The organism is Janthinobacterium sp. HH106 (genome assembly GCF_001758725.1).
Classification (GTDB): Bacteria; Pseudomonadota; Gammaproteobacteria; order Burkholderiales; family Burkholderiaceae_D; genus Janthinobacterium.
Genome location: NZ_LRIC01000002.1, coordinates 627,653 through 676,984 on the forward strand (window position 1 = coordinate 627,653; position 49,332 = coordinate 676,984).

49 protein-coding genes (1 of these 49 running past the window's edge) are annotated in these 49,332 nt (G+C 62.5%); 28 read left to right on the forward strand and 21 right to left on the reverse strand.

The window, feature by feature from the left end; all coding sequences use genetic code 11:
- Positions 1–945 carry the 3' portion of an efflux transporter outer membrane subunit gene (locus JAB8_RS03395; protein ID WP_083287554.1) on the forward strand. The gene continues 489 nt to the left of window position 1, outside the view, so 945 of the gene's 1,434 nt are visible here — the last part of the coding sequence; its start codon lies off the left edge, out of view; it ends in the stop codon at positions 943–945.
- 21 nt (positions 946–966) lie between these two features.
- The gene (locus tag JAB8_RS03400; RefSeq protein WP_070288473.1) at positions 967–2,130 is read left to right on the forward strand and encodes an HlyD family efflux transporter periplasmic adaptor subunit; all 1,164 of its coding nucleotides are present in this window, start codon (positions 967–969) and stop codon (positions 2,128–2,130) included.
- A gap of 100 nt (positions 2,131–2,230) precedes the next feature.
- On the opposite strand, the gene fusA is transcribed toward JAB8_RS03400, so the two are convergent.
- A complete protein-coding gene (gene fusA / locus JAB8_RS03405) occupies positions 2,231–4,339 on the reverse strand; it encodes an elongation factor G (protein WP_070288564.1) in 2,109 nt (702 codons plus the stop codon).
- A gap of 286 nt (positions 4,340–4,625) precedes the next feature.
- Here fusA and JAB8_RS03410 point away from each other — a divergent pair, with 286 nt between their 5' ends.
- The gene (locus JAB8_RS03410) at positions 4,626–5,744 is read left to right on the forward strand and encodes a phospholipase A (protein WP_254679433.1); all 1,119 of its coding nucleotides are present in this window, start codon (positions 4,626–4,628) and stop codon (positions 5,742–5,744) included.
- 56 nt (positions 5,745–5,800) lie between these two features.
- Here the strand turns inward: JAB8_RS03410 and JAB8_RS03415 are convergent, their stop codons facing one another.
- From JAB8_RS03415 to mltG, 10 genes are all read right to left on the reverse strand, one after another.
- The gene (locus tag JAB8_RS03415; RefSeq protein ID WP_070218341.1) at positions 5,801–5,998 is read right to left on the reverse strand and encodes a hypothetical protein; all 198 of its coding nucleotides are present in this window, start codon (positions 5,996–5,998) and stop codon (positions 5,801–5,803) included.
- Positions 5,999–6,151: 153 nt separating this feature from the next.
- Positions 6,152–6,400 carry a hypothetical protein gene (locus JAB8_RS03420; RefSeq protein ID WP_070218342.1) on the reverse strand — a complete coding sequence of 83 codons (249 nt, stop codon included), beginning with the start codon at positions 6,398–6,400 and terminating at the stop codon, positions 6,152–6,154.
- A 99-nt stretch (positions 6,401–6,499) separates the two neighbouring features.
- The gene (locus JAB8_RS03425; RefSeq protein ID WP_070218343.1) at positions 6,500–7,423 is read right to left on the reverse strand and encodes a methyltransferase domain-containing protein; all 924 of its coding nucleotides are present in this window, start codon (positions 7,421–7,423) and stop codon (positions 6,500–6,502) included.
- Between the two features lie 268 nt (positions 7,424–7,691).
- Positions 7,692–8,342 carry an ankyrin repeat domain-containing protein gene (locus tag JAB8_RS03430; protein ID WP_070218344.1) on the reverse strand — a complete coding sequence of 217 codons (651 nt, stop codon included), beginning with the start codon at positions 8,340–8,342 and terminating at the stop codon, positions 7,692–7,694.
- Positions 8,343–8,358: 16 nt separating this feature from the next.
- Positions 8,359–9,138: a TatD family hydrolase gene (locus tag JAB8_RS03435; protein WP_070288475.1), complete on the reverse strand. Its 780-nt coding sequence runs from the start codon at positions 9,136–9,138 to the stop codon at positions 8,359–8,361.
- A gap of 92 nt (positions 9,139–9,230) precedes the next feature.
- A complete protein-coding gene (locus tag JAB8_RS03440) occupies positions 9,231–9,863 on the reverse strand; it encodes a carbonic anhydrase (protein ID WP_034756156.1) in 633 nt (210 codons plus the stop codon).
- 68 nt (positions 9,864–9,931) lie between these two features.
- Positions 9,932–10,318 (reverse strand): VOC family protein, encoded by a 387-nt coding sequence (locus JAB8_RS03445; RefSeq protein WP_070288476.1) that lies wholly within the window; start codon positions 10,316–10,318, stop codon positions 9,932–9,934.
- Positions 10,319–10,423: 105 nt separating this feature from the next.
- Positions 10,424–11,452, reverse strand: a complete 1,029-nt coding sequence (locus tag JAB8_RS03450) for a DNA polymerase III subunit delta' (RefSeq protein WP_070288477.1) — start codon at positions 11,450–11,452, stop codon at positions 10,424–10,426.
- Between the two features lie 16 nt (positions 11,453–11,468).
- On the reverse strand, positions 11,469–12,110 hold the full coding sequence (gene tmk, locus JAB8_RS03455) for a dTMP kinase (RefSeq protein WP_070288478.1): 642 nt from the start codon (positions 12,108–12,110) through the stop codon (positions 11,469–11,471).
- A gap of 24 nt (positions 12,111–12,134) precedes the next feature.
- A complete protein-coding gene (gene mltG / locus JAB8_RS03460; RefSeq protein WP_070288479.1) occupies positions 12,135–13,121 on the reverse strand; it encodes an endolytic transglycosylase MltG in 987 nt (328 codons plus the stop codon).
- Between the two features lie 176 nt (positions 13,122–13,297).
- Between mltG and JAB8_RS03465 the strand changes: the two genes are divergently transcribed.
- The 9 genes from JAB8_RS03465 to JAB8_RS03505 all read left to right on the forward strand — a co-directional run bounded on the left by JAB8_RS03465 (position 13,298) and on the right by JAB8_RS03505 (position 23,149).
- Positions 13,298–14,413 (forward strand): folate-binding protein YgfZ, encoded by a 1,116-nt coding sequence (locus JAB8_RS03465; RefSeq protein ID WP_070288480.1) that lies wholly within the window; start codon positions 13,298–13,300, stop codon positions 14,411–14,413.
- 7 nt (positions 14,414–14,420) lie between these two features.
- A complete protein-coding gene (locus JAB8_RS03470) occupies positions 14,421–14,711 on the forward strand; it encodes a DUF4936 family protein (protein ID WP_070288481.1) in 291 nt (96 codons plus the stop codon).
- Positions 14,702–15,439 carry an NRDE family protein gene (locus JAB8_RS03475; protein ID WP_070218352.1) on the forward strand — a complete coding sequence of 246 codons (738 nt, stop codon included), beginning with the start codon at positions 14,702–14,704 and terminating at the stop codon, positions 15,437–15,439. Before JAB8_RS03470 ends, JAB8_RS03475 begins: the two co-directional genes overlap by 10 nt.
- 620 nt (positions 15,440–16,059) lie before the next feature.
- Positions 16,060–17,067 carry a LacI family DNA-binding transcriptional regulator gene (locus tag JAB8_RS03480; protein ID WP_070288482.1) on the forward strand — a complete coding sequence of 336 codons (1,008 nt, stop codon included), beginning with the start codon at positions 16,060–16,062 and terminating at the stop codon, positions 17,065–17,067.
- Between the two features lie 31 nt (positions 17,068–17,098).
- A complete protein-coding gene (xylB, locus tag JAB8_RS03485) occupies positions 17,099–18,583 on the forward strand; it encodes a xylulokinase (RefSeq protein WP_217494194.1) in 1,485 nt (494 codons plus the stop codon).
- A 2-nt stretch (positions 18,584–18,585) separates the two neighbouring features.
- Positions 18,586–19,536, forward strand: a complete 951-nt coding sequence (gene tal, locus JAB8_RS03490) for a transaldolase (RefSeq protein ID WP_070288484.1) — start codon at positions 18,586–18,588, stop codon at positions 19,534–19,536.
- A 65-nt stretch (positions 19,537–19,601) separates the two neighbouring features.
- Positions 19,602–20,537 (forward strand): ABC transporter substrate-binding protein, encoded by a 936-nt coding sequence (locus JAB8_RS03495; RefSeq protein ID WP_121669532.1) that lies wholly within the window; start codon positions 19,602–19,604, stop codon positions 20,535–20,537.
- A gap of 77 nt (positions 20,538–20,614) precedes the next feature.
- On the forward strand, positions 20,615–22,114 hold the full coding sequence (locus JAB8_RS03500) for a sugar ABC transporter ATP-binding protein (protein WP_070288485.1): 1,500 nt from the start codon (positions 20,615–20,617) through the stop codon (positions 22,112–22,114).
- 24 nt (positions 22,115–22,138) lie between these two features.
- Positions 22,139–23,149 (forward strand): hypothetical protein, encoded by a 1,011-nt coding sequence (locus JAB8_RS03505; protein WP_070288486.1) that lies wholly within the window; start codon positions 22,139–22,141, stop codon positions 23,147–23,149.
- Positions 23,150–23,388: 239 nt separating this feature from the next.
- Here JAB8_RS03505 and JAB8_RS03510 read toward each other — a convergent pair whose 3' ends face one another.
- The 4 genes from JAB8_RS03510 to JAB8_RS03525 form a co-directional block, all read right to left on the reverse strand.
- On the reverse strand, positions 23,389–23,814 hold the full coding sequence (locus JAB8_RS03510) for a GNAT family N-acetyltransferase (protein WP_070288487.1): 426 nt from the start codon (positions 23,812–23,814) through the stop codon (positions 23,389–23,391).
- A gap of 60 nt (positions 23,815–23,874) precedes the next feature.
- Positions 23,875–24,870 carry an NADP-dependent oxidoreductase gene (locus JAB8_RS03515; protein ID WP_070288488.1) on the reverse strand — a complete coding sequence of 332 codons (996 nt, stop codon included), beginning with the start codon at positions 24,868–24,870 and terminating at the stop codon, positions 23,875–23,877.
- 84 nt (positions 24,871–24,954) lie between these two features.
- Positions 24,955–25,257 (reverse strand): Dabb family protein, encoded by a 303-nt coding sequence (locus tag JAB8_RS03520; protein ID WP_070288489.1) that lies wholly within the window; start codon positions 25,255–25,257, stop codon positions 24,955–24,957.
- A 127-nt stretch (positions 25,258–25,384) separates the two neighbouring features.
- Complete coding sequence (locus tag JAB8_RS03525; RefSeq protein ID WP_070288490.1) at positions 25,385–26,563, reverse strand: acetyl-CoA C-acyltransferase; 1,179 nt, start codon at positions 26,561–26,563, stop codon at positions 25,385–25,387.
- 228 nt (positions 26,564–26,791) lie between these two features.
- On the opposite strand from JAB8_RS03525, the gene JAB8_RS03530 reads away from it, so the two are divergent.
- Entirely contained in the window at positions 26,792–28,492 is a 1,701-nt protein-coding gene (locus JAB8_RS03530; protein ID WP_070288491.1) for an MFS transporter, read from the forward strand.
- A gap of 110 nt (positions 28,493–28,602) precedes the next feature.
- Here JAB8_RS03530 and JAB8_RS03535 read toward each other — a convergent pair whose 3' ends face one another.
- Both JAB8_RS03535 and JAB8_RS03540 read right to left on the reverse strand, forming a co-directional pair.
- On the reverse strand, positions 28,603–28,806 hold the full coding sequence (locus JAB8_RS03535) for a hypothetical protein (RefSeq protein ID WP_070218363.1): 204 nt from the start codon (positions 28,804–28,806) through the stop codon (positions 28,603–28,605).
- 115 nt (positions 28,807–28,921) lie between these two features.
- Complete coding sequence (locus JAB8_RS03540; RefSeq protein ID WP_070288492.1) at positions 28,922–29,875, reverse strand: LysR family transcriptional regulator; 954 nt, start codon at positions 29,873–29,875, stop codon at positions 28,922–28,924.
- Between the two features lie 110 nt (positions 29,876–29,985).
- On the opposite strand from JAB8_RS03540, the gene JAB8_RS03545 reads away from it, so the two are divergent.
- The 3 genes from JAB8_RS03545 (at position 29,986) to JAB8_RS03555 (ending at position 31,674) form a co-directional block, all read left to right on the forward strand.
- Entirely contained in the window at positions 29,986–30,225 is a 240-nt protein-coding gene (locus JAB8_RS03545) for a DUF2798 domain-containing protein (RefSeq protein WP_070288493.1), read from the forward strand.
- Between the two features lie 101 nt (positions 30,226–30,326).
- Positions 30,327–30,725 carry a VOC family protein gene (locus JAB8_RS03550; protein ID WP_070288494.1) on the forward strand — a complete coding sequence of 133 codons (399 nt, stop codon included), beginning with the start codon at positions 30,327–30,329 and terminating at the stop codon, positions 30,723–30,725.
- 100 nt (positions 30,726–30,825) lie between these two features.
- Positions 30,826–31,674: an alpha/beta fold hydrolase gene (locus JAB8_RS03555; RefSeq protein ID WP_070288495.1), complete on the forward strand. Its 849-nt coding sequence runs from the start codon at positions 30,826–30,828 to the stop codon at positions 31,672–31,674.
- A gap of 147 nt (positions 31,675–31,821) precedes the next feature.
- Here the strand turns inward: JAB8_RS03555 and JAB8_RS03560 are convergent, their stop codons facing one another.
- Entirely contained in the window at positions 31,822–33,909 is a 2,088-nt protein-coding gene (locus JAB8_RS03560) for a 3-hydroxyacyl-CoA dehydrogenase NAD-binding domain-containing protein (protein WP_070288496.1), read from the reverse strand.
- A 554-nt stretch (positions 33,910–34,463) separates the two neighbouring features.
- Between JAB8_RS03560 and JAB8_RS03565 the strand changes: the two genes are divergently transcribed.
- The 4 genes from JAB8_RS03565 to JAB8_RS03580 are packed head-to-tail and all read left to right on the forward strand — an operon-like array spanning position 34,464 to position 39,401.
- Positions 34,464–36,527 (forward strand): PAS domain-containing methyl-accepting chemotaxis protein, encoded by a 2,064-nt coding sequence (locus tag JAB8_RS03565; protein WP_071654375.1) that lies wholly within the window; start codon positions 34,464–34,466, stop codon positions 36,525–36,527.
- Positions 36,528–36,530: 3 nt separating this feature from the next.
- Positions 36,531–37,355 carry a protein-glutamate O-methyltransferase CheR gene (locus JAB8_RS03570; protein ID WP_070288497.1) on the forward strand — a complete coding sequence of 275 codons (825 nt, stop codon included), beginning with the start codon at positions 36,531–36,533 and terminating at the stop codon, positions 37,353–37,355.
- Positions 37,352–37,882 (forward strand): chemotaxis protein CheD, encoded by a 531-nt coding sequence (locus tag JAB8_RS03575; RefSeq protein WP_070288498.1) that lies wholly within the window; start codon positions 37,352–37,354, stop codon positions 37,880–37,882. Before JAB8_RS03570 ends, JAB8_RS03575 begins: the two co-directional genes overlap by 4 nt.
- Positions 37,869–39,401: a chemotaxis protein CheW gene (locus JAB8_RS03580; RefSeq protein ID WP_254679434.1), complete on the forward strand. Its 1,533-nt coding sequence runs from the start codon at positions 37,869–37,871 to the stop codon at positions 39,399–39,401. The genes JAB8_RS03575 and JAB8_RS03580 overlap by 14 nt, the downstream gene beginning before the upstream one ends.
- Positions 39,402–39,407: 6 nt before the next feature.
- On the opposite strand, the gene JAB8_RS03585 is transcribed toward JAB8_RS03580, so the two are convergent.
- Entirely contained in the window at positions 39,408–41,060 is a 1,653-nt protein-coding gene (locus JAB8_RS03585) for a 3-(methylthio)propionyl-CoA ligase (protein ID WP_070218371.1), read from the reverse strand.
- A 250-nt stretch (positions 41,061–41,310) separates the two neighbouring features.
- On the opposite strand from JAB8_RS03585, the gene JAB8_RS03590 reads away from it, so the two are divergent.
- The 7 genes from JAB8_RS03590 (at position 41,311) to JAB8_RS03620 (ending at position 46,697) form a co-directional block, all read left to right on the forward strand.
- A complete protein-coding gene (locus JAB8_RS03590; protein WP_071654379.1) occupies positions 41,311–42,753 on the forward strand; it encodes a YdiU family protein in 1,443 nt (480 codons plus the stop codon).
- A gap of 9 nt (positions 42,754–42,762) precedes the next feature.
- Positions 42,763–43,164 (forward strand): peptide-methionine (R)-S-oxide reductase MsrB, encoded by a 402-nt coding sequence (gene msrB, locus JAB8_RS03595; protein ID WP_070288499.1) that lies wholly within the window; start codon positions 42,763–42,765, stop codon positions 43,162–43,164.
- Between the two features lie 74 nt (positions 43,165–43,238).
- Positions 43,239–43,868, forward strand: a complete 630-nt coding sequence (locus JAB8_RS03600) for a septation protein A (RefSeq protein WP_070218373.1) — start codon at positions 43,239–43,241, stop codon at positions 43,866–43,868.
- On the forward strand, positions 43,865–44,167 hold the full coding sequence (locus JAB8_RS03605; protein WP_225317325.1) for a BolA family protein: 303 nt from the start codon (positions 43,865–43,867) through the stop codon (positions 44,165–44,167). Before JAB8_RS03600 ends, JAB8_RS03605 begins: the two co-directional genes overlap by 4 nt.
- 113 nt (positions 44,168–44,280) lie before the next feature.
- The gene (locus JAB8_RS03610) at positions 44,281–45,060 is read left to right on the forward strand and encodes a peptidyl-prolyl cis-trans isomerase (protein ID WP_070218374.1); all 780 of its coding nucleotides are present in this window, start codon (positions 44,281–44,283) and stop codon (positions 45,058–45,060) included.
- A gap of 111 nt (positions 45,061–45,171) precedes the next feature.
- Positions 45,172–45,948: a peptidylprolyl isomerase gene (locus JAB8_RS03615; protein WP_070288500.1), complete on the forward strand. Its 777-nt coding sequence runs from the start codon at positions 45,172–45,174 to the stop codon at positions 45,946–45,948.
- A 68-nt stretch (positions 45,949–46,016) separates the two neighbouring features.
- Positions 46,017–46,697, forward strand: coding sequence for a DNA alkylation repair protein (locus JAB8_RS03620; RefSeq protein ID WP_070288501.1), 681 nt, complete (start codon positions 46,017–46,019; stop codon positions 46,695–46,697).
- On the opposite strand, the gene JAB8_RS03625 is transcribed toward JAB8_RS03620, so the two are convergent.
- Positions 46,660–47,355, reverse strand: coding sequence for a TetR/AcrR family transcriptional regulator (locus tag JAB8_RS03625; RefSeq protein WP_070288502.1), 696 nt, complete (start codon positions 47,353–47,355; stop codon positions 46,660–46,662). The genes JAB8_RS03620 and JAB8_RS03625 overlap by 38 nt on opposite strands.
- A 107-nt stretch (positions 47,356–47,462) precedes the next feature.
- On the opposite strand from JAB8_RS03625, the gene JAB8_RS03630 reads away from it, so the two are divergent.
- Positions 47,463–48,167: a hydrolase gene (locus JAB8_RS03630; RefSeq protein WP_070288503.1), complete on the forward strand. Its 705-nt coding sequence runs from the start codon at positions 47,463–47,465 to the stop codon at positions 48,165–48,167.
- A gap of 6 nt (positions 48,168–48,173) precedes the next feature.
- On the opposite strand, the gene JAB8_RS29800 is transcribed toward JAB8_RS03630, so the two are convergent.
- Positions 48,174–49,067, reverse strand: a complete 894-nt coding sequence (locus tag JAB8_RS29800; RefSeq protein WP_083287556.1) for a GNAT family N-acetyltransferase — start codon at positions 49,065–49,067, stop codon at positions 48,174–48,176.
- Between the last annotated feature and the right edge of the window lie 265 nt (positions 49,068–49,332).

A 49,332-nucleotide genomic window follows, 5' to 3' on the forward strand; every position in this document is an offset into this window, starting at 1 on the left:
TACGCGATGGCGGAACAGATGCTGGCGGCCGAGATCGCCCGCCACTACTTCAGCATGCAAAACGGCTGGGCCCGCATGGACAACCTGCATGCGCTGGTGCAACTGCAACAGCTGCTGGTGCTGGACAAGGAAAAGCGCATCGCCAACGGCCTTGGCGTCAGCGACGACCATCTGTCCGCGCAAACGCGTTTGAGCCTGCTGCAGCAACAAATTGCCCTGCTGGAAACGCAGGTCGTCACGGAACGGGAAGCCTTGCGCGCCCTGCTCGGCGGCGACAGCTCGGCGCTGGCCGGCCTGCAGCCAAAAGTTGCCCAGGCCCTGCCGCACGCCCTGCCCGGCAAGCTGGGCATGGAATTGCTGGCGCGCCGGCCCGACTTGCAGGCGGCCCGCTGGCGGGTACAGGCTTCGATGAGCAAGATCGAGGCGGCGCAGGCATCGTTCTACCCCGATATCGACCTGGGGGCCTCGTTCGGCCTCGATGCGATCAAACTGGGCAAGCTGCTGCAATCGGGCAGCCGCACCCTGTTCATCGGCCCTGCCCTGTCCTTGCCCCTGTTCGACAGCGGCCGCCTGCAGGCGCAGCTTGCCGGCGCGCGCAGCGAACGCAACGAACTGATCGCGGACTACAACCAGAACGTCTTCAATGTCGTGCGCGACGTGGCGCAGGCCGGTGCCAGGGTACAAGGCGTGGAAAACCAGCTGCGGCTGCAGCAGGACAACCTGCGCGCCAGCGAAGCGCAGCTGCGCAACGCGAATGCGCGACTCAAGCAAGGGCTGGCCGACCGCGCCACGCAACTGAACGCGGAAATGACCGTGCGCGGCCAGGTGGACCTGGGCATGCAGCTGCAAAACCAGCGCCAGAACGCGGAAATCAGCCTGACCGTGGCCCTGGGCGGCGGCTACCGGGGCAGCAGCGACTTTGCCGCCACGACGACTCAACAATAACGATCGATTACGGAATACATCATGAGCAGCGACACCACAACCACCTCCACCGAACAGCCGGGCAAACGCAAGGCCGTCCTGATCGCCATCACGGCCGCCTTTCTCGTGGCCGGCGCCGCCTGGACCGCCTACTATCAACTGGTGCTGTCCAGGGAAGAAGTGACGGACAACGCCTACGTAGGCGGCAACCTCGTCACCCTGTCCGCCCAAGTGACGGGCAATGTCGACGCCATCCGCGCCGACGAAACGCAGATGGTCAAGGCGGGCGCCCCGCTGATCACGCTGAACGCCATCGATGCGGACCTGGCCCTGAGCCAGGCCGAGGCGCGCCTGGGCAACGTCGTGCGCCAGGAGCGCGAACGCTATGCCAGCGTGGCGCAGTACGACGCCGTCATCGAGCAGCGCCGCCTGGCCTTGGCCACGGCGCAGGGCAACCTGGCGCGCCGCGCGCCGCTGGCGGCGGATCACACGATCTCGGGCGAAGACCTTGTTCATGCGAAACAGGCCGTCGACGACGCCAAAGCGGCCTTGATCGTGGCCCAGCGCCAGGCCGAGTCCGCCAAAGCGGGCGTGACCGGCGTGAACCTGGCCAGCCATCCGGCCGTGCTGTCGGCCAAGGGTGACGTGCTGCAGGCGTGGCTGGCCGTGCGCCGCAATGCCGTGGTCGCGCCCGTTTCAGGCTATGTGGCCAAGCGCAGCGTGCAACTGGGCACGCACGTGACGCCGGGCACGCCCCTGATGTCCATCGTGCCGCTCGACCAGTTATGGGTCGACGCGAACTTCAAGGAGTCCGAATTGCGCAATATCCGCGTGGGACAGGCGGCGACCATCGAAACGGATTTGTATGGCAGCAAAGTCGTCTACCACGGCAAGGTGCTGGGCATGTCGGCCGGCACGGGCAGCGCGTTTTCGCTGTTGCCGGCGCAAAACGCCACGGGCAACTGGATCAAGGTGGTACAGCGCGTGCCCGTGCGCATCACGCTGGACCCGAAAGAGCTGGCCGCCCACCCGCTGCGCATCGGCCTGTCGACCACGGTGACGGTCGACACGCGCCATGGCGAAGGGGCGACCCTGGACCAGCCGATGGCGGCGTCCACCGTCTACACGACCCAGGCGCTGAGCCAGCCCGTGGGCGAGGCGGAGAAGATGGCGGACGCCATCATTGCGCAAAACCTACTGAATTGATGCGTAGGTCGGCTTAGCGCAAGGCGCGTAAGCCGACAACATTGTTGGCACGGCCGGTGGTGGTGTCGGATTACGCGGGGCGTTGCCCCGCTAATCCGACCTACCTGGCCTTGCCGGCCGAGGCCACCTGATCCAGGATATGCTTGGGCACGGCCGCATAATGCTTGAATTCCATCGTGTACGTGGCGCGGCCCTGGGTCAGCGAGCGCAGGGTGGTGGAATAGCCGAACATTTCCGCCAGCGGCACGAGGGCCTTGACGATGCGCCCCGCGCCGCCGGGGATGTCGTCGACGCCCTGCACCATGCCGCGCCGCGCCGTCAAGTCGCCCATGACGTTGCCCATGAATTCTTCCGGCGTTTCCGCCTCCACCTGCATCATCGGTTCCAGCAGCACGGGATGGGCCTTGCGCATGCCGTCCTTGAAGGCGATGGAACCGGCCATGCGAAACGCGTTTTCATTCGAATCGACGTCGTGGTAGGAGCCGAACGTCAACGTGGCCTTGACGTCGACGACCGGATAGCCGGCCAGCACGCCCGCCTTCAGGGTTTCGATGATGCCCTTGTCGACGGCGGGAATGAATTCGCGCGGCACCACGCCGCCCTTGATGGCGTCGACAAACTGGTAGCCCGTGCCCGGCTCCAGCGGTTCAAGTTTCAGCACCACGTGGCCGTACTGGCCCCGTCCGCCAGATTGCTTGACGAACTTGCCCTCGATATCTTCCACCGCGCGCGTGATGGTTTCGCGATACGCCACCTGCGGCTTGCCCACGTTCGCTTCCACGCCGAATTCGCGCCGCATGCGGTCGACCAGAATTTCCAGGTGCAGTTCGCCCATGCCCGACATGATGGTCTGGCCCGATTCCTCGTCCGTATGCACCCTGAACGACGGGTCTTCCTGCGCCAGGCGGTTCAGGGCGATGCCCATCTTTTCCTGGTCCGGCTTGGTCTTCGGTTCGACGGCCTGGGAAATCACGGGTTCCGGGAAGATCATCTTTTCCAGCACGATGATGTGGTCGATGGCGCACAGGGTGTCGCCCGTGGTGACGGCTTTCAGGCCCACGGCGGCGGCGATGTCGCCCGCATACACTTCCTTGATTTCCTTGCGCTCGTTCGCATGCATCTGCAGGATGCGCCCCAGCCGCTCGCGCGCGCTCTTGGTGGGGTTGTAGACCATGTCGCCCGAGTTCACCACGCCCGAATACACGCGGAAGAAGGTCAGCTGCCCCACGAACGGGTCCGTCATGATCTTGAAGGCCAGCGCCGAGAAATGCTCGTCGTCGGCCGGATGGCGCTCCACCTCGTTGTCGTGCTCGTCGTGGCCCATGATGGGCGGCACTTCCAGCGGCGACGGCAGGTATTCGATGACGGCGTCGAGCATGGCCTGCACGCCCTTGTTCTTGAAGGCGCTGCCGCACAGCATGGGCACGATTTCGTTGCGGATGGTGCGCGCACGCAAAGCCTGCTTGAGTTCCGCTTCCGTGAACGTGTCGCCATTCAGGTAGCGCTCCGTCATGTCGAGGCTCGCTTCAGCCGCCTGTTCGACCAGGTGCTCGTGCCATTCCCGCGCCTGCGCCAGCAGCTCGGCGGGAATCTCGCCATAGCTGAACTGCACTCCCTGGCTGGCGTCGTCCCAGGTGATGGCGCGCATTTTCAGCAAGTCGATGACGCCCGTAAAATGCTCTTCCGCGCCGATGGGCAGCTGGATGGGCACGGCCACGCCCTTCAGGCGCTCGCCGATCTGCTTGCGCACGCGCAAGAAATCCGCGCCCACCCGGTCCATCTTGTTGATGAAGGCGATGCGCGGCACATGGTATTTATTGGCCTGGCGCCAGACGGTCTCGGACTGGGGCTGCACGCCGCCGACGGCGTCGTAGACCATCACGGCGCCGTCGAGCACGCGCATCGAACGCTCCACCTCGATCGTGAAATCCACGTGGCCGGGCGTGTCGATGATGTTGATGCGGTGTTCGGGGAAGTTGCCCGCCATGCCTTTCCAGAACGCGGTGGTGGCGGCCGAGGTGATGGTGATGCCCCGTTCCTGCTCCTGCTCCATCCAGTCCATGGTGGCGGCACCGTTGTGCACTTCACCGATCTTGTGATTGACCCCCGTATAAAACAGGATGCGCTCGGTGGTGGTGGTCTTGCCGGCGTCGATATGGGCGCTGATGCCGATGTTGCGGTAGCGCTCGATAGGTGTTTTGCGGGTCATCACAATCTCCATGGCTAGCCCCGGCACGACTGTGTTTGCGCCGGTTTTCCAGTGTAGCAGACATCGATTTTGGCGGTAGCGGGTAACCGGTTTTTACCATGCGCGCAACACTGACATTAACGCGCACGCGCGTTGCACAGGACAAATAAGAGTTTCGGCTATACTTTCAACTTTATTAATCCAGCAAAGATTAATCAAAATCAATACGCACGGTGAATTATCGTGCAAGGCGACGCCGCCGGCATGCAGCCCAGGTGCGCACCGAATGACATGCCCCACTCAGCCTATGACCATCCAACTAAGAAAAATAATCCTCTCCTCCCTGCTGGCGTCGCCGGCGCTGACCATGGCCGGCGAACTGGAACAGCAAATGCAGCGTTGCGCCGTGCTTGGTGACGCCAGCGCCCGCCTGGGCTGCTTCGACACCCTGGCCAAGGCGGCGGAAAAAGCCACCATCGCCGCTGGCGGCGATCCTGCCACGGCTGCCGTAGCCCTGGCAGCGGCTGCCGAGGTCGCCCCCATCACGCCCGTCAGCCCCCCTGGCGTGGCCACGCCGGACGCCGTCAACGCCGCCATCCCCGCCATCGCGCAGGCTGGCGCGGCGCCGCCGGAAGCACCGATTTCGCGCACCCAGCAATCGTGGGAACTGAACGACGCTTCGAAGCGGGGCCTGTTCAACTTCCGCCCGCACCGCGACACTTACCTGTTGCTGGCCAATTACAGCGACGCCTCGAACGACGAACCGTTCCAGGATTTCACGCCGGCCGGCATCAAGAGCCAGCACGTGGAATTGACCTTCCAGCTGAGTTTCAAGATGAAACTGCTGGAAGACATCGCCGGCACGCCCATCGACATGTGGTTCGGCTACACGCAGCAAAGTTTCTGGCAGGCGTATAACCGCAAGGCTTCGAGCCCCTTCCGCGAGACCAATTACCAGCCGGAGCTGATGCTGATCTTGCCGATCAACAAGAATTTCGCGGGCCTGGAATTCAATTACCTGAACCTGGGCCTCGTGCACCAGTCGAATGGCCAGACCTCGACCCTGTCGCGCAGCTGGAACCGCGTGTATGCCGAGCTGGGCGTGGAAAAAGACAACCTGGCCGTCACGGGCCGCATCTGGCACCGCCTCGACAACAGCGCGACGGACAACGACAATATCGACATCACCGATTACATGGGACATGGCGACTTGCGCGTGAGCTACCGCAACAAGGGCCATGAATACGCCGTGACGGCGCGCCGCAATTTCAGCAAAAAGCATGGCTCGATGCAGGCCAGCTGGGCTTTCCCATTGAAAGCCAACCTGAAAGGCTATCTGCAGCTGTTCTCCGGCTATGGCCAGAGCCTGATCGACTATAACTATTCGCAGAAATCGATCGGCGCCGGTTTCATGGTCGACCTGTAAACAGCACACGCATAAAAAATGGCGCCGACGGCGCCATTTTTTATGGGGAATCCAGTTTAATGCCGCCCGCCACCGAGCACCCGAGCCGGCAGCATGACGATGGCGCGCAGCAATTCGAACACACCTTCCACGCCGATGCCGATCAGGCGAAATGGCAGCAACAGCAGCCAGGCCAGCGGATACAGCACGAGAGCCAGCAAGGCCAGGGGCCAGCACACCAGCAAGAGCAGCAGCCACAGCACGAATCCCAGCATCGCGTTCCCCTCGAATGAAATGTGCGGAGCAAGCCGTGCTTGCCCCGCTACCGTGACGGCACTATAGCCAAGCGCCGCGGGGGGCGGCAACGGCCGTGCGATGAACTGCGTGCTACGGGGATGAACGGTACAAAAACGGGAATGAACGGGGGCTTACTGGCCGACGCAAATCACTTTCGTGATGTACTCATGCGCGTTCGGCTTCTTGCTGGCGGCCCATTTGATGGCCTGGTTGGCCTCTTCGATGGTCAGGATGGAGGCCTTGTCCTTCGACTTGATGAAGGACACGCCTTCAAACACGCCTTCCTTGCTGCGCATTACCTTGGCAAACACGGGCGGTTTGGTCTCGCCGTCGCTGATTTTGTTCTGTTGCACGAGGTAACGCTGATCGATCTGTTCCATGATAATAAAGCTGTCCAGTGGTAAAAGACGGAATATACCCTGAATGGACAAACACCGCAGGATGAAATCGCTGCGGCGTTATCTTTAAATCAATGATACTCAGGCGTAGACGGGATTCTGCGTCACTGGCTGCAGATTCACGTCATAGATCACCTGCGCGCGGATCGACGTTTCCAGCGAGGGGATCGAGCCGCCCGCGCGGTACTGGAAGCTCACTTGCAGCACGTCGCCCGCCTTCACGGCCACCGGCGCGGCCAGCGGCAGGCACATGTAGTGGTTCAGCCAGTCGATGGTGGTCGAGCGCTCGGGCACGACGGCCAGGATATTCTTGGTGACGAAACGCAAGGCGTTCAAGGTGCCGCTGCGCTCGACGACGAACTTGCCGTCGAAACCGAACACGCTGTCCGTCGGCTGGCTGAAGTCGATGATGCTGTAGACGGACGGCGGCGCCAGTTCCAGCACGCCCGGGTGGATGGCCGTGGTTTCCTGGAATTGCACGATGGGCGCATAAAACCCCTCGAAATCGTATTCCTGCTGCATCGGCTGCACGGCCATGATGACGGCTTCGGGCAGGAAGATGGGCAGCGGGCCGCCGAAGCGGGCCAGGTAGCGGCGCTTGAACGATTCGATCACTTCCACCTGTTTTTCGCGCAGCATGCCCACATGAATCATTTCGCAGATGACCACATCGACGGGCTCGGGCGGCAGGTATTCGAAGGCGTCCGCATGGACGACTTCGACTTTTTCACCGTTCGGGTTGAGCGCCAGCATCTTGCGCGCTTCCTTGACCATGTCCGGATTGAACTCCACGCACCAGACCTTGTCGGCGCGCGCTGCCGCAAACCACGACAGCACGCCCGTGCCGCCTCCCAGTTCCAGCACCTTCATGCCGGGTTTCACCGCGTAATCGATCGCCGACTTGAACCCGTGCATGCGGTTCTGGTCCATCAACATATTGTGGTGGTAATGGACGGGGATAAATTGCCCCAGGTAACAACTCTCGATTTCTCGTTCATTCAGCATGTCTGTCCTCTTGGAGTCTGGCTCCGATGGCCGATCGGTTTTGTCATTCCAGAAAGCAGTGATATCGCACGGGCTGCGCGAGGGGCGGCGACAATACAGCCGGCGCCTGACGGTGGTGTGATGGCCCATGCGAACAATCTCCTGATTAATGCGACACGATCATTATCGTTAATCGCCAGGGAGAACAAAGGGCTGAGGTGAGAGGCAATTCCATGCCAGTTTTGGCGCTGGCATGGAAAATATTATCAGAACGATTACTTACATGTACTTATTTACGGGCAGCACGCGCCTTTTGGGCCGCTTCGATGATGGCGACCACGCCCGGCTTGTCGCCGGCCTGGGCGAACTGCACGGCCGTCCAGCCATGGTCGCTTTTCAGGGTGGCGTCCGCGCCCCAGGACAACAGCAGCTTGACGGCGCCCTCCTGTCCTTCGCGGGCGGCAAACATCAGCGGCGTGATATTGGCAGGCGCGCGCGCATCAACGACGGCGTCGCGGTCGAGCAATATCTTCATGATGGGCAAGTCACCCGCCGAGGCCGCATAGTGGAGCGCCGTCCAGCCGCTCTGGTTGACCTTGGCCCCCTTGGCCAGCAAGGCGTTCACCGCGTCCAGCTTGTGCTTGTAGGCGGCCATCATCAGCGCCGTGTTGCCGTTGGCCGAACGGGCCTCGATGTCGATGCCGGGTGCGTCGAGCAGCAGCTTGAACACCTTGTCCGCATCGTCGCGCAGCGCCAGCACGAGCGGTATGTCGCCGCGCTGCGCGTCAGGCTGGTTCGGATTCATGCCGTCAGCCAGCATGCCGCGCACGCCGCTGTCGTTGTTGACGGAGACGGCGCGGAAGAAGGCATCCGGTTCCGGCGCCGCCTGGCCGGCCGTCGCCCAGCACAGCAGCATCGCCGCAGCGAGTTTTCTCATCATGTCGGACCTTAAGAAGTTATGGCAACTGATTGAATAGCTTGAAGAAATTGTCCGTCGTCTGTTTCGCCACCTGGTCCAGGGGGATGCCTTTCAGGGTCGACAGGTACTCGGCCACGTGGGCCACGTAACCCGGTTCGTTCATGCGGCCGCGGAACGGCACGGGGGCCAGATACGGCGAATCCGTCTCGATCAGGATGCGCTCGAGCGGCACTTCCAGCGCCACGGCCTGCAAATCCTTGGCGCTCTTGAACGTGACGATGCCTGAAAACGAGATATAGAAACCCATGTCGATGGCGGCGCGCGCCACTTCCAGCGATTCCGTAAAGCAATGCATGACGCCGGCCACGCCGCCGTCGGCCACGCCCGCGCCCTCTTCGCGCATGATGCGTATCGTGTCTTCGCTGGCCGCTCTTGTGTGAATAATCAAGGGTTTACGGGTGATTCTTGAAGCTTTGATGTGAGTGCGGAAACGCTCGCGCTGCCACTCGAGGTCGCCCGTCAGGCGGAAATAATCGAGGCCCGTCTCGCCGATGGCGATGATCTTCGGGTGGTCGGCCAGGCGCACCAGGTCTTCCACCGACGGTTCAGGCGTGTCCTCGTAATCGGGATGCACGCCAACGGAGGCAAAGATATGCGGATACTGCTCGGCCAGGGCCAGCACCTGCGGAAAGTCCGGCAAGTCGACGGACACGCACAGCGCGTGCGTCACCTTGTTCTCGGCCATCTTGGCGAGGATCTCGGGCATGCGAGCGGCCAGCTCGGGGAAATTGATATGGCAATGGGAATCGATATACATAAGGCGGGATTGTACCGGAGGGAGCAAAAACTGGCAGGGGAACGGCGGCGGCGCGCATCCCCTGCCGGGGCGGTTCGGATGCTGGCAGCCGATTACATCTGCGAGGCCGGATGTTCTGCGAGCGGAACGAAGTTGCCGGTCGATTCGTCGAGCGCGTCGAGCGAACCGTTCTCGATGTCGTACACCCAGCCATGCAGGGTCAGGCGATGTTGCGCCATGGCCAGCGCCACCGAGGGATGCGTGCGCAGGTTATTCAGTTGCGCGACCACGTTGGCGCGCACCATGCCGTCGATGCGCGACTGCTCCGTCGGATGGTCGACCGATTCGTTGATCATGCGCGCAGCATCCGCATGGTGCAGCCAGCTGCGCACGGCCGGCATGTGATCGAGGCAGGCGCAGGTGGCGATCGCCTTCATCGCGCCGCAATCGGAATGGCCGCAAATGACGATGTCGCTCACGTTCAGGGCGGACACGGCAAATTCCACCGTGGCGCTGACGCCGCCCGGCTCCGGGCCGTACGAAGGCACGATGTTGCCCGCGTTGCGGATCACGAAGAGTTCGCCCGGCTCGCGCTGCGTCACCAGTTCGGGCACCATGCGGCTGTCCGAGCAGGAAATGAACAGGGCCTTCGGGGTTTGTCCTGTGGCCAGGGTCTTGAACAACTCGCGGCGCTCAGGAAAAACCTCTTTTTGGAAACGTAGGAATCCAGCAATAATGTCGCGCATAATCAATAGGGATCGTTATCTGAGCCGGTATTATCGCTGAATGGCGCAGGTTTCGCCTATTGCCCCGCCTACTGCCCTTCTGGCGGCTGCCACAGTTCCACCTTGTTGCCCTCGGGATCGATAACCCAGCCGAACTGGCCGTATTCCGAGTCCGGCGCCTTGTCCAGCACATTACAGCCTTCGTCGCGCAGCGCTTGCAGCAGCGCATCGAGGTCGTCGACCCGGTAATTGATCATGAAGGACGCCTTGCCGGGCGCGAACTGCTCGCTGTCCTTGGCCGCCACGGACCAGATGGTGGTGCCGGCCGTGGGCTGGCCAGCGGCGTCCGTCCAGGTGAAGGCGGCGCCGCCCCAGGGCTGCACGTCCAGACCCAGGTGACGCTGGTACCAGGCGCGCAGCGCGGCCGGGTCTTGCGCCTGGAAAAAGATGCCGCCAATGCCAGTGACTCGTTGCATGCACGCCTCCGTTGCTGTCCAGTGCCTGACTGTAACACCGGGGGTCAAGCGTGGCAAACGGCGCAGAGATAATTTACATTAACTTAGTAACACAAGCCCTTGATTTCATTGGCAACTTGACGCGTAGTCCAGCAGCATGTCTTCGAGGAACAGCTTGGGCGACAAGGGGTGTTCGGCAATCGCGCGGCGCTCATTCGCCGCCTTGATGGCGGCCATCAGGCGGCTGACGTTGATGCGCCCGGCCAGCGCTTCCAGTTCGCGCCGGTGGCGCGGGTAGTAGCGGATGGTGCCGGACAATTTAACGGAAAACACGTCGTACAGCCAGCGCTGGAGCGATGCCACGAGCGGCGCCAGCGGCGCCTTCTGCAATTTGTCGGCCGCCTTCAGGGCCGCTTCCACGCCGGGATTGGCCAGCACTTGCAGCAACTGTTCCGTTTCCTCGCGACCGCCCGATTCGGACTGGGCCAGCGCGGCCAGCGGCGCGCCGCCCTGCTCGCGCAGCCAGCTGTCCGCATCGTTCAAGCCTTGAGCCTTGAGCCACGTCAAGGCCTGCTCGTGGCTGGGCATGGGCAAGGCAAATTTCCTGCAGCGCGACAGGATCGTCGGCAGCAGGCGGTCCAGGCTGTTCGAGGCCAGCAGGAACAAGGTGCCCGGCGGCGGCTCTTCCAGGGTCTTCAGCAAGGCGTTCGAGGCGGGCGTGTTGAGCGCCTCGGCCGGGTACAGCACGACCACGCGCAAGCCTTGCCGGTGCGTGGAAATGTTCATGAAGTCGGCCAGGTTGCGGATCTGTTCGATCTTGATGTCTTTCGACGGCGTCTTGGTCTTGGCGCTTTTCTTCGCGCCTTCGCCCTCTTCGCCGTCGTCCGCCACCTCGTCTTCCAGCGCTTCCGGACGCACGCGGCGGTAATCGGGATGGTTGCCCTGGCTAAACCAGCCGCACGAGGCGCAGGCGCCGCAGGCATGGCCGTCGGCGCGCACGTCTTCGCACAGCAGCGCCTGCGCAAAATGCTCGATGAAGTCGGCCTTGCCGATGCCTTGCGCGCCATGGAACAGGATGGCGTGCGGCATGCGCGGACGCAGGGCTTGCAGCTGCTGCCACGCGTCCTGTTGCCACGGATACAGAGAAATGGTCATATCTTCTTCTTTTAAATCAGCGCGTTACAGCACTTTGTGCAAGCAATACATCAAGCAATTGCGCGAGCTGCACCTGGATGTCGGCAATGCTTTGCGTGGAATCGATGATGCGGAAACGCTGCGGGAACTGGGCCGCACGGCGCAAATACTCATTGCGCGTGGCGGCAAAGAAATCCGATCGCTCCTGCTCGAATTTATCCAGTGCGCGCGTCGCATCCAGGCGGGCTCTAGCCACGGCCAGCGGCACATCGAACAGGAATGTGATGTCCGGCTGCAAATGCGGGTGCACCCACGCTTCCAGCTGCTCCATCTTGCGCAAGTCCATGCCCCGGCCGCCGCCCTGGTAGGCGAAGCTGGCATCGGTAAAGCGGTCGGAAATGACCCACTCGCCCCGTTCCAGGGCGGGCGCGATGACTTGCGCGATGTGTTCGCGGCGGCTGGCGAACATCAGCAAGGCTTCCGTTTCCAGGTGCATCTTTTCATGCAGCAGCAGTTCGCGCAGCTTTTCGCCCAGGCTGGTGCCGCCCGGTTCGCGCGACGAGACGAGGCTCACGCCCCGCTGCCGCAGGTAATCGGCAACAAAGCCGATATGCGTCGACTTGCCCGCGCCGTCGATGCCTTCGAAGGTGATGAAGCGCGGTTGATAGTGTTGTGTCATGAAGCTCTTGATTTGATAAGGATATTAGCGCTGGTACTGGTTCACGGCGCGGTTATGGTCGGGCAAGTTGGCCGAGAACTGGCTGGTGCCGTCGCCGCGCGCGACGAAGTACAGCGCCTGCGTACGGGCCGGCGCCAGCGCCGCCGTCAGCGATTGCGCGCCAGCCAGGGCGATCGGCGTGGGCGGCAAGCCGCCGCGCGTGTAGGTATTGTAAGGGGTGTCCGCTTCCAGGTCGCGTTTGCGGATCTTGCCCTGGTAGTTGTCGCCCATGCCATAGATCACGGTGGGGTCCGTCTGCAGCAGCATGCCCGTCTTCAGTCGGTTGACGAAGACGCCGGCGATCATGGCCCGCTCGGACTTTTGTCCCGTTTCCTTTTCCACGATGGACGCCATGATCAGCGCCTCGTACGGGTTTTTATATGGCAAGGCCGGATCGCGCTTGTCCCACGCTTCGGACAGGCGGCCTATCATGGCCGCGTGCGCCTGCTTGAAAATCTGCATTTCGCTGGCGCCCTTGGCGAACAGATACGTGTCCGGGAAGAACAAGCCTTCCGGCAGCACATATTCGGGGCTGATCTTCGCCATCAGTTCCTTGTCGGACAGGCCCACGGTATCGTGCTTGAGACCGGGATGGCTGGCCATGGCCATGCGCATCTGCCTGAAGGTCCAGCCTTCGATGATGGTCAAGGATTCCTGCGCGAACTCGCCGCGCGCCAGTTGCGTGATCAGACGCTGCGGCGTCGTGCCCGGCTTCAGCTCGTAGGAACCGGCCTTGATCTTCGAGGTCTTGCCTTCGATGCGCGCCAGCATGTTGAACAGGATGGGCACGATGGGCACGCCCGCGTCCGCGATCTGCTGGCCGGCCGCATGCGCGCCGCTGCCGGGCGCAATCGTAAACGGAATCGCTTCGCCGTCCGTGGTGATGGGCTGCTGCGCCCAGTACACAAAAGTACCGCCCACGCCGATGGCGGCGATGACTGAACTGACTACAAGTTTTTTAAAGAAAGCCATTGTTCCGATTCTTGTGATGCACTCGCTGGCGGGCAGCGCGCGCTTGTTATGATCGTTCATTTGTGAAGCAAGTACGCGCAAAGCGGCGCCAACACTGGCAATCTTGCCGCTGCCGACGCAATCTGCGCGACATCACTATAATGAACCCGTAATGATAATGCTTAATCGCTGATCTAATGGAAATTATGAATAACTGGAATCAATTTTTAACCGCCCAAGGCGCCCGCCCCGCTGCCATCGATGGCGCGCCTGACGGCACCGTCCCCATCGCCGCCGCCCCTATCGCCGATTTTGGCCAGTCCCTGACAGTGTCCCAGCTGCAAGAAGGTTTTGTCGTGGCCATCACGGACCAGGGCTTGATCGGCTTGAACGGCGACGAGGCAGCCAGTTTCCTGCACGGCCAGCTGACCAATGACGTGGAGCACCTGAACCAGGAGCAAGTGCGCCTGGCCGGCTACTGCACGCCGAAAGGCCGGCTGCTGGCCAGTTTCCTGATGTGGCGCAACGCCACCACCATTTATCTGCAATTGCCGCGCGCCATACAGACCGCCATCCAGAAGCGCCTGCAGATGTTCGTGCTGCGCGCCAAGGCCAAGCTGCACGATGCATCCGTTGATGAAGCGAACCAGGTCGTCCTGGGCTTGGGCGGCAAGCAAGCTGGCGCGGCCCTGTCGGCCTGGTTCCCCGCCCTGCCCGCCACGCCGTTCAGCAAGGTCGAGCACGCGCTGGGCACCCTGCTGCGCGTGGCCGATGCCTTTGGCAGCCCCCGCTATGAATGGCTGACGTCGGCCGCCACGGCACGCGACGTGTGGCCGCAGCTGGCTGAAAAACTGGCCAAGGGCGGAAATGACGCCTGGCAATTGTCGGACATCCATGCGGGCATCCCGCAAATCACGGCCGCCACGCAAGAGCAATTCGTGCCGCAGATGGTCAATTTCGAGCTGCTGGGCGGCGTCAATTTCAAGAAAGGCTGCTACCCGGGCCAGGAAATCGTCGCGCGCAGCCAGTACCTGGGCAAGCTCAAGCGCCGCACCACCCTCGTCAGCATCGCTGACGCAAGCGTCGTGGCCGGTGGCGAACTGTTTGCCGTCAGCGACCCCGAGCAACCTTGCGGCATGGTCGTCAACGCCGCACCCAACGGTGATGGCGGCATCGACGCCCTCGTTGAAATGAAGCTGGGGGCGATCGAAGAAGGTTCAAGCGCCGCCGGCGCCGTGCGCTACGGCTCGGCCCAGGGTGCGGCCGTGCATTTCCTGCCCATGCCTTACGTGCTTGACGCACTCGACTTGTGAGAATGCCATGAAAGATTTGTACATTTATTATCAGGTCAAGGAAGAGCACGCCCAGGCGCTGGAAGCCAGGGTGCGCGCCTTGCAGGCGAAACTGGCGGCCGCGTCCGGCGTGGCGCCGCAACTGAAGCGCCGTCCTGACAGCAAGGATGGCTTGCAGACGTGGATGGAAATCTATCCCGTCGTCGGCGAAGGGTTTGCCGAATTGCTGGCCGCTGCCGCCGACGAGGCAGGCTTGCTGGCCCTGACGGCCGGCGCGCGCCATACGGAAGTGTTCATGGATTTGCCCCCATGTGCCTGATCGTTTTTGCCTGGAAAGTCAATCCGCACATTCCGCTGATTGCCGCCGCCAACCGCGACGAATTCTATGAACGCGCCAGCGCCCCCGCCGGGGCCTGGCCCGAGCACCCGCAAGTGTATGCGGGCCGCGACCTGCAGGCGGGCGGCAGCTGGATGGGCATCACGCAGTCCGGCAGCGGCAGCTCGCGCTTTGCCGCCATCACGAACATCCGCAGCCCGCAAGACCGCAACCCGGACGCCCCCTCGCGCGGCGCCCTGGTGGCGGACTATTTGGCCGGCAACATGTCGCCGCAAGACTATATCGCGCAAATCCGCACCGGCTGCAAAGCCTACAACGGTTTTAACCTGGTGCTGGGCGATGCCACTACGCTGATCTGGTTTTCCAACCGCGGCGATGGCGATGCGCGCAATGGCCAGCCTTTGGAACCGGGCATCTACGGCCTGTCGAACGCCCTGCTCGACGCGCCGTGGCCGAAGGTCCTGAAGACCAAGGCCCAGTTCGCCAGCCTGCTGTGCCAGGGCGCCCCCGACGAGGCCTATTTCGACATGCTGGCCGACACCACGCGCGCCCCCGACTTCCGCTTGCCCGACACGGGCGTGCCGCTCGACCTCGAGCGCGTGCTGTCCGCCGTCTGCATCGAAACACCGGGCTACGGCACGCGCACGTCCACCGTGGTGAAACTGTTCCCGGACTCGCCCGGCGAATTGCATGAGCTGGTGATCCAGTAGGTCGGGTTAGCGCGCAAGCGCGTAACCCGACAATACCAGCGTCCTCAACCGGCATCACCACCGTCCCCGATGTCGGATTACGCGCGCCTCTGGCGCGCTAATCCGACCTACGCAAGCTTTCCCTATCCTCATCGAAAACCCATCCATCATCGCCGCGCAGAAAAAAGAAAACGCTTGCATTAGCGCGCAAGCGCGTAACCCGACAACACCAGCGCCCTCAACCGGCATCACCACCGTCCCCGATGTCGGATTACGCGCTCCTCCGGCGCGCTAGTCCGACCTACGCAAGCTTTCCCTATCCTCATCGAAAACCCATCCATCATCGCCGCGCAGAAAAAAGAAAACGCTTGCATTAGCGCGCAAGCGCGTAACCCGACAACACCAGCGCCCTCAACCGGCATCACCACCGTCCCCGATGTCGGATTACGCGCGCCTCTGGCGCGCTGATCCGACCTACGCAAGCTTTCCCTATCCTCATCGAAAACCCACCATCCACCCATCCGCACAAAAAAGAAAGCGCTTGCGCAAGCGCTTTCTTTTGTTTACGATAGATTCCAACGCGGCGACACAGCCGCACACTATCGCAGCACACAATAAGAATAAAACCATCAGGAGACACCATGGCCACCATGGAAGATGTAGCGCGGGCGGCGGACGTATCGTTGTCGACCGTTTCGCACGTACTCAACGGCACCCGCAAGGTCAGCCCGAAAACCTTCGCCGCCGTCAACGCGGCCATGCAGCAGATCGGCTATGTACCGAACATGCTGGCGCGTGCCCTGGCCGGCTCCTCGTCGGGCACCATCGGCGTGGCCATTTCCGCTTTCACCAATCATTACTTCAGTGAAACCGTGCGCGCCATCGAGGCGGCCTGCACGCGCCACGGTTTGATGATGCTGTTTTCCGATACGCATGACGATCCCGAGCAGGAACTCAAGGTAGTGCAGAACTTGCACCAGCGCCGGGTCGACGGCATCGTGCTGGCGCCTTCGGGCGACTCGCACCATCGCACCCTCGACTACTTGACCAGCAACAAGATCGCTTCCGTGCTGGTCGACCGCATGTCGCCGCAGCCGTTCGACCAGGTGGGCGTGGAAAACATCGAGGCGACTGCCGAACTGGTCAGCCATCTGATCGCCGCCCACGGCCACCGCCGCATCGGCTTCATCGCGGGCGCACCCGGCCTGTCCACGACGCACGAGCGTATCGAAGGCTACCGCCTGGCCTTGCGGCGCGCCAATATCGCCTTCGACCCGGACCTGCTGCGCTCGGGCGACTCGAACCTCGAGCGCAGCGGCGCGGCCACGCGCGAACTGCTGGCCCTGCCCGCCGGACAGCGCCCGACGGCCATCGTGGCCGGCAATAATCTGATGACCATCGGCACCATGCACGCCTTGCGCGATGCTCACATTGCCGTACCGCAAGACGTGGCGCTGGCCGGCTTCGATGATTTCGACTGGGCCGATTACTTCAGCCCCCGCCTGACCGTGATGGCGCAGCCGCTCGAAGAGCTGGGCGCCATGGCCGTCGACCTGTTGATCGACCGTATCGCCAACCCGGGCCGCGCCCAGCACGTGCAGCGCTTGTCGCCGACCTTGCGCGTACGCAACTCGTGCGGCTGCCCCTGACCTTTTACCGTAATCGACTATGCATCCAGCGATTTCCCTCGGTATCGACCTCGGTACCTCCGAACTGAAAACCGTGCTGATGGACGGCACTGGCACCGTGCGCGGCCAGGCCTCCGTGCGCATCGATACCAGCCGCCCGCAGCCGGGCTGGTCCGAACAAGCGCCGCAGGACTGGTGGGCCGCCTGCGTCAACGCGCTGGGCCAGCTGCGCACCGGCTGGCCGCAGGACTACGCGCGCATCGCCTGCATCGGCCTGTCGGGCCAGATGCATGGCGCCGTGCTGCTCGACAGCAACGACAACGTAATCCGCCCCGCCATCCTGTGGAACGATGCGCGCGCCGAAGCCGAGGCGGCGAGCCTGGCGCGCGACTATCCCGCCTACGCGGACGTAACGGGCAGCCTGCCCATGGCGGGCCTGACGGCGCCAAAACTGCTGTGGCTGCAAACGCACGAGCCGGCCGCGTTTGCCGCCGTCGCCTGCGTGCTGTCGCCGAAAGACTATCTGCGCCTGCAATTGACCGGAATCAAACTGACGGACATGTCCGACGCGGCCGGCACCCTGTGGCTGGACGAGGCCAACCGTGCCTGGTTCGCCCCCATGCTGGCCGCCTGCGGCCTGGTGCCCGAACAGATGCCGGCGCTGGCCGAAGGCGACGCCGCCACGGGCACCGTGCCGGCCGCCGTCGCAGACCAGCTGGGCTTGCGGATGGACGTGGTGGTGGCCGGTGGCGGGGGCGACAACCCCGTCTCGGCCGTGGGCATCGGCGCCGTCAACGGCGGCGACAGTTTCATTTCGCTGGGCACCAGCGCCGCCATCGTGTCCGTCACCGAGCAGCCGCTGGGCAACCCGGCCGGCGGCGTGCACAGCTTTTGCCACGCCCTGCCCGGCCGCTGGTATGCGATGGGGGCGATCCTGTCCGGCGCCAGCTGTTTGCGCTGGGCCACTGGCGTGCTGGGCCAGCCCGACGAGGCGGCGCTGCTGGCGATGGTGGAAAGCGCCCTGCCGCTCGACACGGCCATCGCACCGTCCGCGCCCCTGTTCCTGCCCTATCTGTCGGGCGAGCGCACGCCGCACAACGACCCGCAGGTGCGCGGCGCTTTTTTGCAGCTGGGCCACGACAGCACGCCGGCGCAGCTCGGCTACGCCGTGCTCGAAGGCGTGGCGTTTGCCTTGCGCGACGCCATGGCGGCCGTCATATCGACCGGTGCCGTGGTGCCCCACTGCATGCTCGTGGGCGGCGGCGCGCGCAGCCAGTACTGGGCGCAGCTGCTGGCCAATGTGCTGGGACGCGAAATGCGCACCTTGCACAACAGCGAACTGTCGGCCAGCCTCGGTGCGGCCAAGCTGGGCTTTGCGGCCATCGGCGACGCCAGCCTGCTGACGCAGGGCTTGCCCATCAAAAACACTTTCCTGCCCGATGCCGCGCACAGCGCAGCCTTGAGCATCCGCTACGGCCGCTACCGTAGCCTGTTTCCCGCCGTGCAAGCTCTGCACCAACTCAGTGATAAGGAATAGCAATGAATCAGCTGCAACAACTGAAGCAAACCAGCACCGTCGTCGCCGACACGGGCGACTTTTTGCAACTGGCCCGCTTCGCGCCGCAAGACGCCACCACCAATCCGTCGCTGATTTTAAAAGCCGTGCTGCAGCCCGATTACGCGCCCTTGCTGGAAAGCACGGTCGCAGCCCACAAGCATGCCTCGCTCGACGATATCGTCGACCAGGTGCTCGTGCGTTTCGGCCTGGAAATCCTGAAAGTGGTGCCGGGCCGCGTATCGACGGAAGTCGATGCCCGTTTGAGCTTTGACCGCGACGCCACCGTGGCCCGCGGACGCCGCCTGATCGCCCTGTACGAGCAAGCCGGCATTGGCCGCGAGCGCGTGCTGATCAAGGTCGCCGCCACCTGGGAAGGCATCCAGGCCGCGCGCGAACTGGAAAAAGATGGCATCTTTTGCAACCTGACCCTGCTGTTCGCATTTTGCCAGGCCGTCGCCTGCGCCGACGCGAAGGTGCGCCTGATTTCGCCGTTCGTGGGCCGCATCTACGACTGGCATAAAAAATCGCTGGGCGCGGCATGGGACGAAGCGGCGCGCAGCCGGTCCAACGATCCAGGCGTGCAATCGGTCACGCGCATCTTTAATTACTACAAGCAACATGGCATCGCCACGCAAGTGATGGGCGCCAGCTTCCGCAACGTGGGGCAGATCACGGCCCTGTCCGGCTGCGACCTGCTGACCATCAGCCCGGACTTGCTGGCAAAGCTCGAAGCGTCCAACGAACCGTTCGAGCGCGCGCTGGGCGCCGACCTGGGCGCGGCGCAGCCGGCCGTCACCTACGACGAGGCCGCTTTCCGCTACGCCTTGAACGACGATGCGATGGCCACCGAAAAGCTGGCCGAAGGCATCCGCGGCTTTGCCGTCGATGCGGGCAAGCTCGATGCCATGATCGAGAAATTGCGCAGCCAATAAGTTTGCACCCAGTTTTTTACCCGTAGCACCGTTTGTTTTTACAATAAAAACCCTTGGAGATCCTCATGAAAAAAGTCATTACCGCCACACTGCTGCTGTCCGCCGCCTGCGGCGCCTTCGCCGCCGACAAACCGCTGAAATCGATCGGCGTAAGCGTGGGCGACCTGGCCAACCCGTTTTTTGTCGCGATTGGCCGCGGCGCGGAAGAAAGCGCGAAAAAGCTGGGCGGCCCCGGCGTGAAAGTCACCACGGTGTCCAGCAAGTATGACCTGAACACCCAGGTGGACCAGATCGAAAACTTTATCGCCAACAAGACCGACATCATCATCCTGAACGCCGTCGATTCCAAAGGCATCGCCCCGGCCATCAAGAAAGCGCGCAATGCGGGCGTGGTCGTGATCGCCGTCGACGTGGGCGCCGTCGGCGCATCGGCCACCGTGATGTCCGACAACACCATGGCGGGCGACGTCTCGTGCGCCTACCTGGCCAAGCAGATCGGCGGCAAGGGCAATGTGGTGATCCTCAACGGCCCGCCCGTCACCTCCGTGATCGACCGCGTCAATGGCTGCAAGAAAACCCTGGCCGCGTTCAAGGATATCAAGATCCTGTCCGACAACCAGAACGCTGGCGGCAGCCGCGACGGCGGCATGACCGTGATGTCGAACCTGCTGACGGCCCATCCGAAGATCGACGGCGTGTTCGCCATCAACGATCCGACGGGCATCGGCGCCGAACTGGCAATCAAGCAATCGAAACGTACGGACGTGAAACTGATCACGGCCGTCGATGGCGCGCCGGACGGCCAGAACGCCCTGAAAAACAAGGCCGGCCTGTTTGCCGCCACCTCGGCGCAAAATCCGTACCGCATGGCCACCGATGCCGTGCAGATGGGCTACGACATCATGAACGGCCGCACGCCGAAACAGACCATGGTGCTGTTGCCGACCCCGGCCATCACCAAGGAAAACGTCGCCACCTACACGGGCTGGGTAAAGAACTGATCTGCCTGACCTGAACCACGTGGCGCCGCCGGCCAGTTCGCGGGCGGCGCCAGTTTCACCAGCAAGGAAGGACAGTCATGAGCGACAATATTATTTTTGAAATGCGCGGCATCGAGAAGCGCTTCGGCGCCACACGCGCGCTGCGCGGCGTGCACCTGACGGTGCGCAGCGGCGAAATCCATGCCGTGATGGGAGAGAATGGCGCCGGCAAGAGCACCCTGATGAAGATTTTATCGGGCGTGTACACCCCCGATGCGGGTGAAATCCTTCTCGACGGCAAGCCGATCAAGATCCGCAACCCGGGCGAGGCCCGCGCCCTGGGCATCAACCTGATTTACCAGGAACTGAGCGTGGCCAAGAACATGACGGTGGCGCAGAACGTCTTCATGGGCAGCGAACCGCAAGGCCCGTTCTGGACCGTCAAGGGCGGCGAAATGCGCGCGCGCACGAACGCCATCCTGGCCGACCTCGGTTCCCGCTTCGACGCCGATACCATGGTATCGACTCTGTCGATCGCCGAGCAGCAGCAGGTGGAAATCGCCCGCGCCCTCGTGCACGAAAGCCGCATCCTGATCATGGACGAGCCCACTGCCGCCCTGTCCGACCGGGAAACAGAACAATTGTTCCGCATCATCGAAGAACAGCGCGACAAGGGCCTGGCCGTGCTCTACATCAGCCACCGCATGGCCGAGGTGGAACGCCTGGCGCGCCGCATCACGGTGCTGCGCGACGGCGCCTATGTGGGCGAACTGGGCAAGGACGAACTGGATCAAAAGAAAGTCGTGCAAATGATGGTGGGCCGCCCCGCCGACGACTTTTATGCGCACCAGCGGCGCACCACGCGCGGCGCCGAGCGTTTGCGCGTGGACAAGGTAGCCGGTGGCAAGGTCAAGCCCGCCTCGTTCGCCCTGCATGCGGGTGAAGTGACGGGACTTGCCGGCCTGGTCGGCGCGGGCCGCACGGAACTGGCGCGCCTGATCTTTGGCGCGGACAAGAAACAATCGGGGCAAGTGTGGCTGGACGGCCAGGAAGTGCACATCCACCGGCCGCTGGCGGCGATACGCCATGGCATCGGCTATCTGCCGGAAGACCGCAAGAGCCTGGGCTTGTTCATGCAGTTGTCGGCCATGGAAAACATGTCGATGAATATCCTGTCCAGGCATGCGACGGCGGGCGTGGTCAACCGTGGCGCCCTGACGCAGCTGACGCGCGAGGCGATTGCCAACCTGAACGTCAAGGTCTCGGGCCCGGACGGCATCGTCGGGGGGCTCTCTGGCGGCAACCAGCAGAAAGTCTTGCTGGCGCGCTGGCTAGCCATCGCGCCGAAAGTCCTCATCCTCGACGAACCGACGCGGGGCGTGGACGTGGGCGCGAAGAGCGAAATCTACAAGATCATCCACCAGCTGGCGGACGCGGGCACGGCCGTCCTGTGCATTTCCAGCGAACTGGCCGAGCTGGTCGGTATCTGCGACCGCGTGATGGTGATGTGCGAAGGACGGCTGACGGGCGAAGTGACGGGCGACGATATCACGCAGGAAAACATCCTCGCTTACGCCACCCAGCTGGAAGCGGCATAAGAATAATCATTCAGGAGATAGACCATGACAACGAGTACCACCCGCGGCGCCTCGCGCGCCGGCGAACCCTTCAATGCATCTAACCTGATGCGCCGCCTGGGCATGCTGCCCGTGCTGGTCGTGCTGTACCTGGCCATGTATGGCCTGACCGTGTATTTCTCGGCCGATGGCACGTCCACGTTCATGACGAGCAACAACACCATGAACATCTTCCGCCAGGTGTCGATCAACATCGTGCTGGCCTCGGGCATGACCTTCGTCATCCTGACCAGCGGCATCGATTTATCGGTCGGCTCCGTGCTGGCCGTCTCGGCCGTGGCAGGCATGCTGATGTCCTTGTCTGCCCAGTTCGCCGGCTTTTCGATTCCCGCGTTTCTGATCGTCGGCTTGCTGCTGGGCGCGCTGAACGGCGTGCTGGTCGCCCTCGTCGGCCTGAACCCGTTTGTCGTGACCTTGGGCACCATGACGGCCCTGCGCGGCGCGGCCTATCTGCTGGCCGACGGCACCAGCGTGCTGAACACGGAAATCCCGAGCTTCGAATGGATGGGCAACGGCAGCTTCCTGGCCGTGCCCTGGCTGATCTGGCTGGCCGCGGCCGTCGTGCTGCTGACCTGGTTTATTTTGCGCAAGACCACATTGGGCCTGCATATCTACGCCGTGGGCGGCAATATCCAGGCGGCACGCTTGACGGGCATCAAGGTCGGTCTCGTGCTGATGTTTGTCTACACCATCAGCGGCCTGTTCGCGGGCCTGGGCGGCGCCATGTCGGCCAGCCGTCTGTATGCGGCCAACGGCAACTGGGGCACGGGCTATGAGCTGGACGCCATCGCGGCCGTCGTGCTCGGCGGCACGAGCCTGATGGGCGGCGTCGGTTCCGTCTGGGGCACCGTCATCGGCGCCCTGATCATCGGCGTGATGAACAACGGCTTGACGATCCTGGGGCTGTCGTCGTTCTGGCAGTATGTGGCGAAAGGTGTCGTGATCGTGCTGGCCGTGATCCTGGACAAATGGCGTCAGAGCCACGCGCAGAACTGATGGTGCTGGTGGTGTCGGGTTACGTGCTTCGCACTAACCCGACCTACCATGGCCGCCACAGGCCGGCGTAGGTCGGATTAGGACCGAAGGGCCGTAATCCGACAACACCTGATGGTGCTGGTGGTGTCGGGTTACACGCTTCGCGCTAACCCGACCTGCCATGGCCGCCACAGGCCGGCGTAGGTCGGCGTAGGTCGGATTAGGCCGCAGGCCGTAATCCGACAACACCGGAAGCACCGTTAAAACACCAGCCGCATCTCCACATGCGCAATCCCGGCCTCTTCAAACACGTCCCCCTGCTGCACGAAACCGTGGCGCGCATAGAATGGCGCGGCCACGGTTTGCGCGTTCAGCACCACCGCCGCATCGCCGCGTTCGCGCGCCTTGTCCATCAGCATGGTCAAAATGGCGCCGCCCACGCCCGTGCCGCGGCCCGGCTGGCGCACGGCCATGCGGCCGATGTGGCCATCGGGCAATAGCCGGCCCGTGCCGACGGCGTTGCCCGCGTCATCATAGGCCACGGCATGCAGGCAGACGGCGTCCATGTCGTCGAGTTCGATCTCGGCCGGCACTTTCTGTTCATCGACGAAGACTTCAAAACGGATGGCGGTGGCATCAAGGCCCAGGGTGGCCCAGTCGCCGAGGCGGATGGTGTGCTTGGTCATGGTGTAATGTAGAAAGAAACAGGCCGTTATTGTCGCACGGCCTGCCTTTCGAGAGGGAGATCAGCTGAGCTTGACCAGCTGCTTGCCGAAGTTACGGCCTTTCAACAGGCCAATGAAGGCTTCGGGCGCGCTGGCCAGGCCCTCTGCCACGGATTCGCGGAATTTCAGCTTGCCCGTCGCCACCAGGGTACCCAGCTCCGCCAAGCCTTGCGGCCAGAATTCCGGCTGCTCGGAAACGATGAAACCGCGCATGGTGAGGCGGTTGGTGAGGATGAAGCGCGCATTGTTGAGCGGCGTCGGTTCGCCGTTGTAGCCGGCTATCCAGCCGCACAGGGCCACGCGGCCAAACGCGTTGGTGCGCGCCAGGGCCGCGTCGAATACGGCGCCGCCCACGTTTTCAAAGATGGCGTCGATGCCGTCCGGCGTGGCTGCCGCCAGGTCGGCTTCCAAGTTGCCCGCCTTGTAATCGACGCAGGCATCAAAACCCAGCTCGTCGACGACATACGCGCACTTCTCCGCCCCGCCCGCGATGCCGACGACCCTGCAACCTTTCAGTTTCGCCAGCTGGCCCACGACGCTACCCACGGCGCCGCTGGCGGCCGATACCACCACCGTTTCGCCCGCTTTCGGCGCCATGATCTGGTTCAAGCCATACCATGCCGTCATGCCCGGCATGCCGACGGCGCCCAGGTAGGCCGACGCGGGGATGTGCGTCGTATCGACCTTGCGCAGCATCGTGCCGTCCGACACGGCCACTTCCGTCCAGCCCAGGGTCCCCACCACCGTGTCACCGACGGCGAACTTTGGATGCTTCGACTCGAGCACCACGCCCACCGTGCCGCCGATCATGGTTTCATCGAGCGCTTGCGGCGCCGCATAGCTTTTATTCGTGCTCATGCGCCCGCGCATATAGGGATCGAGCGACAGGAACTGGTTGCGCACCAGCAGTTGCCCATCCGTGATGGCGGGAATCTCGACAGTTTCCAGGCGGAAGTTATCCGGCTGCACTTCTCCCGTGGGACGCGAGGCGAGGACGATGCGTTGGTAGGTGGTCATAAGGGTTCCTGTTTGTGGGGTGAATTCAGAATTTAGCCCGTAACGCAAGAGCTGGGGTCAGACCCGGCGGGTCTGACCCCGGATTTACACTTCGTAATCCATACACTGCCGCGCTTCGCGCACGGCGCCAAAAAACGGCTTGATCTTCACATGCTCGGGATGGTTCTGGTAGGCATCGAGCGCTTCGCGGCTGGCGAACTCGCTGTACAGGACGATGTCGTAGGTCGCTTCCAGGCCCGGCTGGGCCACGGCTGCCTCGAATTTCAGGATGCCGGGGACCAGATCCGAACAGGAATCGAGCAGGGCTTTCAGTTTCAGGGCATTCGTGGCGCGGTCGGCGCCTTCGGCGTGGTCTTTGAGTTTCCAGAAAACGATGTGCTTGATCATGGTGGCAGGCTGCTTGTTTATTAATGAAGCATTACTGTACCCGCTATCGGCGTGCCTTGCAGAAAGTGAGCGGCAAAAGAAAACGGGCGGCACTCAGGCCGCCCGCAGACTGGCTGCCAAGCAAGCATCACAGCACTTCGAACAGCCCCGCCGCGCCCTGCCCGCCGCCGATGCACATGGTCACCACCACGTATTTGACGCCGCGGCGCTTGCCTTCGATCAAAGCGTGGCCCGTCAGGCGCGCGCCCGACACGCCGTATGGGTGGCCGACGGCAATCGCGCCGCCATTGACGTTCAGGCGGTCCATGGGGATGCCCAGGGTGTCGGCGCAATACAGCACTTGCACGGCAAACGCTTCGTTGAGTTCCCACAGACCGATGTCGGCCACCGTCAAGCCCGCCTTTTTCAGCAGTTTCGGAATCGCGTAGACGGGGCCAATACCCATTTCATCGGGTTCGCAGCCGGCCACGGCAAAGCCGCGGAAGATGCCCAGCGGCTGCAGGCCTTTCGCTTCGGCCACTTTCGAGTTCATCACGATGGCCATGGACGCGCCGTCGGAAAACTGGCTGGCATTGCCGGCGCTGATGACGCCGCCGGGCATGGCGGGGCGGATCTTCGCCACGCCGTCATACGTCGTGTCGGCACGGATGCCTTCGTCGGCGGCAATCGTCACTTCGCGCGACACCAGCATGCCGCTGGCCTTGTCGGCCACGCCCATGACGGTGGTCATCGGCACGATTTCCGCGTCGAACAGGCCAGCAGCCAGGGCGCTTGCTGCGCGCTGCTGGCTTTGCGCACCGTAGGCATCCTGGCGCTCGCGCGAAATCTGATAGCGCTTGGCCACGGTTTCGGCCGTCTGCAGCATGGGCCAGTAGACTTCCGGCTTGTGCTGCTGCAGCCAGACTTCCCTGTACATATGCGTGTTCATTTCATTTTGCACGCAGGAAATCGATTCCACGCCGCCGGCCGCATAGATATCGCCTTCGCCCGCGATGATGCGCTGCGCCGCCAGGGCGATGGCCTGCAAGCCCGAGGAACAGAAGCGGTTAACGGTCATGCCGGCCGTGGTGACGGGGCAGCCGCCGCGCAAGGCCACCTGGCGCGCGATATTGCCGCCCGTGGCGCCTTCGGGGAAGGCGCAGCCGACCAGCACGTCTTCCACTTCTTCCGCCTCGATGCGCGCGCGCTCGACGGCGGCCGCCAGTACATGGCCGCCCAGGGTGGCGCCATGCGTCATGTTGAACGCGCCCTTCCAGGACTTGGCCAGGCCCGTGCGGGCAGTCGATACGATGACGGCTTCATTCATGCTGTGTCTCCTTGTGGGGATATTATTGGGTGGGGTGTCTGCGGAATGAGAATAGCACATTTAAGTACGGTCGTTCGCAAAGTTGGAATGATCAGCAATTTGTAAGCTTGGTGTAAGTTTCAAGCAAGCATGACGTAAGGTTCGGAGAACACACTCGCCCCAAGCTGTTGCAAGAATGGTCAAAAAGACCTCGGCACCAGTTCACTATAAAACATAGGGAGACAAACCATGGCATCACCATCCGGCTCGGCCGACGTACGGAAAATGTCCACCAAGGGAACGCCGATTACGCCCGAGGAACGCAAGGTCATCTTTGCATCCTCGCTCGGCACCGTTTTTGAATGGTACGATTTTTACCTGTACGGTTCGCTGGCATCCATCATCGCCAAGCAATTCTTCATCGGCGACCCCACCACCACCTTCATTTTCGCGCTGCTGGCCTTTGCCGCCGGCTTCATCGTGCGTCCGTTCGGCGCGCTGGTCTTCGGCCGCTTGGGCGACATGATCGGCCGCAAGTACACTTTCCTGATCACGATTCTGATCATGGGCGGCTCCACCTTCATCGTCGGCTTGCTGCCGGGCCATGCGTCCATCGGCATCGCCGCACCGATCATCCTCGTCATCCTGCGCATCCTGCAAGGCCTGGCGCTGGGCGGCGAATACGGCGGCGCAGCCACCTATGTGGCCGAGCACGCGCCTGAAGGCAAGCGCGGCGCGTTCACGGCGTGGATACAGACGACGGCAACGCTGGGCTTCTTCCTGTCGCTGATGGTCATCCTGGGCACCCGCCTGGCGACCGGCGAGAAGGATTTCGAGGCCTGGGGCTGGCGCATTCCCTTCCTCGTTTCCGTCATCCTGCTCGGTATTTCCGTGTGGATCCGCTTGGCCATGAATGAATCGCCGGCATTTGCCAAGATGAAAGCCGAGGGCAAGACCTCGAAGGCGCCGCTGACGGAAGCGTTCGGAAAGTGGAAAAACCTGAAGATCGTCATCCTGGCCCTGATCGGCCTGACCGCCGGCCAGGCCGTCGTCTGGTACACGGGCCAGTTCTACGCCCTGTTCTTCATGATCCAGACCCTGAAAGTGGACCTGGCCACGGCCAACGTGCTCGTCGCCATCGCCCTGCTGCTGGCCACGCCGTTCTTCCTGTTCTTCGGCAGCCTGTCGGACCGCATCGGCCGCAAGTACATCATCCTCGGCGGCTGCCTGATCGCCGCCCTGACCTACTTCCCGATCTTCAACGGCCTGACCCACTTCGCCAATCCGCAGCTGGAAGCTGCACTGAAGAACTCGCCAGTGGTGGTGGTGGCCGATCCCGCTTCCTGCCACTTCCAGTTCAACATGACCGGCACCAAGAAGTTCCCGTCGTCGTGCGACATCGCCACGGGCTTCCTGTCGAACAGCTCGGTGAACTACACGAAGGAAGACGCGCCAGCGGGCAGCATCGCCAAGGTACGCATCGGCACGAAGGAATTTACGTCGTTTAACGCCGTCATGACGCCGGACGGCCTGAACTTCGATGCCGAGAGCAAGGCCCATGAAGCAGCGCTGAAGAAAGAAATCGGCGCCGGCATCAAGGAAGCGGGCTACCCTGCGAAAGCCGATCCAGACCAGATCAACAAGCCGATGGTCGTCTTGCTGCTGTTCATCCTGGTGCTGTACGTGACCATGGTGTATGGCCCGATCGCCGCCATGCTGGTGGAAATGTTCCCGACGCGTATACGTTACACGTCGATGTCCCTGCCCTACCATATCGGTAACGGCTGGTTCGGCGGCTTGCTGCCGACCACGGCCTTCGCGCTGGTGGCCTTCAAGGGCGATATCTATTACGGCCTGTGGTATCCGATCGTCGTCGCCCTGGCGACTGTCGTGATCGGCACCCTGTTCGTCAAGGAAACCAAGGACAACAATATCTACGCCGACGACTGATCTGATGCATGCCCCGGTCGCCAGGCCGGGGTCCGCAAAGCAAAACGCCGCTGACTGGTCAGCGGCGTTTGTTTTTTTAAGCAGCGTATGCGGCGCAGGCGGCGGCAAGCCTATTTTTCGCTCTTGCCCTTTTTCAGCTGGTCGCGCTGCTGCACGTATTCCTGGTAGCTGGTCTGGTTGCGCTTGCGGCAGGCGTTGCGGTCGTCGAAATTATTGAGGCTGTTGCAATACTCGCCGATCTTGTCCCGGTTCGCGTCATACAGTACTTCGCAGCCAGTGATGGCCAGCAAGAAGGGAACGATCAGATATTTCATTGCTACTCTCATGGATAGGGACGGATTGCGCGAAAAAACACCAGATTGCCCGCTGGATAAGCGTGCAGCTTTATCTTAACGCGATCCTGGCGAAAAGTACAAGCGCTCGGTATTACTAAATAGAAAGGATTCCCGGCGCGCCGCGCGCCAGGGCAGCCACCTCATCGGCACCGGCATCCTCATTCAACAGCGGGTTGGCCGCCGCAAACGCCGCCAGGTGCTCGAGCAGCACGCGCACGCGGGCCGGCAGGTAGCGCCGCTGCGTCCACACGGCGTACACGTGGCGCGGCTGCGGCATCCAGTCGGGCAGCACGCGCACGAGCGAACCACGCGCCACCTCGTCGCGGCACTGCAAAAGCGGGCACAGCAGGATGCCGATGCCCGCGTCGGCCATTTCCACGGCCAGGCGCATTTCGTTGACGCGCAGGCGCGCCTGCGGCTCGATCAGCATTTCGGCGCCGTCGCCGGGCCGCCGCAAGCGCCAGCTGCGCAGCGGTTCGGCCACGATCAGCTCGTGCCGCTCGAGGTCTTGCAAGTCGCGCGGCACGCCCGCGCGCGCCAGGTAGCCGGGCGCGGCCACCATCACCAGCGCGGCGCTGCCGAGGCGGCGCTGCATCAGCGAGGAATCGTCGAGCGCGCCCACGCGGATGGCCAGGTCGGCGCCGCTGCCCACGAGGTCTTGCAGCAGGTTCGACAGTTCCAGCTCCAGGCGGATATCCGGATACTGCTGCATGAAACTGACCCAGGCCGGCGTCAGCAAGCCGCTGGCAAAGTTCACGGGCGCCAGCACGCGGATGCTGCCCGAAACGGCCGACAGACTGGCGTCGAGCTGCTGCGTCGCCTGCCGCAGCGCGTGCACGAGGGGTCTGCACTGCTCGTAGTATTGCCAGCCTTCCGCCGTCGGCTGCAGGCGGCGCGCGCTGCGGTTCAGCAAACGGTAGCCGAGCTGGCTTTCCAGCTTCTGCAGCCGGCGCGTGACGGTGGCGGCGGGCAAGTCTTCCTTGACGGCCGCCGCATGCAGGCTGCCCGCCTCGACGATGGCGACAAACAGGGCTAGGTCATCGAGCATGATTCGTCAAGCATGATTGCATTTTCGGAATTTGAAATTAAAAATATGGCTCTAGTATAGATTGCTGCAAGTTGTTACGCTGCATATCTTCACCATTTTGAAAGTGCCCCATGTCCGATGCCCTGCGCCTGCGCTGCGTATTTGCCTTCCTGATGTCGCTGCTCATGACCCTGCTGATGAGCGCCTGGGTCACCTGGCTCAATATCGGCTTGCAGGCGGACTTCCTGCCCCGCTGGCGCCATGCCTTCTTTGCCGCCTGGCCCGTGGCCTTCTGCGCCGTGATGCTGTTCGCGCCCCGCGTGCAGCTGATGAGCCGCAACATCGTGGCGCGGCTCGCCCGCCACCCTTAACCAGCAGTCAACCAGCAACGGTATCACTCGGTCACTGCCGCCCACGGCCGCCCTGATCCGGGCTATGCTATGGCCGTCCTGTTTTTTACAGCGGAGTGCCCATGCTCGATCACGTATCCCTCACCGTCAGCGACCTGGAACGCGCCGAGCGCTTCTACGACGCCGTCTTTGCCGCGCTCGACGTGCCCAAGGTAGGCAGCGACCATGCCAACGCCTGGATAGGCTACGGCGAGCGCAGCGATGCACAGCACCCCGAGCGCAGCTACTTTTCCGTGCGCCTGGGCCCGCAGCCCGACGACGCGCCGCGCCGCCACTGCTGCTTCAAGGCCCCCTCGCGCGCGGCCGTGGAAGCGTTTTGGCAGGCCGGACTGGCGCATGGCGGCATCGACCTGGGCGCGCCCGGCCTGCGCCACTATCACGCCAGCTATTACGCGGCCTTTCTGTTCGATCCCGACGGCAACCGCATCGAAGCCGTCTGCCACCGCGCCGAGGCCGGCTGACAGGTGGGGAAATCCGGCTCTGTTCGGCATTTCCACTTCGAGACGATTTGCCTATAATGGCTGGCACGCCATACCGGTCCGTGAACAAAGAAGGAGATTCATGCATCATCTATTCATCGGCCGCCCCGCGCGCACCATGCTCCTCTCCAGCGCCGGCTTGCTGCTGGCAGGCTGTTTTTCCGGCTGCTCTCTGTTTCCATCCGCCCCGGCCACGCCAGGTGTGCCGGCCACTGCGGCCCTGCCCGACGCCAGCATCGCGTATACCCTGAGCGGCCAGGACGGCTTGCCCGTCGTGTTCCAGTCGGCCATGGGCGACGGCAAGGATGTATGGGCCAAGGTCGTGCCGGAAGTCGCCCGGCAGCACCGCGTGCTCGTCTACGACCGTCCCGGCTATGGCGACAGCCAGAAGACCACCACGCCGCGCGATCCCTGCACCATTGCCGCCCAGCAGCGCGCCCTGCTGGCGCAGGCGGGCCTGAAGCCGCCGTATGTGCTGGTCGGCCACGGCTTGGGCGGACTGTACCAGTATGTGTATGCCCGGCTGTACCCGCAGGACGTGGCCGGCCTGGTCCTGCTCGACCCCACGCACCCGCAGCAGTGGAACCGCCTGCAGACGGACGCGTCCACCTACGCCATGCTCGTGAAGACGCGGCGCAAACTCATGTTCAACAGTACGGAATCGGCCGAATTCGATGCCCAGACGCAATGTCTGCAACACGTCGACATGAACAGCCCGCTGCGCGTGCCCGCCATGCTGCTGGTGCGCGACAAGTTCGGCATCGAGGAAATGGGCTCGTTTGAAAACGTGGTGCGGGCGCAGGAAAAGGATTGGCAGCGCCTGTCCGGCGCGCCAGCCATCGAGCGCATCACGGGCGCCGGCTATTACATCCAGAAAGACAACCCCGTCATCGTCAACGAGGCGGTCAAGATGGTGGCGAAGAAGAAGTAAACATGCTTGCTGGCGTCCGTGGTGGTGTCGGATTACGCGGCGTGCCGCCGCTAATCCGACCTACGCCTCTACGAGGGCTCAAGAGCCGGGTAGGTCGGATTAGCGCGGCAAAGCCGCGCGTAATCCGACAATACTGTTGGCGTCGGCTTAGCTATTGAAACCCTTGCCCTCGCCCGCCAGCTTCACCAGCAGGGGCGCCGGCGTCCACGCTTCGCCGTGGCGGCCTTTGGCGTAGCCGGCGATCGTATCGAGCACGTTCGGCAAGCCCACCGTGTCCGCGTAGAACATCGGGCCGCCGCGGAACAGCGGGAAGCCGTAGCCCGTCAGATACACCATGTCGATATCCGAGGCGCGCAGGGCGATGCCCTCTTCCAGGATGCGCGCGCCTTCATTGACGAGCGCATACACGAGGCGTTCGACGATTTCCTGGTCGCTGATCTTGCGCCGCGTCACGCCGATGTCGGCGGAATGCTGAACGATCATCGCATTCACCTGTTCCGACGGATACGCCTTGCGGTCGCCCGCCTTGTAGTCATACCAGCCGGCGCCCGTCTTCTGGCCATAGCGTTTCATTTCGCACAGCAGGTCGGCCGTCTTCGAATACGTGACGTCCGGCTTTTCCACGTAGCGGCGCTTGCGGATGGCCCAGCCGATGTCGTTGCCGGCCAGGTCGCCCATGCGGAACGGGCCCATGGCGAAGCCGAACTTCTCGACGGCCTTGTCGACCTGCTCTGGCAAGCAGCCTTCTTCCAGCAGGAAGCCGGCCTGGCGGCTGTATTGCTCGATCATGCGGTTGCCGATAAAGCCGTCGCATACGCCCGAGACGACGCCCGTTTTTTTCAGCTTTTTCGACAGCGCCAGCGCCGTCGCCAGCACGTCCTTGCCCGTTTCCTTGCCGCGGACGATTTCCAGCAGCTTCATGACGTTCGCGGGGCTGAAGAAATGCGTGCCGATCACGTCCTGCGGGCGCTGGGTGAAGGCGGCGATCTTGTCCAGGTCCAGGGTGGACGTGTTCGAGGCAAGGATGGCGCCCGGCTTCATGACGGCGTCAAGCTGCTTGAAGACGGTTTCCTTCACGCCCAGCTCTTCGAACACGGCTTCGATGACGATGTCGGCTTGCGCGATGTCGGCATACGCCAACGTGCCGGAAACGAGCGCGATGCGCTGCTCGGCCTTCTCTTGCGTCAGCTTGCCCTTCTTGACCGTGTTTTCGTAATTCTTGCGGATCGTGGCCAGGCCCTTGTCCAGCGCTTCCTGCTTCGTTTCCAGCAGCATCACGGGAATGCCCGCGTTGGCGAAGTTCATGGCGATGCCGCCGCCCATGGTGCCGGCGCCCACGATGGCCGCGCTGGCGATCGTGCGCACGGGCGTATCGGACGGCACATCGGGCACCTTGCTGGCGACCCTCTCGGCAAAGAAGGCGTGGCGCAAGGCTTTCGATTCGGGCGACTGCACCAGCTGCATGAACAGTTCGCGCTCGTACTTCAAGCCATCGTCGAATTTCATCGTCACGGCGGCCGCCACGGCATCGACGCATTTGAGCGGTGCGGGGAACGGGCCAGACATGGCTTTGACGGTATTGCGCGAAAACTGCAGGAACGCTTCATGGTTCGGGTAATCGACCTTGCGCTCGCGCACTTTCGGCAGCGGGCGCACGTCGGCTATCTTCGTGGCGAAGGCCACGGCGGCGGCCAGCAAGTCGGCGCCGGGGGCGATGACTTCGTCGAACAGGGCCGTGCCGGCCAGTTTTTCGGACGCCACGGGCGTGCCCGAGACGATCATGTTGAGGGCCATTTCCAGGCCCAGCACACGCGGCAGGCGCTGCGTGCCGCCCGCGCCCGGCAAGATGCCGAGTTTGACTTCCGGCAAGGCCATCTGCGCGCCAGGCGCCGCCACGCGGTAGTTGCAACCGAGCGCCAGCTCCAGGCCGCCACCCATGCAGACGCTGTGGATCGCTGCCACGATGGGCTTGGTCGACTGTTCGACGACGTTGATCAGGGTGTGCAGGGTCGGTTCCGTGAGCGCCTTGGGCGAATTGAATTCCTTGATATCGGCGCCGCCCGAAAAGGCCTTGCCGGCGCCCGTGATGACGATGGCTTTGACGGACTCGTCCTCCAGCGCCTGGCGGATGCCGGCCACGGCGGCCGTGCGCGTCGCCAGGCCCAGACCATTGACGGGCGGATTGGCCAGGGTAATGACGGCAACGGCGCCGTTCACTTGATATTCAGCACTCATGTCTCTTCCTTATTGGTTTTGCTCAACGTATGAGGTGGTTGCAAGGGATGAAGCTTTACTATACCGCATAAAAGAACGCTCGTATTATTTTTGTACAGTGCGCACGGCCGCCAGCATGCTACGCCATGGTACAACATCGTTTGCGGATCGATTCTGCTACAAGCAGCAAACTCCGGCAGAAGCTATCAATTGGATATTCATTCAAATAACAAAACCACAATAATAATAACGTCGTTTTATTATGCGAAGGAATGCGTTTGTGATATGCCGGCATGGGGTAATTACGACAATTCTTACATTATTTATTCCCTCCCCTTGTTTTTCGCCAGACGCTGGGGAATAATAAAATTATTGATTCAAATCAATACTCTACAATTTATCTCCTATAGGCCAAGCGCAGAAAAAACATGGGCGGCAGTTCATTGCGCACATTCTCACCGATTATCACCAAATCACGGCCGATGCAATGACATTTTTGCCTTATACGGATAGCAGAAAAATAATAACAGCAGCCTTATCGCCCCCATTCCTCTTCTCATATCGAAGGACATACTATGGACGCAGCCAGCCATGTCAGCCCCACGCAGGATCTGGACTTAGAAGCGATAAATACTGCATTGAACCGTGTCCAGGCCGTCATCGAATTCGAACTCGACGGCACCATCCTGCATGCGAATGACAATTTCCTGCGTGTCGTCGGATACAGCCTGGCCGAGGTGCAAGGCAAGCACCATGCCATCTTCTGCGATCCCGAGTATGTAAAAACGGCGGAATACGCCAACTTCTGGGCCAAGCTGGCACGCGGCGAATTCGACCAGGGCGAATACAAGCGCCGCGCCAGGGATGGCCGCGAAGTGTGGATCAACGCTTCCTACAACCCCATCCTCGACGCGGACGGCAAACCGTATAAAGTCATCAAGTTCGCCACCGACATCACGGCCAGCAAGCACCGCAACGCCGATTACGAAGGCAAGATCGACGCCATCAGCAAGGCCCAGGCCGTGATCGAGTTCCGGCTCGACGGTACCATCATCCGCGCCAACGACAATTTCCTCAAGTCCGTCGGCTACACGCTCGACGAGATCGAAGGCAAGCACCACCGCATGTTTTGCGAGCCCGAGTACGCCAAGAGCGAGGAGTACGCGCAGTTCTGGCAAAAACTGGGCAAGGGCGAGTTCGACGCAGGCGAATACAAGCGCGTGACCAAGGACGGACGCGAAATCTGGCTCAATGCCTCGTACAACCCCATCTTTGACGCGGAGGGCCGCCCCTTCAAGGTAGTCAAGTTCGCCAGCGATGTGACGGCCCTGAAAAAGCGCAATGCCGAATACGAAGGCAAGGTCAGCGCCATCGGCAAGGCACAGGCCGTGATCGAATTCGACATGCAGGGCAAGGTGCTCGAAGCCAACGGCAATTTCCTCGCCGTCATGGACTATGACTTGAGCGATATCCAGGGCGAACACCACCGCATGTTCTGCGAGCCCGAGTATGCGGGCAGCGCCGAGTACAAGAAATTCTGGCAAAAACTCAACCGGGGCGAATTCGACGCGGGCCGCTACAAGCGCCTGGGCAACCATGGCAAGGTGGTGTGGATACAAGCGACCTACAACCCCATCCTCGACCTGAACGGCAAGCCGTATAAAGTGGTCAAGTTCGCCATCGACATCACGGACCAGGTGAACCTGGAAAACAGCATCCAGGCCAAGGCCGCCAACGACAGCCGCAAGGTCAATGCCCTGCTCGACTCGGTGGCGCGCGCGGCGCAAGGCGACCTGACCTGCCATATCGTGCCCGAAGGCGACGAACCGATCGATTTGCTGGCCGGCGGCATCAGCAAGATGATCGTCGACTTGCGCGGCGTCATCGGCAACGTGGTATCGGCGGCCAACGGCTTTGCCGAGGCTTCGCACACGATCGCCGAACGGGCCACGGGCGTAGCCGTGGGCACGCAGGCGCTGGGGGCCACGGTGGAAGAAATGAACGCCTCCATCGACGGCTTGACGTTTTCCATCAATTCCATCGCGGAAAACACTTCGAACGCCGATTCGCTGGCGAAAGCCACGCAGCAGGAAGCGGAATCGGGCGCGCGCGCCGTCGCCAAATCGATCGAGGCGATGGACCTGATCAACCGCTCGTCGGAAGACATCGGCGAAATCGTCAAGGTCATCAGCGAAATCGCCAACCAGACCAACATGCTGGCCTTCAATGCGGCCATCGAGGCGGCGCGCGCGGGCGAGCACGGCCTGGGCTTTTCCGTCGTCGCCGACGAAGTGCGCAAGCTGGCCGAGCGTTCCTCGCAGGCGACCAAGGAAATTTCCAAGCTGATCAACGAATCCGTCAAGCGGGTGTCCACCGGCAGCGAGATTTCGCGCCAGGCCAGCGACGCCTTCGACAAGATCGTCTCGGGCGTGGCGAAGACCACGCTGGCCATTTCCGATATCTCGAAGGCGGCCAACGAGCAGCTACTGACGGCGCGCGAAGTGTCGACGGCGATCCAGTACATCGCCGAGGAAACGGAAAAGTCGGCCGCCAACTGCGACAGCATCGCCCGTTCGACGGATGGCTTGAACGAGCGCGCGGGCAGCCTGAACCAGACTGTCTCCGGCTTCGTGGTGTAGGCCATGAGCCACGCGGCCACCTTGACGCCCGAGGTGCTGACGACGCTGATCGCGCTGGTGCGCCAGCATACGGGCATCGCCATGACCGCGCGCAAGAGCGTCTTGCTGGAACGGCGTTTGCAGCCACGGTTGCATGCGCTGTCCCTGACCAACTACCAGGCGTACCTGGACCGGGTGGCCAGCGACCGCGACGAGGTCGCCCATTTCATCGACCTGGTGACCACCAACGACACCCTGTTCTTCCGCACGCCGCAGGTCTGGGACTACTTCCGCGACCGCTACCTGCCCGCCTGGGCGCGCGCCCATCCCGACGGCTGCCTCGCCATCTGGTCGGCGGCCGCCGCCAGTGGCGAGGAGCTGTATTCGATCGCCATGCTGTGCGAGCAATTCAAGCTGCAAGTGCCCGCCTTCCGCTATCAGATCCTGGCCAGCGACATTTCGCAGCAGATCCTCGCGGCGGCAAAGGCCGGCCAGTACAGCGGGCGCTCCGTCGAGCGCATCCGGCTGTCGCACCCGGACTTGCTGCGCAAATATTTCTCGCCCGCGCCATATGGCGTCAAGGTCAACGACGAGCTGCGGCAGCATGTCAGCTTTGCCCAGCATAACTTGCTCGAAGCGCTGCGCCCGGCGCGCCAATTCGACCTGGTGTTCCTGCGCAATGTACTGATTTATTTCGACGCGGAGCACCAGGAAGCCGTGCTGCGCCAGACGCGCCTGAGTCTCAAGGATGAAGGCCGGCTGATCCTGGGCGAGTCGGAAACGATCGCCCGCCTCGGTACCGGCTATCAGTTCGAATTTCCCATGATTTACAAGGCGGGCAGCGCATGAGCATCATCATCGAACATGGCCTGGCGCCGCAACATGTTGGCATGGGGCAACTTAGCGTCGGTACGCATGGAGAGCAGCTGCAAGCCTTGCTCGGCTCCTGTATCGGCATCGGCTTCATCTGGAAAAACGGCCCCTGCTGCGGCCTGGCCCACTGCTTGCTGCCGGAAGCGCCCGGTGCCGGGCATGCCCTTGGCGCCCGTTATGTGAGCCAGGCCGTGCCCTCGTTGCTGCGCCTGATGGGCGTGCGCCAGGCCGATTATGCCGATATCGAGGTGGTGCTGGCAGGCGGCGCCAGCATGTTCGGCCCCGCCCACGTCCATGGCCGCCTGCAGGTGGGCCGGCAAAACGCGGAGGCGGCGCAAAAATACCTGGCCCAGTGCGGCTTGCACGTCAGTTTTTGCGCGCTGGGAGGCCGCCACGGCCGCCAGTTGCTGATCGATTGCGCCCGGCACAGCTACGCCGTCACCGAGGTGGTGGCACCACCCGAATGGATTCCACGCAAGGAAGGCGCATATGGATATGCATGAAGCGACGGGCTTGCAGGCCCATGGCGCAAGCGACACGGCCGCCGAACTGTTCGGCTCCTTCCACCTGGGCGGCGATGAATTCGCCCTGCCCGCCAGCTGCATCCGCGAAGTGGTGAACTACCCCGCGAAAGTCACGGCCCTGCCCCTGTCGCCCGCGTATCTGGAAGGCATGTTCACCTTGCGCGGCAGCGTCATTCCGGTGGTCAACCTGGGGCGCTTGTTCCGCGCTGATGCGCCGCGCGCCGTGGCCACGGACAAGATCGCCATCCTCGATTTCCAGCAAGTACTGATCGGCATCGTCTTCCAGGATACGGGCGAAATCCTGCGCGTGCCCGCCAGCGCGCGCAGCGCCCTGCAATATGCGGCCGGCGACAGCCAGGCCGTCATCGCCGGCACGATTTTGCTCGATGGCGGCGCGCGCCTGCTGCAGATACTCGACCCGCACGCCCTGCTGCGCATCGAAAACGTGCCCCACGTATTGGCGCTGCAGGCGACGGGCGCCAAGCTGAGCACGGCCCGCTACCATGCGCAAAGCGAACGCCGGCAATGCGTCAGCTTCCATGCGGCCGGCGCCACGTTTGCCTTCGAAATGCTGGCCATCCAGGAAATCATCAAGGTGCCGGAACTGCACAGTTCCCTGCTGAACAACGAACTGTGCCTGGGGCGCATGCATTTCCGCGGCAACCAGGTGGCCGTCGTCGACTTCGGCGCCCTGCTGCAGGCGCCTGCGTACGACAAGGCGGCCAGGGAAGCCACGCCGGACCAGCGCGTCATCGTCGTGCGCCTCGACGGCACGACCGTGGGCTTCCTCGTCGACTCCGTCGACAGCATCGTGCATTTCTTTGGCGACCAGGTGTTGCCGATTCCCCTGCTGAGCAAGGCGCGCGCCGCCATGTTTGCCGGCTGCATCACGAAAGAGGGCCTGGGCGACATCATTTTCCTGAACCACAAGGACATCCTGTCGCAGGCGGAGATCGTCGAGATGCGCGACGGCCACGCGCGCCTGTACCCGGCCGACACGGAAATGGGCGCCGCCACGCACAAGGCGCGGCGCCGCGTCTACATTACGTTTACAGTGGAAACCCGCTTCGCCGTGGAAATCGGGCAAGTGCGCGAAATCATCGATTTCAGCCACGCCATCACCACGCCGCCGGGGATGCCGGCCTGCATGCTCGGCATGCTCAACTTGCGCCAGCAAATGATCAGCATCATCGATCTGCGCCAGCTGTATGCGATGCCGGCCCTGCCGGACGCCAGCAGCGGCAAGATCTTGATCGTGGAACGGGGCGCCGAACGCTACGGCTTCCTTGTCGACCACGTCGACAACATCATGACCATTTCCGACAGCCAGCGCTTTGCGGCGCCGCAAATCATCCGCACGGGAGAGCACGACGACTTGCGCAGCGAAATGGATGAAATGATCGACATCGGCACGGATGCGCAGCGCCAGACCCTGTCCGTCTTCCAGTGCGATCATTTGCTGGAAAAGCTGGAGACGGCGCTGCCGCGAGCGGCCTAGCTTGCCTTACATCCCCGGCAACTGGTGTCCCTTGAACTGCTCGCGCAGCTTGTTCTTCTGGATCTTGCCCGTGGCGCCCATGGGCAAGGCGTCGATGAACAGCACGTCGTCGGGCGTCCACCACTTGGCGATCTTGCCCTCAAAGAACTGCAGCAAGGCGTCGCGCGTGACCGTCATGCCGGGACGCAACACCACGACGAGCACGGGACGCTCGTCCCATTTCGGGTGGAACACGCCGATGCAGGCCGCCTGCAGTACGGCCGGGTGCGCCATGGCCAGGTTTTCCAGGTCGATGGTGCCGATCCACTCGCCGCCCGACTTGATCACGTCCTTGCTGCGGTCCGTGATCTGCATGTAGCCGTCCGCATCGATGGTGGCCACGTCGCCCGTGGGGAACCAGCCGTCCTGCAGCACCTCGCCGCCCTCGTTCTTGTAATACGAGGAAATGATCCACGGTCCCTTCACCAGCAGATGGCCATACGCCACGCCATCCCACGGCAATTCCTTGCCGTCGTCGTCGACGATCTTCATGTCCACGCCGTAGATCGCGTGGCCCTGCTTTTGCAGGATCTTGCGCTGCTCGTCCTTCGGCAAGTCCAGGTGCTTGGTCTGCAAGCCGCCCGCCGTCCCCAGCGGCGACATTTCCGTCATGCCCCAGGCGTGGATGACCTCGATGTCGAACTTGTCGATCAGGGTGTCCATCATGGCCGGCGGGCACGCCGCGCCGCCGATCACCGTGCGGCGGAAGGTGGAAAACGTCAAGTTATTCTGCAAGGCGTGATTCAGCAAGCCCAGCCAGACGGTGGGCACGCCGGCCGAGAACGTCACTTTTTCCGCCTCGAACAATTCATACAGCGACTTGCCGTCCAGCGCCGCGCCGGGAAACACCATGCGCGCGCCGGACAGTGGCACGGAATACGGCAAGCCCCAGGCATTCACGTGGAACATGGGCACGACGGGCAGCACCGTGTCGGAGGCGCGCACGTTCAGGGCGCTGGGCATGGCCGACGCATACGCGTGCAGCACGGTCGAGCGGTGCGAATACAGGGCGCCCTTGGGATTGCCCGTCGTGCCCGACGTATAGCACAGGGTGGCGGCCGAGTTCTCGTCGAACAAGGGCCATGCGTAGTCGTCCGAATGCGTGGCGATCAAGTCTTCATAGCACAGCAGGTCGGGGATGGTGCTGCTGGCGGGCATCCGCTCGCGGTCGCACATCAGCACGAAATGGCGGACAAAGGTGCAGTCGGCGGCGATTTTCTCCACCACGGGCAAAAAGGTCAGATCGAACAATAAAACCTGGTCTTCCGCGTGGTTTGAGATGTAGGCGATCTGGTCGGGAAACAGGCGCGGGTTAATCGTGTGCAAGACGGCGCCCGAGCCGGACACGGCATAATAGGCTTCCAGGTGGCGGTAGCCATTCCAGGCCAGGGTCGCGACCCGGTCGCCCATGCCGACGCCGAGGCCATGCAAGGCATTGGCCAGCCGGCGCGCGCGCTGGTGGCAATCGCGGTAGGTGTAGCGGTGCATATCGCCTTCCACCCGGCGCGAAATGATTTCGCTGCCGCCATAATGACGCGCTGCAAACTCGATAATGCTGGAAATCAGCAGGGGCTGATTCATCATCTGGCCCATCACTGGACTCAAGGGGAATGCCGACATCGTGTCTCCTGGGGTGGCTACTCGGTTATTGTTGGAATTGACAGATTTTTCCTAGTTTCGTACGGTCGTGCGGAAATCGTCAACGCATTTCGATATTGCGCTGCAGCATGGAATTTTTGATTCCGTTTCCAGCCGCATGGGCAAGCGCCACGCGCCCTGGCGCGGTGCGGTAAAATCGCATTCCAGGCTGGCGCACCTTGCCGGTCCATCTTATTTGACTGGAATTGCCATCACCGCTCATACCTTACCACTGGATAACGCCTTTGCGGCCCTGCCGCCCGCGTTCTATACGCGCTTGATGCCCACGCCCCTGCCCGCCCCATATTTCGTGGCCGCCAGCGCGCCGGCCGCCGCCCTGATCGGCCTTGATGCGGCGCGTCTGGCCGAGCCTGATTACGTGGCGCTGCTGGCCGGCAATGCGGTTGCCGAGCGCTCGCAGCCCCTGTCGGCCGTGTATTCGGGCCACCAGTTCGGCGTCTGGGCCGGCCAGCTGGGCGACGGCCGCGCCATCCTGCTGGGCGATATCGCCACAGCGAGCGGCCCCATGGAACTGCAGCTGAAAGGCGCTGGCGCCACGCCGTATTCGCGCATGGGCGACGGGCGCGCCGTGCTGCGCTCGTCCATCCGCGAATTCCTGTGCTCGGAAGCCATGGCGGCGCTTGGCATTCCCACCTCGCGCGCGCTGGCCATCATGGGTTCGCAGCAAGGCATCATGCGCGAAACGGTGGAAACGGCGGCCGTCGTCACGCGCATGGCGCCCACGTTTGTGCGCTTCGGCTCGTTCGAACACTGGTTTTACCGCAAGCAGCCGGACGAGCTGAAAATCCTCGCCGATTACGTGATCGACAGTTTTTATCCCGAGTTGCGCGCCGCAGCAAATCCATACCAGGCCTTGCTGGCCGAGGTCTGCGTGCGCACGGCGCACATGATCGCGCAGTGGCAAGCCGTCGGCTTCATGCATGGCGTGATGAATACGGACAATATGTCGATCCTGGGCCTGACGCTCGATTACGGCCCGTTCGGCTTCATGGAAGCGTTTGACGCGGAACACATCTGCAACCATACGGACCAGCAGGGACGCTACTCGTATGCCAACCAGCCGCAAGTGGGCCACTGGAACTGCTATGCGCTGGGCCAGGCTTTGCTGCCCTTGATCGGCGAAGTGGAACTGGCGCAGGCGGCGCTGGACACGTACCAGGGCGCGTTCGCCGAGAAAATGAATAGCTTGCTGCGCGCCAAGCTGGGCTTGCAAACGAGCCAGGACGGCGATACGGCCTTGTTCGACAACATGTTTGCGCTGATGCAAGCCAATCATGTGGATTTCACGAACTTCTTCCGCGCCTTGTCTACACTGCAGGTGGCGGCGCCCGAACATGACACCATGCTGCGCGACATGTTCATCGACCGCCCCGCCTTCGATGCGTGGGCAGCACAATACCGCGCGCGCCTCTTGCTGGAAAACAGCGTCGATGCCGAACGGCAAGCGGCCATGAACGGCGTCAACCCGAAATACGTGCTGCGCAACTATCTGGCGCAAGTGGCCATCGAGAAAGCCCAGCAGCAGGACTACACGGAAGTGGCGACATTGCTGGAAGTTTTGCAAAAGCCATTTGACGAACAGCCCGAACACCAGCACTATGCGGCCCTGCCGCCCGACTGGGCCAGCCACCTTGAAGTCAGCTGCTCATCCTAAGGAGTCATTATGACCACGAATAAAGTCAAGAAAACCGACGCCGAATGGCGCGCCATGCTCGACTCGATGCAATACGAAGTCACGCGCCACGCGGCCACGGAACGGGCCTTCACGGGCAAGTTCTGGGACCACCATGAACACGGCATCTACACCTGCGTCTGCTGCAACACGCCCCTGTTCGCGTCGGACACCAAGTTCGACTCGGGCTGCGGCTGGCCCAGCTACTTCCAGGCGCTGGACCCGGCCAACGTGACGGAAATCACCGATCGCAGCCACGGCATGCTGCGCACGGAAATCGTCTGCGCCGTCTGCGACGCCCACCTGGGCCACGTCTTCCCGGACGGCCCGCCGCCGACCGGCTTGCGCTATTGCATCAATTCGGCCTCCTTGCGCTTCGATCCGCAGCCTTGATCTGGCGATGGCTTGGGCGTTGCTCCTAAGCCATTCCTAAGATGATTCTAATAAGACCAGTGTAAAGTCTCGCCATGAAATTTCTATTCGACCTATTCCCCCTGATTGCCTTCTTCACCGCCTTCAAATTGGGCGGCATGTATGAAGCGGCCACGCACGATTTCGTGCAGCAATATTTGTCCGGCTTCGTGTCTGGCGGCCTGATCAAGGCCGACCAGGCGCCGTGGATACTTGCCACCCTCGTCGGCATCATCGCCACGGCTTGCCAGGTCAGCTATCTGCTGCTGCGCGGCCGCAAGGTGGACGGCATGCTGTGGCTGTCGCTGTTCATCTTTGTCGTGTTCGGCGGCGCCAGCATCTATCTGCATGACGATTTCTTCCTGAAATGGAAGCCGACCCTGATCTACTGGCTGTCCGGCCTGGCCCTCTTGATCGCCCACGTGGGTTTCAAGAAAAACCTGATCCGCAAGACCATGGAAGCGCAAGTGCAGTTGCCCGATGCCGTCTGGAACCAGCTGCTGGCCGCATGGATCATCTTCTTCGGCGCCATCGGCGCACTGAACCTGTTCGTCGCCTTCGTGCTGTACAAGGGCGACATGGCCGCCTGGGTCAGTTTTAAAGCGTTTGGCGCGACGGGCATCTTCTTTGCCTTCATCGTGGCGCAAACCCTGTTCCTGGCCAAACATATCAAGGAAGACGCATGATGAGCTCCACCACTGAAAACACCGCGCCGGAAACGCGCATGCAGCGCATTCGTACCCGCCTGGAAACGGCACTTTCCCCTCTGGAATGCGTGCTGGAAGACGACTCGGCGCGCCACCGGGGCCATGCGGGCGCCGCCTCGGGCGGAGGCCATTACAATCTGCGCATAATTTCTAGTCAATTTGAGGGGCTCAGACTCGTCATGCGTCATCGACTGGTGTATGATTCCGTGCACGATATGATGCATAATGAGATACATGCATTGGCGATTGTGGCCCTGGCGCCGTCCGAAGTAGTGTAAGGACGGCGTTTTTGGCGTACCGGGGCGACTTGGTATGCCATTTGCCGCAAGCGCCATGCACGCGTTTTCTTCCCATGCGTTTTTTACGAAACTTTCCCTAACAGGATTTAATAATGACTTTTAAGCCAGCCCGCTTGCTGATCGCACTACTCGCCGTTGTCGCGGTACCTGTTTTTGCGCAAAATGTTGCCGTTGTTAATGGCAAGCCTATCCCATCTTCGCGCGTTGATGCAGTCGTCAAGCAAGTCGTCGCCCAAGGCCAGCAACCGGATTCGCCGCAACTGCGCGAAATGATCAAGAAAGACTTGATCGGCCGTGAAGTGCTGATGCAAGAAGCGGAAAACAAAGGTTTCGGTAAAGATGCAGCCGTCAAGCAGCAAATCGAGAACGCACGCCAAGCCATCGTCATCAACGCCCTGGTCGGCGACTACCTGAAAAAGAACCCGGTCAACGACGCTGAAATCAAGGCCGAATACGACCGCTTCGTGGCGCAGACGGGCGACAAGGAATACCACGTACGCCACATCCTCGTGGGCACCGAAGCAGAGGCGAAAGACATCATCGCCAAGCTGAAAGGCGGCGCCAAGTTCGAAGATCTGGCCAAGCAATCGAAAGATACCGGTTCGGCCGACAATGGCGGCGACCTGGACTGGGCAGCCCCGTCGTCGTTCCCGAAAGTGTTCTCGGACGCCTTCGTGAAACTGCAAAAGGGCCAGGTTACCGACACCCCGGTGCAAACGCCTAACGGTTTCCACGTGATCAAGCTGGACGACACCCGCGCGGCAAAACTGCCGACCCTGGAAGAAGTCAAGCCACAGATCGCCGAAGCGCTGCAGCAAAAGAAACTGCAAGCGTATCAGGAAGAAATGATCAAAAAAGCGAAAGTTCAGTAAGAACTGACCTCCCCGGCGCCCTTTTCGGCGCCGGTCGTGTATTCTGCGCCTGAATGCGCACTGCGCGCCAGTCGCGTATATCGATTTTTAGTATATTTATTAGGAATGAACATGATTTTGAAGCCAGCCCGCCTGATCTTAGCCCTGGTCGCCGTAGCCGCGATCCCTGCGTTCGCGCAAAACGTGGCCACCGTGAATGGCAAGGCCATCCCATCGTCGCGCGTCGACCAGGTCGTCAAGCAAGTCGTCGCCCAAGGCAAGCAAGCCGATTCGCCGCAATTGCGCGAAGCCATCAAGAAAGACCTGATCGGCCGCGAAGTGCTGATCCAGGAAGCCGACAAGCAAGGCTACGGCACGCGTCCGGAAGTCAAGTCGCAGATCGACAATGCCCGTCAAAGCATCATCATCAATGCCCTGCTGGCCGACTACGTCAAGAAGAACCCTGTCAAGGACGCTGAAATCAAGGCCGAATACGACAAGTTCAAGGCACAAGCGGGCGACAAGGAATACCATGCACGCCACATCCTGGTGGCCACCGAAGCGGAAGCGAAAGACATCATCGCCAAGCTGAAAGGCGGCGCCAAGTTCGAAGAACTGGCGAAAGTGTCGAAAGACGGTTCCGCAGCCAATGGCGGCGACCTGGACTGGGCTAGCCCGGCTTCGTACGTCAAGCCATTCTCCGACGCCATGGTCGCCCTGAAGCCAGGCCAGGTCACGCAAACGCCCGTGCAATCGCAATTCGGCTTCCACGTGATCAAGCTGGAAGAAACCCGTCCGACGAAGCTGCCGGCACTGGAAGAAGTCAAGGGCCAGGTAGCCGAGTCGCTGCAACAGAAAAAACTCGCCGCCTACCGCGATGAACTCATGAAAAAAGCCAAGATTCAGTAATATTGGATCGGCATGAAAAAGCGCTCCCGGTGAGCGCTTTTTTTACGCCTGAAAGAAAGCGAGATGCCATGAATCTACATGCAGAATTGAAAGCCGCGCTGGAAGCGGCCGCCGAACCGGGCCGCGCAGAGCCCATGCAGGCCTACATGCGCGGCCAGTTCGTTTTCCTGGGCGTGGCAGCACCGCAGCGGCGGCTGGCCGCCAGGGGCTTGCTGGCGGGCTTGAAAGGCGTGGGGGCCGAGGTGCTGCTGGAACATGCGCAACTGCTGTGGCAGCAGCCAGAGCGCGAGTACCAGCACGTGGCGCTCGACATGCTGGCCCTGCACCGGCGGCAACTGGGCGTCGAACACCTCCCCGCCCTGCTCGGCCTGGCGCGCCAGCGCGCGTGGTGGGACAGCGTCGACGGCATGGCGGGCATCGTGGGCGAGGTGCTGCAGGCGGAGCGCCAGCGCGGCGGCGATGGCCATGCGCACATGGATGGCGCCTTGCGCCACGAGGACCTCTGGCTGCGCCGCATCGCCATGCTGCACCAGCTGGGCTGGCGCGCCGACACGGATGCCGGCTGGCTGTTCGGCGCAGCACTGGCGCTGGCCCACGAAGACGAGTTTTTCATCCGCAAGGCCATCGGCTGGGCCTTGCGCGATTACGCGCGCCACGCGCCGACAGAGGTGCTAGCTTTTGCCACAGAGCATCGCCAACGGCTCTCCCCCCTCAGCTACCGCGAAGCGCTGAAGCACCAGCGACCTTGAACGACTGGCCGCCCAGCAATCGCAGCGCCGCGTCGATGCGCGGTGCCGCATCCCAGGCCGGCACGGGCGCCAGCAAGCCAAGCGCCATCTGCCGCAGCGGCTCGGCGATTACCATGGCCAGCAGCAAGCCGGCCAGTTCGTGCCCATCGTGCCCATCCTGCAGCACCAGATGGCCGCGCGCGGCCTGGCGCTGCAACCACTGGGCCAGCAAGGCCGTGCCCCGCTCGATGCCGTTGCGCTGATACACGGCCAGCAAATCGGCGCGGGCGGGAAACTCCGTGCACAGCAGACGGAACAGGCCCACGGCGTCCGCCGTCAGCACGCGCGCGGCCATCGCCTGCAAGACCTCCTTCAATAATGGCAGGACCTCGCCGGGCGCGGCCGCATCGTGCGCCATGGCGGGCAGGAACGCATCCGTCCAGCCGCGCACTACCAGGGCCACGAGTTCCTCGCGGTTGGCCGCATACTGATACAGCGACTTCTTTGCCATGCCCGCGTGGCGCGCCACCGCTTCCATGGTCGTGGCGGCATAACCTTCATTCAGCAGCAGCCAGGTGGCCGCCTGCACGGCCGCATCGCGCGCCTCCTCGGGTGGACGCGCCGGACGGCCCCGTCCACGCACAGCCTTGCTCTCTGCCTTGCTCTCTTCTTCCTGCATGCCGGCTCCAAGCTTGATCGATGGACAATTTTACACTGAAACACATTTCGGAAACGTTCTTCGTTTCTTTAATATATAATTGGCTCACCCCAACAAAGGAGAACGACATGACGAGCTACACGCACAATGCATTCCCATGGAGCATCACCGGCACGGGCGACTTGCTCGACCCGTTTCCCCTGCACCTGGAAACGGGCATCACGCGCCTCGACGATGGTTGCCTGCTGGTGGCGGCGCGCACCGAGCTGCACGGCTGCAGCGGGCGCATGCTGGACTGGTGGTTTACATTTTTCGAGACGACGCAGCACATCAAGTGGTGGCATCCGCACGACCACGTGGCCCATCACGGCTGGAACAGCGCGTGGAAAAAGGGAGAGAGTTACTACGGCGCCTCGATCGAGGCAGTGGAGTCCTTGGGCGATATTCCACCCGTGAAAGCCAAGCTGAAGTTCCATGATCCAAAGGAAGTCTTTGACCCGGCGCAGCTGCAGCAGGCAAGGGACAGCGGCGCCCTGTCGGCCGCCATCTGCGCCCGCATCGGCTTTGGCGATTACGTCGTGCTCGACCCGTACGGCGATCCGCTCGATGGCGAAATGCTGCACCTGACGCGCGACACGCCCACGGGCTGCGTGCTGCGCAGCCGCTTCTTGCTGGGCCGCAACAGCCTCAATCCCGTGCGCGACGTGCCCGACGTGCTGGGCCTGAATTTGCTGCGCCATTGCTACAGCGAATTTACCTATCTGTCGCGCTTTTTGCCGTCGCTGTACTACGGCGAGCACGCCAATGGCGAAAAGGCGCCGCTGCCCTGGTAAAGAGCCTTACAGCCGCTTGTGCATGCGCGCCAGCGGCAGTTTGATCGCGTTGGGCAAGTCGAGGTGAAAATCTTCCGTGACGGAAAAGCCGCTGGCGAGGTACAGCGGCACACCGGGCAAGGTGGCGGCCAATTCCAGTGCCGTAAAACCCGCGGCCCGCGCCTGCCGTTCGCAATGGCGCATCAGCATGCTGCCCAGGCCCTGGCGCGCGGCCGCTGGCTCCACAAAGAAGGCGCGGATGCGGCCCGGCTGGCTGGCCGGATCGAGCAACGGGTCCGGCCCGCTCTTGGCGCGGTCAGCGCCATACAGGGTGGCGCGCCGGCTCCAGCCGCCGCAGGCCAGCATGGCGCAAGCGCGTTCGATCACGAAATACGTGCGGTCGGCAACGAGCTGCGTATCGACGCCGAACACGTGGCGCGTCACGGCCTCGGCCTGTTCCAATGTATAGAATCCCGCGCTCAGCGCCACGCCGGAACGGGCGATCAGCGCATTCATTGCAGGCACGTCGGCCGGCAGCGCCACGCGCAGGCGCGTCAACGCGCCAAAGCTGAACCAGGCACGGCGGATGCGGCCCTGCTCCACCTCATAGGTCGCCACCAGTTCCTGTGCCGACACCCCATCGTCCGTGTCGCCATGGACGATTTCATGATCGATCACCAGCTTGCCGCAGGCGATGCGGTTGAGCAACTGCGCCCGGGGCTGGCTGGCGGCGAAACGGGCCGTGAAGCGGGGGCCGATTTGCGAGCCGCCTTGGGCCAGCAAGGTATCGGGATGCTGGAATTGCTCTGCGTCATCGGCGTAGATGGCCAGCAAGGCGGCCACGTCGTGGGCATTGTAGGCGTCCAGTTGCGCCTGGACCACCGCCGTGGGAGAAATGCGTGTATCGTTGGCAAGCGCCATGCGTGTACCTGTTGTGGAGTCGATGGAAAGTTGCAAAGGGTAACATTGTCGCCCCTGTCGCGGTGTCGTTTACTGCGATAATAACAAGATTCGTCGCAAGTGGCATATTGAGGCGTCATCCATCAACCGTAGAGCGCAATCGCACAAGCACAGCAGGAGTAAATATCATGAAATGGGAAGGCAATCGCGAAAGCGACAATGTGGAAGACCGGCGCGGCGAAGATGGCGGCGGGGGCGGCGGTGGGGGCTCGCGCGTGGCAAACTA

Excerpts from the sequence above, each read along its gene's own strand:
- JAB8_RS03400 (WP_070288473.1), top strand. The coding sequence starts at position 967 with ATGAGCAGCGACACCACAACCACCTCCACCGAACAGCCGGGCAAACGC.
- JAB8_RS03525 (WP_070288490.1), bottom strand. The coding sequence starts at position 26,563 with ATGAATGAAGCCGTCATCGTATCGACTGCCCGCACGGGCCTGGCCAAG.
- JAB8_RS03610 (WP_070218374.1), top strand. The coding sequence starts at position 44,281 with ATGACTTTTAAGCCAGCCCGCTTGCTGATCGCACTACTCGCCGTTGTC.
- JAB8_RS03555 (WP_070288495.1), top strand. The coding sequence starts at position 30,826 with ATGCATCATCTATTCATCGGCCGCCCCGCGCGCACCATGCTCCTCTCC.
- JAB8_RS03605 (WP_225317325.1), top strand. The coding sequence starts at position 43,865 with ATGATGAGCTCCACCACTGAAAACACCGCGCCGGAAACGCGCATGCAG.
- JAB8_RS03530 (WP_070288491.1), top strand. The coding sequence starts at position 26,792 with ATGGCATCACCATCCGGCTCGGCCGACGTACGGAAAATGTCCACCAAG.
- JAB8_RS03480 (WP_070288482.1), top strand. The coding sequence starts at position 16,060 with ATGGCCACCATGGAAGATGTAGCGCGGGCGGCGGACGTATCGTTGTCG.
- mltG (WP_070288479.1), bottom strand. The coding sequence starts at position 13,121 with ATGGCTTTCTTTAAAAAACTTGTAGTCAGTTCAGTCATCGCCGCCATC.
- JAB8_RS03600 (WP_070218373.1), top strand. The coding sequence starts at position 43,239 with ATGAAATTTCTATTCGACCTATTCCCCCTGATTGCCTTCTTCACCGCC.
- fusA (WP_070288564.1), bottom strand. The coding sequence starts at position 4,339 with ATGACCCGCAAAACACCTATCGAGCGCTACCGCAACATCGGCATCAGC.
- JAB8_RS03495 (WP_121669532.1), top strand. The coding sequence starts at position 19,602 with ATGAAAAAAGTCATTACCGCCACACTGCTGCTGTCCGCCGCCTGCGGC.
- JAB8_RS03440 (WP_034756156.1), bottom strand. The coding sequence starts at position 9,863 with ATGCGCGACATTATTGCTGGATTCCTACGTTTCCAAAAAGAGGTTTTT.
- msrB (WP_070288499.1), top strand. The coding sequence starts at position 42,763 with ATGACCACGAATAAAGTCAAGAAAACCGACGCCGAATGGCGCGCCATG.
- JAB8_RS03545 (WP_070288493.1), top strand. The coding sequence starts at position 29,986 with ATGTCCGATGCCCTGCGCCTGCGCTGCGTATTTGCCTTCCTGATGTCG.
- JAB8_RS03560 (WP_070288496.1), bottom strand. The coding sequence starts at position 33,909 with ATGAGTGCTGAATATCAAGTGAACGGCGCCGTTGCCGTCATTACCCTG.
- JAB8_RS03585 (WP_070218371.1), bottom strand. The coding sequence starts at position 41,060 with ATGTCGGCATTCCCCTTGAGTCCAGTGATGGGCCAGATGATGAATCAG.
- JAB8_RS03630 (WP_070288503.1), top strand. The coding sequence starts at position 47,463 with ATGACGAGCTACACGCACAATGCATTCCCATGGAGCATCACCGGCACG.
- JAB8_RS03415 (WP_070218341.1), bottom strand. The coding sequence starts at position 5,998 with ATGCTGGGATTCGTGCTGTGGCTGCTGCTCTTGCTGGTGTGCTGGCCC.
- JAB8_RS03435 (WP_070288475.1), bottom strand. The coding sequence starts at position 9,138 with ATGTATATCGATTCCCATTGCCATATCAATTTCCCCGAGCTGGCCGCT.
- JAB8_RS03625 (WP_070288502.1), bottom strand. The coding sequence starts at position 47,355 with ATGCAGGAAGAAGAGAGCAAGGCAGAGAGCAAGGCTGTGCGTGGACGG.
- JAB8_RS03565 (WP_071654375.1), top strand. The coding sequence starts at position 34,464 with ATGGACGCAGCCAGCCATGTCAGCCCCACGCAGGATCTGGACTTAGAA.
- JAB8_RS03470 (WP_070288481.1), top strand. The coding sequence starts at position 14,421 with ATGAAAGATTTGTACATTTATTATCAGGTCAAGGAAGAGCACGCCCAG.
- JAB8_RS03450 (WP_070288477.1), bottom strand. The coding sequence starts at position 11,452 with ATGACCATTTCTCTGTATCCGTGGCAACAGGACGCGTGGCAGCAGCTG.
- JAB8_RS03410 (WP_254679433.1), top strand. The coding sequence starts at position 4,626 with ATGACCATCCAACTAAGAAAAATAATCCTCTCCTCCCTGCTGGCGTCG.
- tal (WP_070288484.1), top strand. The coding sequence starts at position 18,586 with ATGAATCAGCTGCAACAACTGAAGCAAACCAGCACCGTCGTCGCCGAC.
- tmk (WP_070288478.1), bottom strand. The coding sequence starts at position 12,110 with ATGACACAACACTATCAACCGCGCTTCATCACCTTCGAAGGCATCGAC.
- JAB8_RS03535 (WP_070218363.1), bottom strand. The coding sequence starts at position 28,806 with ATGAAATATCTGATCGTTCCCTTCTTGCTGGCCATCACTGGCTGCGAA.
- JAB8_RS03620 (WP_070288501.1), top strand. The coding sequence starts at position 46,017 with ATGAATCTACATGCAGAATTGAAAGCCGCGCTGGAAGCGGCCGCCGAA.
- JAB8_RS03520 (WP_070288489.1), bottom strand. The coding sequence starts at position 25,257 with ATGATCAAGCACATCGTTTTCTGGAAACTCAAAGACCACGCCGAAGGC.
- JAB8_RS03540 (WP_070288492.1), bottom strand. The coding sequence starts at position 29,875 with ATGCTCGATGACCTAGCCCTGTTTGTCGCCATCGTCGAGGCGGGCAGC.
- JAB8_RS03570 (WP_070288497.1), top strand. The coding sequence starts at position 36,531 with ATGAGCCACGCGGCCACCTTGACGCCCGAGGTGCTGACGACGCTGATC.
- JAB8_RS03420 (WP_070218342.1), bottom strand. The coding sequence starts at position 6,400 with ATGGAACAGATCGATCAGCGTTACCTCGTGCAACAGAACAAAATCAGC.
- JAB8_RS03615 (WP_070288500.1), top strand. The coding sequence starts at position 45,172 with ATGATTTTGAAGCCAGCCCGCCTGATCTTAGCCCTGGTCGCCGTAGCC.
- JAB8_RS03505 (WP_070288486.1), top strand. The coding sequence starts at position 22,139 with ATGACAACGAGTACCACCCGCGGCGCCTCGCGCGCCGGCGAACCCTTC.
- JAB8_RS03430 (WP_070218344.1), bottom strand. The coding sequence starts at position 8,342 with ATGATGAGAAAACTCGCTGCGGCGATGCTGCTGTGCTGGGCGACGGCC.
- JAB8_RS03465 (WP_070288480.1), top strand. The coding sequence starts at position 13,298 with ATGGAAATTATGAATAACTGGAATCAATTTTTAACCGCCCAAGGCGCC.
- JAB8_RS29800 (WP_083287556.1), bottom strand. The coding sequence starts at position 49,067 with ATGGCGCTTGCCAACGATACACGCATTTCTCCCACGGCGGTGGTCCAG.
- JAB8_RS03550 (WP_070288494.1), top strand. The coding sequence starts at position 30,327 with ATGCTCGATCACGTATCCCTCACCGTCAGCGACCTGGAACGCGCCGAG.
- JAB8_RS03445 (WP_070288476.1), bottom strand. The coding sequence starts at position 10,318 with ATGCAACGAGTCACTGGCATTGGCGGCATCTTTTTCCAGGCGCAAGAC.
- JAB8_RS03575 (WP_070288498.1), top strand. The coding sequence starts at position 37,352 with ATGAGCATCATCATCGAACATGGCCTGGCGCCGCAACATGTTGGCATG.
- JAB8_RS03580 (WP_254679434.1), top strand. The coding sequence starts at position 37,869 with ATGGATATGCATGAAGCGACGGGCTTGCAGGCCCATGGCGCAAGCGAC.
- JAB8_RS03500 (WP_070288485.1), top strand. The coding sequence starts at position 20,615 with ATGAGCGACAATATTATTTTTGAAATGCGCGGCATCGAGAAGCGCTTC.
- JAB8_RS03510 (WP_070288487.1), bottom strand. The coding sequence starts at position 23,814 with ATGACCAAGCACACCATCCGCCTCGGCGACTGGGCCACCCTGGGCCTT.
- JAB8_RS03425 (WP_070218343.1), bottom strand. The coding sequence starts at position 7,423 with ATGCTGAATGAACGAGAAATCGAGAGTTGTTACCTGGGGCAATTTATC.
- JAB8_RS03515 (WP_070288488.1), bottom strand. The coding sequence starts at position 24,870 with ATGACCACCTACCAACGCATCGTCCTCGCCTCGCGTCCCACGGGAGAA.
- JAB8_RS03475 (WP_070218352.1), top strand. The coding sequence starts at position 14,702 with ATGTGCCTGATCGTTTTTGCCTGGAAAGTCAATCCGCACATTCCGCTG.